47 protein-coding genes and 1 pseudogene (2 of these 48 only partly in view) are annotated in these 57193 nt (G+C 71.9%); 22 read left to right on the plus strand and 26 right to left on the minus strand.

From position 1 onward, the window contains the following. The 3 genes from AC21LY_RS16260 to AC21LY_RS16270 all read left to right on the plus strand — a co-directional run. Positions 1–979, plus strand: partial view of a glycosyltransferase family 4 protein gene (locus tag AC21LY_RS16260; RefSeq protein WP_489047594.1) — the 3' portion only. Its footprint begins 164 nt before the window's first position; the window shows 979 of its 1143 coding nt (coding positions 165–1143); its start codon lies beyond the left edge, outside the window; the stop codon is at positions 977–979. 437 nt (positions 980–1416) lie between these two features. Then, positions 1417–1635: a hypothetical protein gene (locus tag AC21LY_RS16265; RefSeq protein WP_489047595.1), complete on the plus strand. Its 219-nt coding sequence runs from the start codon at positions 1417–1419 to the stop codon at positions 1633–1635. Beyond that, on the plus strand, positions 1619–2119 hold the full coding sequence (locus tag AC21LY_RS16270; protein ID WP_489047596.1) for a DUF6968 family protein: 501 nt from the start codon (positions 1619–1621) through the stop codon (positions 2117–2119). Before AC21LY_RS16265 ends, AC21LY_RS16270 begins: the two co-directional genes overlap by 17 nt. Before the next feature lie 36 nt (positions 2120–2155). Here the strand turns inward: AC21LY_RS16270 and AC21LY_RS16275 are convergent, their stop codons facing one another. Next, on the minus strand, positions 2156–3238 hold the full coding sequence (locus AC21LY_RS16275; protein ID WP_489047597.1) for a peptidoglycan recognition protein family protein: 1083 nt from the start codon (positions 3236–3238) through the stop codon (positions 2156–2158). Positions 3239–3436: 198 nt separating this feature from the next. Between AC21LY_RS16275 and AC21LY_RS16280 the strand changes: the two genes are divergently transcribed. The 6 genes from AC21LY_RS16280 to AC21LY_RS16305 are packed head-to-tail and all read left to right on the plus strand — an operon-like array spanning position 3437 to position 9458. Continuing rightward, positions 3437–5116, plus strand: a complete 1680-nt coding sequence (locus tag AC21LY_RS16280; protein ID WP_489047598.1) for an NAD(P)/FAD-dependent oxidoreductase — start codon at positions 3437–3439, stop codon at positions 5114–5116. Further along, entirely contained in the window at positions 5113–6588 is a 1476-nt protein-coding gene (locus AC21LY_RS16285; RefSeq protein ID WP_489047599.1) for an ATP-binding protein, read from the plus strand. Before AC21LY_RS16280 ends, AC21LY_RS16285 begins: the two co-directional genes overlap by 4 nt. Continuing rightward, on the plus strand, positions 6585–6926 hold the full coding sequence (locus AC21LY_RS16290; RefSeq protein ID WP_489047600.1) for a UBP-type zinc finger domain-containing protein: 342 nt from the start codon (positions 6585–6587) through the stop codon (positions 6924–6926). Before AC21LY_RS16285 ends, AC21LY_RS16290 begins: the two co-directional genes overlap by 4 nt. Beyond that, complete coding sequence (locus AC21LY_RS16295) at positions 6926–8011, plus strand: S-(hydroxymethyl)mycothiol dehydrogenase (protein ID WP_489047601.1); 1086 nt, start codon at positions 6926–6928, stop codon at positions 8009–8011. The genes AC21LY_RS16290 and AC21LY_RS16295 overlap by 1 nt, the downstream gene beginning before the upstream one ends. Beyond that, positions 8008–8634, plus strand: a complete 627-nt coding sequence (locus AC21LY_RS16300) for an MBL fold metallo-hydrolase (protein WP_489047602.1) — start codon at positions 8008–8010, stop codon at positions 8632–8634. The genes AC21LY_RS16295 and AC21LY_RS16300 overlap by 4 nt, the downstream gene beginning before the upstream one ends. A 23-nt stretch (positions 8635–8657) precedes the next feature. Beyond that, positions 8658–9458: a hypothetical protein gene (locus AC21LY_RS16305; protein ID WP_489047603.1), complete on the plus strand. Its 801-nt coding sequence runs from the start codon at positions 8658–8660 to the stop codon at positions 9456–9458. Here AC21LY_RS16305 and AC21LY_RS16310 read toward each other — a convergent pair. Further along, positions 9340–10755: a condensation domain-containing protein gene (locus AC21LY_RS16310; protein WP_489047604.1), complete on the minus strand. Its 1416-nt coding sequence runs from the start codon at positions 10753–10755 to the stop codon at positions 9340–9342. The two genes, AC21LY_RS16305 and AC21LY_RS16310, sit on opposite strands and share 119 nt — an antisense overlap. A 199-nt stretch (positions 10756–10954) precedes the next feature. Next, positions 10955–12682 carry an MmpA family trehalose lipid delivery protein gene (locus AC21LY_RS16315; RefSeq protein WP_489047605.1) on the minus strand — a complete coding sequence of 576 codons (1728 nt, stop codon included), beginning with the start codon at positions 12680–12682 and terminating at the stop codon, positions 10955–10957. Between the two features lie 29 nt (positions 12683–12711). On the opposite strand from AC21LY_RS16315, the gene AC21LY_RS16320 reads away from it, so the two are divergent. Further along, complete coding sequence (locus tag AC21LY_RS16320) at positions 12712–13908, plus strand: polysaccharide biosynthesis protein (protein WP_489047606.1); 1197 nt, start codon at positions 12712–12714, stop codon at positions 13906–13908. Here AC21LY_RS16320 and pgfA read toward each other — a convergent pair. Further along, the gene (gene pgfA, locus AC21LY_RS16325; protein WP_489047607.1) at positions 13838–15178 is read right to left on the minus strand and encodes a cell envelope lipid trafficking protein PgfA; all 1341 of its coding nucleotides are present in this window, start codon (positions 15176–15178) and stop codon (positions 13838–13840) included. The genes AC21LY_RS16320 and pgfA overlap by 71 nt on opposite strands. Positions 15179–15344: 166 nt before the next feature. Between pgfA and AC21LY_RS16330 the strand changes: the two genes are divergently transcribed. Then, positions 15345–16598: an acyltransferase family protein gene (locus tag AC21LY_RS16330; protein WP_489047608.1), complete on the plus strand. Its 1254-nt coding sequence runs from the start codon at positions 15345–15347 to the stop codon at positions 16596–16598. Between the two features lie 421 nt (positions 16599–17019). Here the strand turns inward: AC21LY_RS16330 and AC21LY_RS16335 are convergent, their stop codons facing one another. From AC21LY_RS16335 to AC21LY_RS16350, 4 genes are all read right to left on the minus strand, one after another. Beyond that, positions 17020–21354 carry an alpha-(1->3)-arabinofuranosyltransferase domain-containing protein gene (locus AC21LY_RS16335; RefSeq protein ID WP_489047609.1) on the minus strand — a complete coding sequence of 1445 codons (4335 nt, stop codon included), beginning with the start codon at positions 21352–21354 and terminating at the stop codon, positions 17020–17022. After that, positions 21341–21541 carry a DUF2613 family protein gene (locus tag AC21LY_RS16340; RefSeq protein ID WP_489047610.1) on the minus strand — a complete coding sequence of 67 codons (201 nt, stop codon included), beginning with the start codon at positions 21539–21541 and terminating at the stop codon, positions 21341–21343. The genes AC21LY_RS16335 and AC21LY_RS16340 overlap by 14 nt, the downstream gene beginning before the upstream one ends. A 10-nt stretch (positions 21542–21551) precedes the next feature. Next, complete coding sequence (locus tag AC21LY_RS16345) at positions 21552–22052, minus strand: universal stress protein (RefSeq protein WP_489047611.1); 501 nt, start codon at positions 22050–22052, stop codon at positions 21552–21554. Between the two features lie 84 nt (positions 22053–22136). Then, a complete protein-coding gene (locus tag AC21LY_RS16350; RefSeq protein WP_489047612.1) occupies positions 22137–23027 on the minus strand; it encodes a cytochrome c oxidase assembly protein in 891 nt (296 codons plus the stop codon). A 125-nt stretch (positions 23028–23152) separates the two neighbouring features. On the opposite strand from AC21LY_RS16350, the gene AC21LY_RS16355 reads away from it, so the two are divergent. Continuing rightward, positions 23153–24310, plus strand: coding sequence for a glycoside hydrolase family 3 N-terminal domain-containing protein (locus AC21LY_RS16355; RefSeq protein WP_489047613.1), 1158 nt, complete (start codon positions 23153–23155; stop codon positions 24308–24310). 79 nt (positions 24311–24389) lie between these two features. Next, complete coding sequence (locus AC21LY_RS16360; protein WP_489047614.1) at positions 24390–24986, plus strand: TetR/AcrR family transcriptional regulator; 597 nt, start codon at positions 24390–24392, stop codon at positions 24984–24986. A gap of 83 nt (positions 24987–25069) precedes the next feature. On the opposite strand, the gene AC21LY_RS16365 is transcribed toward AC21LY_RS16360, so the two are convergent. Both AC21LY_RS16365 and AC21LY_RS16370 read right to left on the minus strand, forming a co-directional pair. After that, the gene (locus tag AC21LY_RS16365) at positions 25070–25960 is read right to left on the minus strand and encodes a MaoC/PaaZ C-terminal domain-containing protein (RefSeq protein ID WP_489047615.1); all 891 of its coding nucleotides are present in this window, start codon (positions 25958–25960) and stop codon (positions 25070–25072) included. A 1-nt stretch (position 25961) separates the two neighbouring features. Then, on the minus strand, positions 25962–27320 hold the full coding sequence (locus AC21LY_RS16370) for a 3-oxoacyl-ACP reductase (RefSeq protein ID WP_489047616.1): 1359 nt from the start codon (positions 27318–27320) through the stop codon (positions 25962–25964). A 105-nt stretch (positions 27321–27425) separates the two neighbouring features. Here AC21LY_RS16370 and AC21LY_RS16375 point away from each other — a divergent pair, with 105 nt between their 5' ends. From AC21LY_RS16375 to AC21LY_RS16385, 3 genes are all read left to right on the plus strand, one after another. Beyond that, positions 27426–28709 carry an acetyl-CoA C-acetyltransferase gene (locus AC21LY_RS16375; protein WP_489047617.1) on the plus strand — a complete coding sequence of 428 codons (1284 nt, stop codon included), beginning with the start codon at positions 27426–27428 and terminating at the stop codon, positions 28707–28709. A gap of 73 nt (positions 28710–28782) precedes the next feature. Beyond that, the gene (locus tag AC21LY_RS16380) at positions 28783–29205 is read left to right on the plus strand and encodes a CoA-binding protein (protein WP_489047618.1); all 423 of its coding nucleotides are present in this window, start codon (positions 28783–28785) and stop codon (positions 29203–29205) included. Further along, complete coding sequence (locus tag AC21LY_RS16385) at positions 29202–29702, plus strand: hypothetical protein (RefSeq protein WP_489047619.1); 501 nt, start codon at positions 29202–29204, stop codon at positions 29700–29702. Before AC21LY_RS16380 ends, AC21LY_RS16385 begins: the two co-directional genes overlap by 4 nt. A 755-nt stretch (positions 29703–30457) precedes the next feature. Here the strand turns inward: AC21LY_RS16385 and AC21LY_RS16390 are convergent. Genes AC21LY_RS16390 through AC21LY_RS16400 form a run of 3 tightly spaced genes read right to left on the minus strand, consistent with a single transcriptional unit; the run spans position 30458 to position 34268 of the window. Continuing rightward, positions 30458–31600, minus strand: coding sequence for an acyltransferase family protein (locus AC21LY_RS16390; protein WP_489047801.1), 1143 nt, complete (start codon positions 31598–31600; stop codon positions 30458–30460). A 6-nt stretch (positions 31601–31606) separates the two neighbouring features. Continuing rightward, positions 31607–33565 (minus strand): YhgE/Pip family protein, encoded by a 1959-nt coding sequence (locus AC21LY_RS16395; RefSeq protein ID WP_489047802.1) that lies wholly within the window; start codon positions 33563–33565, stop codon positions 31607–31609. Positions 33566–33599: 34 nt separating this feature from the next. Continuing rightward, positions 33600–34268, minus strand: coding sequence for a hypothetical protein (locus AC21LY_RS16400; protein ID WP_489047620.1), 669 nt, complete (start codon positions 34266–34268; stop codon positions 33600–33602). A gap of 104 nt (positions 34269–34372) precedes the next feature. Here AC21LY_RS16400 and AC21LY_RS16405 point away from each other — a divergent pair, with 104 nt between their 5' ends. Next, complete coding sequence (locus tag AC21LY_RS16405) at positions 34373–35410, plus strand: zinc-binding dehydrogenase (protein WP_489047621.1); 1038 nt, start codon at positions 34373–34375, stop codon at positions 35408–35410. 113 nt (positions 35411–35523) lie between these two features. Here the strand turns inward: AC21LY_RS16405 and AC21LY_RS16410 are convergent, their stop codons facing one another. From AC21LY_RS16410 to AC21LY_RS16420, 3 genes are all read right to left on the minus strand, one after another. After that, positions 35524–37356: an acyl-CoA dehydrogenase gene (locus tag AC21LY_RS16410; protein ID WP_489047622.1), complete on the minus strand. Its 1833-nt coding sequence runs from the start codon at positions 37354–37356 to the stop codon at positions 35524–35526. 117 nt (positions 37357–37473) lie between these two features. Further along, positions 37474–38112, minus strand: coding sequence for a class I SAM-dependent methyltransferase (locus AC21LY_RS16415; protein ID WP_489047623.1), 639 nt, complete (start codon positions 38110–38112; stop codon positions 37474–37476). Continuing rightward, positions 38109–38879: a deoxyribonuclease IV gene (locus AC21LY_RS16420; RefSeq protein WP_489047624.1), complete on the minus strand. Its 771-nt coding sequence runs from the start codon at positions 38877–38879 to the stop codon at positions 38109–38111. Before AC21LY_RS16420 ends, AC21LY_RS16415 begins: the two co-directional genes overlap by 4 nt. Positions 38880–39051: 172 nt before the next feature. Here AC21LY_RS16420 and AC21LY_RS16425 point away from each other — a divergent pair, with 172 nt between their 5' ends. Continuing rightward, on the plus strand, positions 39052–40209 hold the full coding sequence (locus AC21LY_RS16425) for an alpha/beta hydrolase (RefSeq protein ID WP_489047625.1): 1158 nt from the start codon (positions 39052–39054) through the stop codon (positions 40207–40209). Between the two features lie 189 nt (positions 40210–40398). Here the strand turns inward: AC21LY_RS16425 and AC21LY_RS16430 are convergent, their stop codons facing one another. Next, on the minus strand, positions 40399–41949 hold the full coding sequence (locus AC21LY_RS16430) for an MFS transporter (protein ID WP_489047626.1): 1551 nt from the start codon (positions 41947–41949) through the stop codon (positions 40399–40401). A gap of 88 nt (positions 41950–42037) precedes the next feature. Here AC21LY_RS16430 and AC21LY_RS16435 point away from each other — a divergent pair, with 88 nt between their 5' ends. From AC21LY_RS16435 to AC21LY_RS16450, 4 genes are all read left to right on the plus strand, one after another. Next, positions 42038–42595, plus strand: coding sequence for a TetR/AcrR family transcriptional regulator (locus tag AC21LY_RS16435; RefSeq protein WP_489047627.1), 558 nt, complete (start codon positions 42038–42040; stop codon positions 42593–42595). A 53-nt stretch (positions 42596–42648) separates the two neighbouring features. Continuing rightward, on the plus strand, positions 42649–43419 hold the full coding sequence (locus AC21LY_RS16440; protein ID WP_489047628.1) for an SDR family oxidoreductase: 771 nt from the start codon (positions 42649–42651) through the stop codon (positions 43417–43419). Between the two features lie 59 nt (positions 43420–43478). Next, the gene (locus tag AC21LY_RS16445; RefSeq protein ID WP_489047803.1) at positions 43479–45107 is read left to right on the plus strand and encodes a long-chain fatty acid--CoA ligase; all 1629 of its coding nucleotides are present in this window, start codon (positions 43479–43481) and stop codon (positions 45105–45107) included. Between the two features lie 131 nt (positions 45108–45238). Then, the gene (locus AC21LY_RS16450) at positions 45239–46795 is read left to right on the plus strand and encodes a molybdopterin-dependent oxidoreductase (RefSeq protein WP_489047629.1); all 1557 of its coding nucleotides are present in this window, start codon (positions 45239–45241) and stop codon (positions 46793–46795) included. A 15-nt stretch (positions 46796–46810) separates the two neighbouring features. On the opposite strand, the gene AC21LY_RS16455 is transcribed toward AC21LY_RS16450, so the two are convergent. The 9 genes and pseudogenes from AC21LY_RS16455 to AC21LY_RS16495 all read right to left on the minus strand — a co-directional run. After that, positions 46811–48031, minus strand: a complete 1221-nt coding sequence (locus AC21LY_RS16455; RefSeq protein WP_489047630.1) for an HNH endonuclease — start codon at positions 48029–48031, stop codon at positions 46811–46813. Between the two features lie 99 nt (positions 48032–48130). Further along, positions 48131–51304, minus strand: coding sequence for a DEAD/DEAH box helicase (locus AC21LY_RS16460; protein ID WP_489047631.1), 3174 nt, complete (start codon positions 51302–51304; stop codon positions 48131–48133). A 44-nt stretch (positions 51305–51348) separates the two neighbouring features. Beyond that, on the minus strand, positions 51349–51528 hold the full coding sequence (locus AC21LY_RS16465) for a hypothetical protein (protein ID WP_489047632.1): 180 nt from the start codon (positions 51526–51528) through the stop codon (positions 51349–51351). A 9-nt stretch (positions 51529–51537) separates the two neighbouring features. Beyond that, the gene (locus AC21LY_RS16470) at positions 51538–52476 is read right to left on the minus strand and encodes an ABC transporter substrate-binding protein (RefSeq protein WP_489047633.1); all 939 of its coding nucleotides are present in this window, start codon (positions 52474–52476) and stop codon (positions 51538–51540) included. A 22-nt stretch (positions 52477–52498) separates the two neighbouring features. Beyond that, positions 52499–53203, minus strand: coding sequence for a class II aldolase/adducin family protein (locus AC21LY_RS16475; RefSeq protein WP_489047634.1), 705 nt, complete (start codon positions 53201–53203; stop codon positions 52499–52501). Positions 53204–53223: 20 nt separating this feature from the next. Continuing rightward, positions 53224–54387 (minus strand): LLM class flavin-dependent oxidoreductase, encoded by a 1164-nt coding sequence (locus AC21LY_RS16480; RefSeq protein WP_489047635.1) that lies wholly within the window; start codon positions 54385–54387, stop codon positions 53224–53226. Next, entirely contained in the window at positions 54384–55421 is a 1038-nt protein-coding gene (locus AC21LY_RS16485; RefSeq protein ID WP_489047636.1) for an LLM class flavin-dependent oxidoreductase, read from the minus strand. Before AC21LY_RS16485 ends, AC21LY_RS16480 begins: the two co-directional genes overlap by 4 nt. Further along, positions 55418–56445 (minus strand): annotated as a pseudogene (locus tag AC21LY_RS16490) (ABC transporter substrate-binding protein). The gene AC21LY_RS16485 and the pseudogene AC21LY_RS16490 overlap by 4 nt, the downstream one beginning before the upstream one ends. Continuing rightward, positions 56442–57193: the 3' portion of an ABC transporter ATP-binding protein gene (locus tag AC21LY_RS16495; RefSeq protein WP_489047637.1), read on the minus strand. It continues 76 nt past the right edge of the window; 752 of the gene's 828 nt are visible here — the last part of the coding sequence; its start codon lies beyond the right edge, outside the window; it ends in the stop codon at positions 56442–56444. Before AC21LY_RS16495 ends, AC21LY_RS16490 begins: the two are co-directional and overlap by 4 nt.

Consider the following 57193-nt stretch of genomic DNA (forward strand, 5'->3'; position numbering starts at 1 on the left):
CGGCGTGCGCATCTCCCGCGGCGGCGGGCGCTTCACGGTGTACCCGCTGGCCCTGCTGGCGATCGTGCTGGCCCGGTTCGGCCGCGGCCCGCTGCGCGGCATCCGGCCCGATGCGGTGATCGATACGCAGAACGGCATCCCCTTCTTCTCGCGGCTCGTCGCGGGCGTGCCCGTGACGGTGCTGGTGCACCACTGCCACCGCGAGCAGTGGCCGGTCGCGGGGCGGCTGGTCGCGGGGATCGGGTGGTTCATCGAGTCGCGGCTCTCGCCGCGGGTGCACCGCCGATCGCAGTACCTCACGGTCTCCCTGCCCTCGGCGGAAGAGTTGGCGCTGCTGGGCGTGGGCGCGGAGCGGGTCGCCGTGGTGCGCAACGGCATCGACGCGGTCGCGCCGGGGGTGGCCGACGTGCGATCGGCGACGCCGCGGATGGTGGTGCTCTCGCGGCTCGTGCCGCACAAGCAGATCGAGGACGCCCTGGACGTGCTCGCCCGCCTGCGCCGCCGCGTCCCCGACCTGCACCTCGACGTCATCGGCAGCGGGTGGTGGGACTCCGAGCTCTACGCCCATGCCGCGAAGCTCGGCGTCCTCGACCGGGTCACCTTCCACGGCCACGTCAGTGAGCAGCGCAAGCACCGGCTGCTCTCGCGGGCGTGGGTGCACGTCATGCCCTCGCGGAAGGAGGGCTGGGGCATCACCGTGATCGAGGCGGCGCAGCACGGGGTGCCCACCGTGGGGTACCTCAGCTCGCGCGGCCTCACCGACTCCGTGGTCGACGGTGCCACGGGCCTCCTCGTCCGCGACCTCGCCGGGCTCACCGAATCCGTGCATGTTCTGCTCACCGACGCGCTGCTGCGCGAGGAACTGGGCGCGAAGGCGCGGGACCGGGCCGGCGAGTTCTCCTGGACCGCCACCGCCGACGGTGTCGCCCGCGTCCTGGAGGCGTCTGTGGCAGGGGAGCGCGTCGGCGGGCTGGTCTGACGCCCGGTATCGGCCGGTCGCCGAGATTCGCCCTCGCGCGCGTTCTCGCCGAAGCCATGCGTGCCGCGCATACCTTGTATTCATGCAGGTCAGGGCTCTATTCGACGGTGCCTGCCATGCGCGCCGCGCATGGGCTCGGTCCTTAGTGGCCCGCTGCTGGGTACCGCCTCTGAGATGTCGGCGGCGCCCTCAGGCACCCGGTGGGGGAACCGGTGTGCGGTGGGGGAGAGCTGGCGTGCGCTGGGGGATTCGGCGCCGCGCGGGGGACGGTCGAGCCCCCATCGGACGCACGGCCTCCGGTGGGGGAGCGAACGCGGGAACCGCCTTTCGGCGCCGCGCGGGGGACGGCGGACCGGCGAAGCGGGATCACGACCGGTGCGGCGAGTTGTGCCAGGCGAAACAGCCGGATTTACGGTGGTATCCGTTAATCTGCATCAGTGATGAGGCGAAGCGAGGTGACGCCGCGGTGGGCGTGGGCGTTCGTCGGCCTCGGCGCCGTTGTTCTGGCAGCGGCGCTGATCCGCGACTGGTCGACGTGGCCGGACTTCCGCACGCTTCTCAGCGCTGCGATGGCGGTGTTCGGGGCGGCTGAGATCGCGGTCGGCGTCTCCGCACTGCGCCGGACGCGGAGGAGGCGCGATGCCCAGGTCCGCTGATGTAGAGGCGCGGACGGTTCCGGTCGCCGTGCTCAAGGCGTACGCCGGGCTGCTCCTGCTGCTCTGGCTGACGCTCTTCGCGGTGTTCATACTCTTCGACTGGCACTTCGACGGCCCGCCCAGTCAGCGGGTCGCGCACGGCCTACTGTTCGCGGCGAATCTCATGCTCGTGGTGATCGCGGCCCAGCTATGGTGGGCGGCGATCGGGATGACCCCCGCGACGAGCGCGAGCGATGCCAGGTATCTCGTCGGGGAGATCGTCGCGCCGATCGCGGCGATGACGGTGCGCACCCACCACGGCGACCGGGAGGTCCGGATCGCGCAGCCGGAGAGCATGCACGACTGCTGGGCCACCTGCTGGTCGATCGGGGCGCCGCAGGGCACCGTCGAGCGCGTGTCGTACGGCCGGGACCCGATGCGGTCGCTGAGTGCCGCGCTCGCCGACGCGGAGGCCGCCGTCGCCGTGTCCGGGGGCGGTGGCTGAGACATCGGTGCGGCGCCCGGCGGGGGAATCGGCGCGCTACAGGGGTGGAGTGGACAGTGCTGTGCGGGGGACCCTGTTCTCGTCGGCGATCTTCAGTTCGGTCGCGGAGCGCAGGGCGGGTAGGAGCGCCCATAGTTCGTCGCCCGGGCACTCCGTGGCTCCGGCGATCGTGCTCCAGTCCCGGTGACCGCTGATCGCCCACTGGGTGGCTCGGACGGTGTTGTTGGGGTTCGCGTACTGCACGGCGGCCTGCGGATCCAGGCGGAGTTGCCGGCAGAGCGCGCTGAGGACCTGCACAAGTGCGGTCCGTGCAGCCGGCGTCGGTTGGGAATCGGTGAAGTCTCCGATGACGCAGATGCCGATGTTGCCGCTGTTGGCCCGGTAGACGTGGCCGGCGGTGACGACGGGGGTCCGCGGCTCGAGGGTCACGGTGCCGGGGGCGAAGACGGGTGGTTCGGCGCCGGTGTCGCGGCCGGCGTAGATGACCCCGTTGGGGTCGATGATGAGGTGGTAGCCGATGTCGCCCCAGCCTCGGCCGCCCTCGGACTCGGGTACGGCGTGGAAGCGGTAGATCGAGCGGACCGCGTCGCGGTAGTCGACGAACTCGTCGCCGCGCGGCTTCGCGGTATGGTGCACCGTGATCACTTGGGCGGGTGTGTATTCCGGCTCGCCCCAGGTCTGCAGGGCCGGATCCGCGCCCCAGCCCGATCGCGTCACCACGGGGAATCCCCAGCCGTAGTGCGTGGCGACCGGTGTCTGGAAGTTCGGCGCGGTCGCGATCCGGTAGCGGGTCGGCGCGATCGAGACGCCGGCGTCGGTGATCACTTCCAGGTCGATCGTGTCCGGGGGAAGCGCGATCAGCTCGGACGTATTCGACAGTGGCCGGTCGTCTCGCCCGTGCGTGGTCCGGCGGACCGCGATCTCGACGCTCTTGCCGCCGGGGAGCCCCACCCTGAGGGCGACCCGGTGACCGCGCGCCCCGGTGAGGTCGACCGATGCGTATCCGGCGGGACCAGACTGCGACGGTACCGGTGCGGCCAGAACACGCTGCGCGCCACCGGCGACAGCGGCCGCAGAAGCGGCTCCCAGGAGCAACGCGGTTCGGCGCGAAATATCCATATGTGTGGACTCTTCCTTCCTTCGGCAATCAGGTCGTAAGCTGAGGAAATTTTCTCGCAGGTTGTCGAGTTCCGCGACCGGCGGCGACGCGCGGCGGAGATCGGCACGCCGCACGGCACCGTCGGGCGTGTCCCCGCGGCCCGGACCCGAGTGCCGCACTCGCCGACGCGGACGCCGCCGTCGCCGTAACCTGGGGCGGTGGCTGAGACCGAGAAGCGGCGTCCGGCGATCCTGACCGTCGACGACGATCCGAGCGTGTCCCGGGCGGTCGCCCGGGACCTGCGGCGCAAGTACGGCGACGAGTACCGGATCGTGCGCGCGGAGAGCGGCGAGCAGGCCCTGGAGGCGCTGAGGGAGCTCAAGCTCCGCGGCGACCTGGTGGCCGCGATCCTCGCCGACTACCGCATGCCGGGCATGACGGGACTGGAGTTCCTGGAGGCGGCGATGGACGTCTACCCGGGCGCCCGCCGGCTGCTGCTCACCGCCTACGCGGACACCGGCGCCGCGATCGAGGCGATCAACGTGGTCGACCTCGACCACTACCTCCTCAAGCCCTGGGACCCGCCGGAGGAGAAGCTCTACCCCGTCATCGACGCGCAGCTCGAGGCCTGGCTGGGCAGCGATCACCGTCCGGTCCCGGAGACGAAGGTCGTCGGGCACCGCTGGTCCGCCCGCTCCTCCGAGGTGCGGGAGTTCCTGGCCCGCAACCAGATCCCGTACCGCTGGTACACGGCCGAATCGCCGGAGGGGCAGCGGCTGCTGACCGCCGCCGGCGCTGACGCCCAGGAGCTGCCGCTCGTCGTGGGGCCCGGCGGGACGGCGCTGTGCGCACCGTCGGACAGCGAGCTGGCCGCCCACGTGGGTCTGAACACCACCCCGTCGGAGGAGTTCTACGACCTGGTCGTCGTGGGCGCCGGCCCCGCGGGTCTCGGGGCGGCCGTCTACGGCGCGTCGGAGGGCCTGCGGACGGTGCTCGTGGAACGCTCAGCGACCGGCGGGCAGGCCGGGCAGAGCTCGCGCATCGAGAACTACCTGGGCTTCCCCGACGGGGTCTCGGGCAACCAGCTGACCGACCGGGCGCGGCGGCAGGCGAGCAAGTTCGGCGCCGAGATGATCACCGCCGCCGACGTGGTCGCGCTGGAGGTGGCGGGCGCCGGGCGACGCGTGCGGTTCGCCGACGGCACCGTGATCGGCGCGCACACCGTCATCCTCGCGACGGGCGTGGCCTACCGGCAGCTGGACGCGCCGGGCACCGACCGGCTCACGGGCGCCGGAATCTTCTACGGCTCGGCGATGACCGAGGCGCCGGCGTGCCGCGGGCAGGACGTCTACATCGTGGGCGGCGCGAACTCCGCCGGGCAGGCGGCGGCGTACCTGTCGAAGGGCGCGCGCTCGGTGACTCTGCTGGTACGCGGCCCCTCCCTCGAGGCGTCCATGTCGTACTACCTGATCCAGCAGCTGGCGGCGATCGAGAACGTCCACGTCCGGCCGCACACCCAGGTCATCGAGGCCCATGGCGACGACCACCTGACGGGGCTCACGCTCCGCTGCACGGATTCGGGTGGGACCGAGCGGGTCCCGGCGGACTTCCTGTTCGTCTTCATCGGCGCGGAGCCGCGCACGGACTGGCTCGACGGCGTCGTCGAGCGGGACGGGCGGGGCTTCCTGCTGACCGGCCCGGACCTCATGCCCGACGGTGCCGTCCCCCGGGCCTGGGAGCCGGACCGGCCGCCGTTCCACCTGGAGTCCAGCGTGCCGGGCGTCTTCGTCGCCGGCGATGTGCGCGCCGAATCGGCGAAGCGCGTCGCCTCCGCGGTGGGGGAGGGCGCGATGGCCGTGATGTTCGTCCACCGCTACCTGGAGGGGGTCGACTCGTGAGTACCCACGATCCGTGCTTCGTCGACGAGCTGCGCACCCTGTTCCTGTTCGAGAAGCTCAGCGACGAGCAGCTCGAGTGGCTGTGCCGGCGCGGGCACGTGGAGACCCTCCCGGCCGGTCCGGTCTACACGACGGGCGACCCTGCGCAGTGGCTGTACGTGCTGCTGCGCGGCACCATCGCACTGTCGCAGAAGGTGGGCGACGCCGAGGTCGAGACCACCCGGACCGACCAGCGCGGCGCCTACGCGGGAGCGTGGTCGGCCTTCCTCGGCGAGAACCGTCCCGCGCAGCGGCAGTACAACTCGTCGATGCGCGCGGTCACCGAGGCGCAGTTCTTCCTGCTGCCGGCCGAGGACTTCAACGAGGCCATGCACGCGTGGTTCCCGATGGCGGTGCACCTGCTGGAGGGCGTCTTCTACGGCGGCCAGCGCACGCGTCAGATCGTCGAGCAACGGGAGCGGCTGCTGGCGCTCGGTTCCCTCTCCGCCGGCCTCACGCACGAGCTGAACAATCCCGCGGGGGCGGCCACCCGCGCTGTGGCGGAGCTACGGACGCGGGTGGGTGGCATGCGGCACAAGCTCGCCGGCATCGCCAGCGGCAAGCTCGATCGGACCCGCCTCGTCGATCTGGTGAAGTTCCAGGAGGAGGCCGTGGAGGCGGTGGCGAGTGCACCCGATCTCGGTCCGCTGGAGGCGTCCGATCGGGAGGACGAGCTGGTCGACTGGTTCGACGATCACGAGATCGACGGCGGGCACGTGCTCGCGCCGGTCTTCGTCGCCGCGGGACTGCAGGCCGACTTCCTCGACCGGGTCGCGGGCGCGATCGACGGCGGGCCGGTGCTCTCGGGCGCACTGCGGTGGCTGTACTACACCGTGGAGACCGAGCTGCTGATGAACGAGATCACCGACTCCACCAGCCGGATCTCGACGCTGGTGCAGGCGGCCAAGCAGTACTCGCAGATGGACCGGGCCCCGTTCCAGGTGCTGGACGTGCGGGAGCTGCTCGACAGCACCGTCGTGATGCTCAGCCGCAAGCTCGACGGGATCACGGTGGTCCGCGACTACGAGGCCGATCTGCCGGACATCCGCGGTTACGGCGCGGAACTGAACCAGGTGTGGACCAACCTCATCGACAACGCCGTGCAGGCCATGGGCGGTCACGGCACGCTGACGCTGCGCGCGCACCACCGGGAGGAGTGGGTGGTGGTCGAGGTCGCCGACACCGGTACCGGCATCCCCGCCGACGTGCTGCCCCGCATCTTCGAGCCCTTCTTCACCACCAAGGGCGTCGGCGAGGGAACCGGCCTGGGACTGGACATCTCGTGGCGGATCGTGGTGAACAAGCACCAGGGCGACCTCGCGGTGCGGTCCGAGCCGGGGGAGACGGTGTTCACCGTGGAACTGCCCGTCGGCGGGCCGCGGCGTGAGGAGATCGTGATCCCGGAGGATCCGGGGGAAGGGGAACAACCATGAGCGACTGGATCGATACCGCGGTGCCGCCCAGCGGCACCGGCTGCGTGGAGTGCGATGCCGCCGGCGGCTGGTGGGTGCACCTGCGCCGCTGCGCGAGGTGCGGCCACGTCGGCTGCTGCGACTCGTCGCCGTCGCAGCACGCGAGCGCGCATGCGCGGGAGTCCGGGCATCCGATCGTGCAGAGCTTCGAGCCGGGCGAGACCTGGTTCTGGGACTACGTTTCCGAGGACTACTACGACGGCCCGCGGCTGAAGGACCCGCAGAACCGCCCGGTCGAGCAGAGCGTGCCGGGACCCGAGGGCCGCGTGCCCGCGGACTGGATGGATAAGGTGCACTGATGTCGCAGACCGTCAGAGGAATCGTCGCCCGCGCGAAGGGCGAGCCCGTCGAAGTCGTCCCGATCGTGATCCCCGATCCCGGTCCCGGTGAGGTGGTGGTCGCGGTGCAGGCGTGCGGCGTCTGCCACACCGACCTGCATTACCGCGAGGGCGGGATCAACGACGAGTTCCCCTTCCTGCTCGGCCACGAGGCCGCGGGCATCGTCGAAACCGTCGGCGAGGGAGTCGATCACGTCGCGCCCGGCGACTTCGTGGTGCTGAACTGGCGCGCCGTCTGCGGGCAGTGCCGAGCCTGCAAGCGCGGCAAGCCGCAGTACTGCTTCGACACCTTCAACGCCACCCGGAAGATGACCCTCGAGGACGGCACCGAGCTCTCGCCCGCCCTCGGCATCGGCGCCTTCGCCGAGAAGACCCTCGTCCACCAGGGCCAGTGCACGAAGGTCGATCCCGAGGCCGACCCGGCCGTCGTCGGCCTGCTGGGATGCGGCGTGATGGCCGGGCTCGGCGCCGCGGTGAACACCGGCGGCGTCTCCCGCGGCGACACCGTGGCCGTGATCGGTTGCGGCGGTGTGGGAGACGCGGCGATCGCCGGCGCCCGGCTCGTCGGCGCCCGCACCGTCATCGCCGTCGACCGTGACCCGCGGAAGCTGGAGTGGGCCCGCGAACTGGGTGCCACGCACACCGTCAACGCCGCGGAGACCGATGCGGTGGAGGCGATCGCGGAGCTGACCGACGGCTTCGGCGCCGATGTCGTGATCGACGCCGTCGGCCGGCCCGAGACGTGGAAGCAGGCCTTCTACGCCCGCGACCTGGCCGGCACCGTCGTCCTGGTGGGCGTGCCGACGCCCGACATGACCCTCGACATGCCGCTCATCGACTTCTTCTCCCGCGGAGGCGCGCTCAAGTCCTCGTGGTACGGCGACTGCCTGCCGGAGCGGGACTTCCCGCAGCTCGTCGACCTGTACCGGCAGGGGCGGCTGCCGCTCGAGCGGTTCGTCACCGAGCGCATCGCCCTCGACGAGGTGGAGAAGGCCTTCGAGACGATGCACCGCGGCGAGGTGCTGCGCTCGGTGGTGGTCCTGTGACGCTGCGCGTCGAGCGGGTCGTCACCAGCGGGCAGTTCAGCCTCGACGGCGGCACCTGGGACGTCGACAACAACGTCTGGCTGGTCGGAGACGACAACGAGGTCGTGGTCATCGACGCGGCGCACTCCGCCGACCCGATCGTCGCCGCCGCCGGCGGGCGGAAGGTCCGCGGCATCGTCTGCACCCACGGGCACAACGACCACGTGACGGTCGCGCCGGAGCTGTCCGAGCGGCTCGACGCGCCGATCCTGCTGCACCCCGGCGACGACGTGCTGTGGGAGATGACCCACCCGGGCGTCGGCCATGAAGACCTCGCCGACGACACCCGGATCGCCGTCGGCGGTACGGAGATCCGCGTGATCCACGCGCCCGGCCACTCGCCCGGATCGGTGTGCCTGTACCTCCCGGAGGCGGGGCAGTTGTTCAGCGGCGACACCCTCTTCGCCGGCGGCCCGGGCGCCACCGGTCGCTCGTACAGCGACTTCTCCGTGATCATCGAGTCCATCCGCGACCGGCTCTTCGCCCTGCCGCCGGAGACGGTCGTCAATACCGGCCACGGCGACGGCACCACGCTGGGCACCGAGTCGCCGCATCTCGAGGAGTGGATCCGCCGTGGCCACTGACCGGTGCGAGGTCTGAGGGAGCGATGATCAGAGTGTCGGTCGGGCCGAGGGCGAGCGCGGGTGCCGTCGTGGTCTCCGGCCTCTTCGGCGCGACCGCCGTGCTGGCGGCGAGCAGGGGCGAGTCCAGCGCCGCCGCGATCGGTGCCGCGGCGGCTGTGCTGTGGCTCCTGGGTCGCGCAGCCTCGCTGTGGCAGCGCGCGGCCGTCCACGCCTGCGCGGGGGTGCTCGTCGTGGCGGCACTGGTGCTGGCGATCGGCGCGGGCGATCCGTTCTGGATCGCCGCCTCGGCCATCGTGGTGCCGGGCGTCATCGTGATCCACCCGTGGCTCACCCGCGACCTCGGGCGGAACGTCCGCACCGAGGACCTCGTCGGCCGGACGGTGCCGGCCGCGGAGCGCCTGCTGGGCTACGCCGCCGGCCTGCAGCCCGCGGGTATGGCGGCGCCGATCCTCGTCCCCGTTCCCGGGGGCGCGGTTCCCGCGGGCGCGGCACCGTCGGACTTCGAGGACCCCGAGGTCCGTGCCGGGCTCGTCGTCACCGCGGTGGTCGTCGATCCGGCGACCCCGTCGATCACCTTCGGAGTGGCACCGTCCGGGACGGTGCGCAAGCGCGACGCGAGTCGCGCGGAACTGCAGGCCGACCTCGTCGCCCGGGTGGGTGGCTACCCCGGCGACCTGCGGCCCGAGCGCCGGACGCCCGCGATGCCTACGCCGGGACGAGGGCGGGTCTCCGGTCGGCGACCTCGACGATGCGATCACGCAACATCCGGAAGACGGTGTCGACGGAACGCGTGGCCTGCGCGGTGTCCGGGTGCATCGCGTTGAAGTCGAGCCCCGACTCGTCCCGGTTGATCCAGATGAAGACCTCGCGTGAGGGGGTGGCATTGGCGAAGACCGAGAAGTCGTGCCGCCGAGCCAGTTCCGCACCCGGCACCCGGGTCACGTCGATGTAGGAGAGCATCGGCGCGCTGAAGCCGTGTTCGACGGGGAACTCGGGATCGTCCGCGAGCAGGTCGATGATCGGGAAGACCGGCGTGCGGTCCAGCTGCTTCGCCGTCGACACCGCCGCGTGCGCGTTGCGGGCCACCAGGTCGAAGCTCCCGGCGGCGGAGAACTGCACGGGCACCAGGGTGACGTACCAGCCGACGGCCATGGCGTCACCGGTAGCGGACCGGTCGGCGCGGGGGATCAGCATGGTGAAGAGGTCGTCGCCGGTGAGCTCGTGGTGCACCTGCCCGAGGACGGCGAGGAGGGCGCTGCTCATCGTCGTGCCGGCCCGTTTCGCCGCGGCGGCGAAACGGGCGGTGCGCGCGGCGTCGACGAACGAGGCGTGGACGGCGATGCGTCCCGCAGCCGCCTCCCCGTCGGCCAGGCCGAGGGGGAGGGGGAAGCGAGGCATGCCGCCCGACCGGCGGAGCGTCTCGCGCCACTGCACGACGTCCGGGTGCGTCGGGGTCAGGGTGTCCGCGAGGGCTCGCTGTTCGCGGGTGAACTCGCTGTGCGGGCGGACCGGCATCGGCGTGAACTCGGTGCCGCTGCGCGCCGCGGTGTACCGGGAGAGGATCTCGAAGAAGGAGATCGCCTGGGAGACGCCGTCGGTGTAGAGGTGGTCGGAGGCGACGACCACCTGGAACTGCGGGGCGGGCGCGTCCGGCCGGGCGTTCTCGATGCCCGTCACGGCGAAGGCGAAGGCCGCCCACTCGTGCAGTTCCGGTATCGAGTCCATCAGGTAGCTCTTGACGGTCGTCTCCGGATGCGTCTCCGACGTGGCCTCCACCGTGAGCGCGATGCGGTCGGGGGAAAGCGTGCGTCCGCGCGGATTCAGGTCCGTCGACACCGGAAAGGCGGTGTGGAAGACGCCGTGAGCGCGCACGAAGTCGGTGAACACGGATGCGGCTGTCGACGCATCGTATACATCGTGAATCGTGAATATGGTGAACACCAGGCGGCGGGTGCAGGCTTCGCCCTCGATGCCGCTGCGCAGGTGGTCCGCCTGCACGAACGAGGCACGCACGCCCAGGTCAGGTGCAGTGCGCATCGCCTCCTTGGTGTCCGCGTCCGGAGCCCAGACGGTCCATTCTCCCGCCGGGCACTGCCACTGCTCTGAGAAACCCGAGATCATGGAGCTATGATCCACAATTCAATAGCTCGGCAAAAGACGAGTGCGCCGTGATTAATCCGACAATCGCCGGGGGTTCCCAATCCGGGCCCGATGACGCATCATGCGCCATGCTAATTACCGAGCAGGCTCACCAGGGGTGCGTGATAGTTAGTACTGCAAATAGGGGTCGCGTCGTGGACATCACATCGACATGCGCGTGTTACCTCTCCCGCGGTCCGGCAGCGGCCGCATCGTCGTCGAGCGGATCCGTCGAATCCCTGCGGCGCACGGCGGCGACCGCCCCGCCGCCGAGGAGGAGCGCCACCCACGCCAGGTGCGCCGTCCACGCGCCGGCCCGCGCCACGGAGGACGCCGCGACGGTGGTGACGGTGCCTGGAACCCGGTAGAGCCGCAGCTCAGGCGTAGCGACGGCGAGGTCCAGGCCCGGGAGGGGCACCGTCGGGAAGACGGTCTCGCCGCGCTCCGCGACGGCCTCGACGAGTACCCATCCGACTCCGAGTTCCGCCAGCCGCGCCGCGAGGGCGTCGCCGCCCGCGGCGAGCGCGGCCTCCGCGTCGGACGCCGCGCCGGGGAGCCGGTCCACCGATCGCGAGCCCACCCGGAGTTCGCCCGTCTGCAGAACCGGTGCCCGCAGCATCCGGGGCGCGGGATCGAGGACCGGCGCGTCCGGTCCGTACGGATAGGTCCGGAACATCCCGGGCGGCAGCACGGCGACCGATCCGCGGTCCGCGGGCACCGCCGCGGCGACGGTGCTCCACGCCTGCGGGTAGGTGACCGGAGCGAGCGCACCGCCCACGCCCCAGGCGAGCCCCGGGAGAACGGCGATCGGCAGCGCCACCGCGACCACCGACCCCGCCGGCCGCGCCGCGGCCGGCATCGTCGCGACCAGAGCCGCCGCGCAGGTGGCGAAGAAGGGCACCGCGAGCGCCACCCACTTCTGCCCGTCGCGCAGCAGCCCGCTGCCCGGGATCGCCTGCACGACGACCTCCAGCAGCGCCGCCCCCGGGCCGGTCGCCGCGAGTGCGGGCAGCACGACGGCGCACGCGGCGAGCAGCGCGACCCGGCCGAGCGGAGGCGCGAGCAGCCGCGCGCGCAGCACGATCAGCCCGCCCGCCAGCAGCGCGAGCGCGAGGGCGGTCCAGAGCCAGGGGGCACCGTCGGGGACGGCCTGCCGGTTCCAGATCCCCCCGAGCCCGAGCAGCGAGCCCAGCGTGCCGAGGCCAGGCTCGGCGCGCGCCGCGAAGACGGCGACGCTCGTGGGGTCGGCGCGCACGCCGCTCCCGGAGACGAGCGACGGATACAGCCACGGTGCCGCGGCGATCGCGAACAGTCCGAGCTGCCAGGCCCAGCGGCGCGGCGCGGCGACCAGGCCCGCGATCAGTGCGAAGACGGCCCCCGTCGGCGTCAGCCCGCCCGCGGCCAGGCACAGCGCGAAGCCGCCGAGCTGCCGCCGCCCCTGCAGCCGGAGCCCGACGACCACGGCCCAGCCGATCGCCGCGTAGCCCGCCATCAGGCTCCAGTGCCCCTGCAGCAGCCGCTCCGCGACGAACGGATTCCACAGTCCGACCGTCGCCGCGGCGAGGCCGGGGCCGACGCCCGCGGGCCGGCCCGCGGCCTCGAGCACGGCCAGCGCGCAGCGCCCGAAGCCCCACCCCGCCGCGACGAGCGCGACGAACAACAGGCCCGTGACCAGGACGCCACCGTCGACGACGCCGGACCCGACAGCCAGGAGCCAGTCCTGCGGCGTCGCGCGGGCGGCGTTGTCGCCGAGGCCGAGCGCCGTGTCGGTGAGGTACGAGCGCGGAGTGGAGACGGCATCGCGGAGCAGTAGGTACCGGCCTCCGCCGAAGGACGCCGTCAGCGGGCCCAGGACGACGACGGCGAGCACGCCGGACCAGGCGGCGAGGGCCGGGTCGCGGGATCTCATCGCCCTCACCCTACTGACACAATGGCCGGGTGAGTGGTTTGGCGTGGGTCACCCTGGGCTCGATGATCGCCAATCTGTGCTCGTACCTGGTGCATCTGCCGGCGAGCCGCTGGCTGGGGCCCGCGGGCTACGGCGAGTTCGCCTCCCTGCTGCAGCTCTCGCTGATCCTCGCGGTGCCCGCGCTGGCGCTGCAGACCGTCGTCGCGCGGTCGGTGGTGCGCGGTGCCGGTGCCGCGCAGATGCGCGCCCTCGGCTTCCGGATCGCACTCGGTGCGGGGGTGCTCGCCGCCGTCGCGGTGCCGCTGGCCTCCGTCGGCCTGCACACCCGCGCGAGCACGGCCGCCGCCGCGCTCGCGGCGGCCCCGGCCCTCGTCCTGCTCGCCGTCGAGCAGGGGCTCCTGCAGGGCGAACGCCGCTTCGGCCGGCTCGCGGCGCTGCTCGGGCTCGCCGGCCTCGGCAAGCTCGCGTGCACGGTCCCGGGGCTGCTCGTGGGCCCGGGGCCCGCGCTCCTCGGGACCACGGTGGGCGCCCTGGTGGCCGCCGCGATCGGGCGGGTGCTGGCCGGGCGTCCCGACGGTGCTGCGGCCCCGGAGGCAGGGGTGCGCGCGGTGCTCGGCGCCAGCTCGGTACAACTGGTCCTCGTCGTCTTCGCCTCGCTCGACCTGCTGCTCTCGCGGCCCGTGCTCGGTGCCGCGGCCGCGGGCACCTATGCGCTCGGCTCGGTGGCGGCGAAGGTGGCCTTCTGGCTGCCGCAGGCCGTGGGCGTCGTCTTCTACCCGCAGCTCGCTACCCCCGGCCGGGCCCGCGGCGCGCTGCGCACCGTCGTGGGGTTGTTGGGCGCGCTGGGCCTCGCGTGCGTCGCCGGAGCGGCGGTGTGCGCGCCGCTCGCGACGCTGCTCGCGGGCGAGGCCTACCGGCCGGTCCAGGGGCTGCTGTGGCTGTTCGCGGCCCAGGGGGCATTGCTGGCTCTCCTGCAGGGGCTGCTGCTCTACGCCATCGCGATCGAGCGCACGTCGATGGCGCTGTTCGCGTGGGTGATCGTCGCGGCCGAAGCAGCGATCCTGCTCACGGTGCCGACGACCCCCGCGGAAACGATCACCGCCGCGGCGCTGTGTGCGCTCGCGGCGGTGATGGTGATCGGTGCGGTCGTGACCGTCAGCGCTCGTCGCGCTTCCGGAAGTCGATCGCCTCGGTCCGCGCATCGTCCGGCTGCGGCTGGGCGCTGAAGGCCTCGGTCGCCGGATCGCCCCCCGCCTCCGGCGTGGTGATCGGATCCTGATCCAGCGGCGCGGTGGGCGCGGTGCCGCCGCGGCGACCGGCCCCGCCGCCCTTGCCCGGGCCGCCGGCCGTGGCCGGCTTCCGGCCCACGAACAGGGCGAAGACGCCGAGACCCAGGGCGATCACGCCGAGGATGCCGCCCGCGATGGGCACCACGTAGGTGGCGACGGCGATCTTGTTCTGCGCCGACTTCGCGGCCTCCGCCTGCGAGCGGACCGTCGCCTCGACCCAGCGCTGCTTCGCATCGAAGACGTCCAGGTGGAAGTCGCGGACCGGCTTCGGGGTGTTGGGCGCGACCTGGCCGGGCAGCCGGAACTGCTGCGTGTAGTGCAGCGACTGGTCGACGATGATGCCCGAGGTCGGATCGACCCACAGGTCCACATCGGTCTTCGCCCAGCGGTTCAGCGTGATGTCGTCCTTGGGGTCGACGCCGCCGATGCCCCACCAGCTCGCAGGCATGGTCAGGACGGTGCCGAGCGTCGGGTCGTTGCCCTCGCGCACGGTGGACAGGTCAACCCAGTTCTGCTGGCCCTGGAAGTGCAGCGTCTTGGTGCCGCTGACCTCCTTCTCCTCGACGAACTTCAGGCCCACGTTGCTGCGGGTGATCAGGTCGAAGAACTCGTACTTCCCGTCCTGCGTGGTGCCGGCGGGGAAGCGGTACTGCAGGCCCTTGCGGTCGGGGATCTTCACCGCGGGGGTGCTCTCACCGGGGGAGTACGTGGTCTCCGAGATCTTGCCCGTCGGCGCGGCCGTCTCACGGTCCAGGGAGACGCGGTCGAGCCACGCCTGCACCAGGCCGTCGTCGCAGGGGCGCTCGTTCTTCAGGGCGCCGGTGAGCTCGGGATGCCGGGGCTCGCCCTTCGTCTTGATCGACGGGACGACCATCGACATGCCGGACTGCACCGTCATGGTCGACTTGTCCGACGGGGTGGTCACCAGCGTGCGGGTCTGCGTGCGCACCGAGACGTCGTTGACCACTGCCTTCGGCTTGCCGATCGAGCAGAGATCGAGCGACTTCGCGGGGAAGTCCGCGTCCGCCTGAGAATCCGCGGGCTTCTCGGACTTCGCCACCGTGGTGACGTCGATGTCCAGCGGGATCGTCGTCAGCTTGCCCGCGACGTACGCCGGTCCGGCGATCGCGGCCGTGATCAGCAGTGCGCCCAAGAAGATCAGGATCGGACCGATAACGCGTGCCAGCCGGCTACGGCCTACCGCCATCGAAATGTCTCCTCACATCACTGGTGGAGCGCGTGCGTCGGTCGCACACGCCGCAGGGCCACGCGGTCCGCGCTCCCTTCCAAGTACCCGAGCCTACAGGTGGTAGCGGGGTGGCACGGCCCTCGCGCGCGGGTGAGCGCCGATTCGCGGGTAGATTCGGTGGGCGATGAGCACCGTCCGGACCAGCGAGGTCGCGCCCGAGCCGCCCGCGGGTGCGGCCGGTTTCGTGCCCGCGCTCGAGGGAATGCGCGCGTGTGCGGCGGTCGCGGTCATGCTCACGCACACTGCCTTCCAGACCGGTCAGGTGGGGAGTTCGGTGATGGGTCGGGTCTGGGGCCGCTTCGACATGGCGGTCGCGCTGTTCTTCGGGCTGTCCGGATTCCTGCTGTGGCGCGCGCACGCCCGGGCGGCATGGTCCGGCGTCGCCCCGCCGGCCGCGGGCCGGTACTACCGCTCCCGGTTGGTCCGGATCATGCCCGCCTACCTGGTGGTCGCAGTGGTGGCACTGGCCCTGCTACCGCGGTCGACGCCGCCCTCGGGGTCGACCTGGCTCGCGAACCTCACGCTGACCCAGGTCTTCGTGCCCTATTCGCTGACCGACGGGCTCACCCAGATGTGGTCGCTCTCGGTCGAGATGCTGTTCTACCTGCTGCTGCCCGTGGCCGCGCTGGTTCTGGTGCGGCTGCGCGGCCACGCGGCCCGCTGGCGGGTGCCGCTGTTGCTCCTGGTCGCGGCGGCATCGCTGAGCTGGGCGTGGGTGGGGGCGTTGCTGCCGCTGCCCGCCGGGGTGAACCACCACAACTGGCTGCCCTCGTACGTGCCCTGGTTCGTCGCGGGCATCGTCCTCGCCGAGATCGTGAGCGCACCGCCGACGCGGTACGCCGCGGTGCGGCGACTGGCCCGCCGCCGGGTGTGTTGGCCGGCCGCACTCGTGGTCTTCGCGGTGATCTGCACGCCGCTGGGCGGCCCGGTGACGCTGGATACCCCCGAGGCCTGGCAGTTCGCCGTGCGGATGGGCCTCGGCGGGGCGCTCGGCTTCCTGCTGTTGGCTCCCCTCGTGCTCGCGCCCGCGGGGGAATCGGCGCGGTGGCTGGGGTCGGGCTTCATGCTGGCGCTGGGCCGGTGGTCCTACGGGATCTTCATCTGGCACCTCGTCGTGCTGACCGCGATCTTCCCGTTGTTCGCGATCGTCCCCTTCCAGGGCGACATGCTCACCGTCACGGCGCTGACACTCGTCTTCTCCGTGGCCGTCGCCGCGCTGAGCTTCGCCTGGGTGGAGGAGCCCGCCCGGCGCCGCCTCGCCCGGCACGAGGCCCGACGGGGCGGTGACTCCGCCGGTCCGTCCGCTGCGGGGGCGCGGCCCGAGCCGCTGGGATCGCCCGAGCCGCCGCCGCTCGACGCCGCCGCGCCCGCGCGCTGACACTTCGTTCGAGCCATGCGTGCCACGCATGGTCGCGAAAACAGCAGGTAGAGGCTGTTTTTTCGATGCAGGTCATGCGCCGGGCGCATGGCCACGCTGCGTCGCGTGATCACCCGGCCTGACTCGGGCACCGTCGAGGCGGGCGTGGCGGAGTCCGGTGGGGGAATCGGCGGCTGGAGGGGGAGAGCTGGCTTCTCGTGGGGGATTCGGCGTCGCGTGGGGGTCGGCCGAGCCCACATCAGACGACCACCTTCCGGTGGGGGAGCGAACGGGCAGGCCGCGGATCGGTGCCGCGCGGGGGACGGCCGACGATCGGCGGCCCGACGGTATGCGTGGGACGCATGGATTGCGCCGTGGATTAGGCGTTGACCTGGGGGTTCGTCGGTATGCGTGGCGCGCATGGCTTTCGGCGCGACCCCCGCTACTTCTCGGCTCCGCCGTCCGCGCCGCCGTTCTCGGCGACCGTGGCACCGTCGTCCGTGCCGGCGCCGGCGCCGGCACCGCGAGCACGCGACCACCGGGGGAACCGGGGCGGCGGCACCGTCGACCAGGCCATCAGGAGGACGCCCGCGAGAGCGAGGCCCTGCGGCCAGGGGCCGTGGCCGACGTAGCCGGATTCGGCGTGCCACGGACCTGTCGCGAGCAGCAGCATCCCGGCCAGCACGAAGCCGGACGCGCCGAAGACGCGCAGCGCCGAGCGACGGTCCGCGTCGATGTGCAGGGAGGCGAGCACCCAGGTCGCGAGACCCGTCGCGGCCCATAGGGCGAGCCCCGGCCAGCCGCTAAGGACGAAGGCGGCCGCGCCCACCCCGAGCGCCGCCGGCAGACTCGGCTGCCAGGCGCGCGCCGGACCGCCGGGGGTGCGCGGCCGCGACCCCGGGACCAGCGCCAGCGCGCCCAGGATCACCAGCAGAGCGAGCCCGCCGAACAGCCCGATCCGATAGGGCGCGTTGAGGCCGAATCGCAGGGTGACGGCACCGTCGGTGCCCTTCGGCACCACCCAGCCCTGCTGCCAGCCGTTCACGGTGACGGCGCGCAGCGGCGAGCCGTAGGGGCCGGTCGCGGTCCAGCCCGCGTTGCGGCTCTCCGGGACCACGAGTACCTGGTCCGCGCCGGTGTCGCTGACCGTGACGACGCGGCGATCCGGCGTCCAGCTCTGCACCTTGACGCTCCCGTCCCGCGGGCCGGCGGAGTCGGAACCGGGCGTCTCGAGGGTCACCGTGTCGACGCTGAAGGCGGCGCCCGGCGACGCCACGACCTGCTGCCTCCCCGCGGGAAGCGCCACCGGCCCCGGCTCGCACGCGATCGCGCGGACGGGCGCGCCGTCGCGCAGCTCCCTCGCTCCCGCCGCGATGCGGAACCGGACGATCCGGTCGCCGACCCGCACCGTCGGCCCGGTCTCGCACGGCACCACGACCGGACGGTCCGCGGGCGCCGGTGCGGAACCGGGGACGGGCGCACCGTCGGGTCCGACGGCCCGCACCTCCGCGAGCCCCGGAGCCATCTTCTCCAGGAAACCGAAACCGTTGACGTTGAGACGCTCGTCCCAGTCGAGGATCGAGATCGAGATCGAGTCGGTCACAGCGGGTTCGACCTGCACGGTCGCCCCGTCGCCGCTGTCCGTACCCCGCGGGATCTCCCGGACCTGGCGCCCGGTGCCCAGGTCGATGCCGATCCGCGTGGGATGCGCGGGCGCCTCCCCGCGCGGTAGTCGCAGTGTCAGACCACTCACGAGCTGTGGCGATGGAAGCCGCAGGCGCAGGACAGGTTTCGGTGCTGTGGGCTGGGTGGCCGACTGCGGCGCCGTCCACGTCGTGTTCGGATCGCCGTCGACGGCCGCGGCCGAGGTCGCCCGGCCGTCGCCGACCGCCGACTCCGCGAACGCCGACGGCGCGGCAGGATCGGCGAGGAGGGCGGAGAGGGCCTGCCCGGGCCGTGCGCGGACCGTCAGGGTGGGCGTGACCGCGGGGGCGCCGGGACCGTCGACGATGCGCCGCAGCGGCCCGGGCTCCTCCGGGCCGATCGCGATGTCGGCGCACTGCACCGGCCCCGGCGCGCCGTTCTCGCCGGGCGTCACGACGCAGCCGGAGCGTCCCATCGTGTCCTGCCCGAAGACCCATCGCTGCGCGGGACCGGATGTCGGCAGCGCGATCTCGTGCCGCGCGGGGATCGCCGTTCCCGACCGGGCGTCGGTGAGTGCGGCCTCCGTGATCGCGAACTGGTTGCCCCACGTGCGATCGGCGGTCTCGGCCGCGGTGATCCGCACCCAGCGCGTCGGCTCCGACGGGGCGACCAGCGTGATCGGCGTGCCCGTCGTCACGGGATCGGAGTAGACGGTGCCTGCCTCGGTGGTGATGAGCAGGCGCGTGACCGCGGGACCCAGCGCGCGGCCCACGGTCACCGTCACCGACAGGTCCGCGCGCGGCTCGGGCAGCGTGAACTGCAGCCATTGACCCAGCGCGTGGTCGAGGCCGGAGGAGACCCACGCGGTGTTCTTGTCGCCGTCCACCGCGGCCGCAGGGCCCGCACCGGGCAGGACCGTGCCGAGCTGGGTGGCGTCTGCGGCCGAGCTGGAGGCGGAGACCGTCGCGCCCTCCCACACCCCGTTGACCAGCCCGGCCGCGGGGTAGTCGGGCAACCGGTTCAGGGTGCGGCGCGGCTCGCCCGCGGTGCGGATCGCGGAGCTGTGGTCATCGACGCGCCCGTAATCGGTCTCCCGGCGCTTCGGCGTGTCGGTGACGGTGAGCGGACCGCCGGGCAGGCCCGCTGCCTCCGCGTCGGCGCTGAGCAGCGCGGCGCCGAGTTCCCGCCGGCCCGACGCGGCGGCGTCGGCCTGCAGTTCGAGCAGCGCCTCCGGCCCGCCCGCGACCCGCGGCATCGACGCCAGGTCGGCGACGTACGGGCCGGTGGGGACGCCACCGTCGACCCGGTAGATCGTGATGGCCGGCAGCGGCGGCCGCAGCCCCGAGTCGACGACCACCTTCTCGACGGTCGGCGGCGCGACGTCGGGTCCGAACCGCGCGACCTCGCTGATCCCGGGCGAGCCCTCGATCGCGGCGCGGGCCAGGGCGGGCCGCGCGGAGCGCGACGTGCCGGGGTCGAGGTCTGCGCGCAGCACGAGGTAGGAGATGCCCTGGCGGCGCAGCGTCGCGGCCAGGCCCACCGACGGAGTGCCCGCGCTGAAGAGCCGCTGCACCGAGTCGAGGGCGCGGATCGCGCCGGGCGGGTTGAGCGGGATCGCGTCCCGGACCGCCCAGGGGGTCTCGGCGAGCGGTTGCAGCGGCTCGTCGCGGGTCAGGCCCCACAGCTGGGCGCCGAACGGAGCGCCCGGCACCACGAGCGCACGCTCGGCCCGCGCCTGCCCGGGGGCGGTCCCGGCGGCGTGCGCCGAGAGCCAGTCCGCGGCCTGGGACCAGTAGTCGGGGATCGCCGAGTACGGTCCGCGGGGCGCGAGCTTGCCGGTCCACGCCATGCCGCCCGCCAGCGCGAGCACCACGACCACGGCGAGCGCCCCGGCGGCGAGCCGGTCGTTCTCGGGGTGCGCCAGCGCCCGACGCACGCGCCGCAGGTCGACGGTGCCGGGCAGCGGCGCCCGGGCGAGCAGGTGCGCCAGGCCCAGGACCAGCGGCAACCGTAGGAAGGGCTCGAGTTTGTAGACGTTGCGCAGCGGGGTGCCGACGCTGTCCAGGAAGACCCGCACGGGCTCGGCGAACGGGGAGCCGAGGCCGCTCGCATAGCCCGCGCCGATCCCGGCCAGCCCGACCAGCAGCACCGTCGCCCAGACCCCGCGCTCGGGCATGCGCCGCATGGTGAGCCCGGCGATGCCCGCGCACGCGACCAGACCGGTGACCACGACCGCGGCGGGGGAGGTGGTGAGCATGGCGCCGGCGGCGCGCTCGTCGGAGATGAACGGGCTCCACGACGTGGTGCCGCGCAGCACCTCCGGGAGGGAGGCCCACTGCGTGGTCGCCCGGGAGGACTCGATGAACTCGAGGAAGGGCGGGCTGACGCGGCCCATGATGAGCAGCGGCACGATCCACCAGGTGGTCGCGAGCGCTACGCACACCGCCCACCATGCGCTGAACGTCCAGAAGTCTCGGGTGCCCGCGCCGACGCGGGCATGCAACAGCCACCACAGCGCCGCGACCGCGCACGCGACGCCGGTGGCCACGGCATTGACCGCACCCATCAGTGCGACCGCGACCGCCGAGCGCGCCGCGAGGTTCCGCAGCGGGGCGTCGTGCCCCTGCAGCATCTGCACCAGCGGCAGTAGCACCCACGGCGCCAGCATCACCGGGGCGGTCTCGGAGCTGATCGCGCCCAGCGTGGTGAGCACCTGCGGGGCCAGGACGAAGGCGGTCGCGGCGACGACGCGGCTGCCGCGCGAGCCGGTGCGCAGCGCCTCGGCGAGCCGGATGATCCCCCAGAAGCCCGCGAACAGGAGCAGCGCCCACCACAGGCGCTGCGTGATCCACGGCGGGGCGTGCAGCACCTGGCCCAGCGCGAAGAAGGCGCCGTGCGGGAAGAAGTAGCCGTAGGCCTGGTTCTGCACCTGGCCGAGGGGGGACTGGCTGGACCAGACGTTCGCCGCGCGGGCGAGGAAGCCGATGGGGTTGGCCGTGAGGTCGAGCTTGGTATCGGCGACGACCTTGCCGGGGGAACTGAGGAAGCTCAGTGCGAGCAGGGCGACGAACGCCCACGCGCCTGCGCGGCGGGTCAGGGGTTCGTCGGAGTGCTGCGGGTTACTTGCCTGCACCCGAGTCGTCGCGCTCGCCGTAGTTCGACGAGCCCTGCAGGAAGCCCTTGTCCTTCGACACGGTGTTGATGTCGGTGGTCGGGGTCGTCTGACCGACGGCCGCGCCGCTCACCAGTGCGAGGGCCACGGCGACGACGATGCCGGCGAGCGCAGCAGTGGCGCTGGCGATGATCGAGGTGCGGTCCATGGATGCGAGTCTACAGGTCCAGCTCCGCGCAGCCCGACGGCACGATCATGACCGGCCGCTTGCAGCCGCGCAGGACGTGCTCCGCGACGGAGGAGTGCCACAGCGCCTTGATGCCCGAGATGCCGCGGCTGCCGGAGACGATCACGTCGACGTCGAAGGTGTCGGACGCGGCGATGATCGCGGTCCACACGGTGGTGGAGACCTCGATCAGTTCGCCGTGCGCCTGGAACCCCGCCGCCGCGGCCAGCTCGACGCCCTGTTCGTTGGTCTTGCGCGCCTCGGCGTGCACGATGTCGCTCTCGCGCGACAGTGCCGTCTCGGCGGCGCCGGCGCCCGCGACGCCCGACATGGCGGACAGGCGGGCGGCCTGATGGATCGTCGACTCCCAGGCGGTGACCACGATGGCCTCGGCCTCACGACCCTGCGCGAGCACCTTGCTGGCGTACTTGACGGCGCGCTGCGAGGTCTCGGAACCGTCGTACGCGATCAGAACCTTGACGGGGACACTCATGCGGATCACCTCGATCTTCACGGTTACCTGATGCCTCCAGGTTACGCCGAATCGGTCGGGTTGCACCGTGCAAGTACGGGCGTGTCAGCGACGGTAGCGGCGCGCGAGCTCCGGATCCGATTCCCACCACAGCCCGGTCGGCGGCGCATCGTCGGCCTCCTGCCGGGCGTCCTCGCGGATCTGTCGGCCGGCGTCCTCGCGGCGCAGCGCGAGCATGAGGATCACGAGGAAGGGGAGGCCGAACAGGTCCGCGAGCAGCCACAGCATCCCCGCCCCGACGGTCTGCGAGAGCCGCATCGCGTCCTCGCCGAAACCCAGCGCGGCGTAGTACGCCGGGTACAGCAGGGGCCCGAGCCATACGACGATCCCGAGGATCCCGTCGGCGAGCGACTCGACCAGGGTGATCAGCAGTGACAGGCCCTGCGGATAGCGACGCGGCACCGGATCCGCCTGGATCCGGGTGTAGAAGTACACGAACCCGGCGAGCATCAGCAGGCACCGCGTCAGCAGGTCGAGAGCGGGGCTGCGCATCGCCGCGAGGTTCCAGCCGGAGAACAACAGCAGCCACGGCGTGACCAGCAGCAGGCCCGACCCGATCGCCGGATGCCCGAGGGCCCGGGCGAGGGGGCTGCGGAGCGCGCGCAGGGCTGCGGACCGTCGGGCGGCGGAGAGCCGGGAGCCGAAGACGGTGACCGGTGTCCCCGCGGCCAGCCCGAGCGGGACGACGTAGAGCAGGAGCGTGATCTGCAGTGCGCGCACCCAGAACAGGCGCGGTGCGTAGTCCGTCACGGGGCCGCACGCGATCACCGCGGTCGTGAGGCAGCCGACGATCACGAACGCGACCCGGCGGGCGATCGGCACCGCCCGACCGCGGGCCGCCCACAGGTAGGCGGCCGCGAGCACGACGGCCCCGATACCGAGGGCATCGACGCGCCAGTCGTGGAGCCAAGCCGAGCCGGGAATCGCGACACTCACCGGTGCACGGTACGTCCGCGCGCACGGGTACGGCGCGGCGGAGACGTGTCGAGACCTGCACGAATAGGATGAAATCGGGACGAAGCGCGTCCGGCTCGACGGTGCGGTCTGACAGACTGGGCGCGATGCACACGTTCCGGAACCTCACGATCCTGGCGGTCGCAGCGGCCACCGTCACCGCCTGCGGTCCGTCGACGCCCGACGCGCCGTCCACCTCGACCGCAGCGCAGGCCTCCTCGACGACGGTGTCGGCGGCACCGTCGGGACCGGGACGCCCGGCGACCTGCGGCACGGACCTCCTCGCGAAACTGTCGGTCCGGGAGAAGATCGGGCAGCTGCTCATGGTCGGGGTCAAGGACGCCGCCGACGCCCGGCGGGCCGTGCAGCAGGGCGTGGGCGGGGTGTTCATCGGCAGTTGGACCGATCGTTCGGTCTTCTCCGGCGGCACGCTGCAGTCCGTGGCCCGGGCCGGGAAGGTGCCGGCGATGGTCTCCGTCGACGAGGAGGGCGGTCGCGTCTCCCGGGTGCCGGGGGCGAACCTCGTCTCGGCGCGGCAGCTGGCGCGCACGATGACAGTGCCGCAGGCGCGGGCCGAGGGCGCGCGCGTGGGGAGGTTGATGAAGTCGATGGGGATCACCGTGGACTTCGCGCCCGACGCGGACGTCTCGGCGCAGTCCGACGATTCCGTCATCGGGGATCGGTCCTACTCCGACGATCCCGCGGTGGTGGTGAAGTACTCGCAGGCCTTCGCCGCGGGCTTGCGCGACGGGGGCGTCTACCCGGTGTTCAAGCACTTCCCGGGGCACGGCAGCTCGTCGGGCGACTCGCACCGGGGCGGCGTGAGCGTGCCGCCGCTGAGTGCGCTCAAGTCCAAGGACCTGATCCCGTTCCGCGAGGCGGTGTCCGTGGGCGACGCGGGGATCATGGTCGGCCACCTCACGGTGCCGGGCCTGACCGAGCCCGGGCTGCCGACCAGCCTCAGCCCCGCGACCATGCGCCTGCTGCGCGACGGTGCCGGGTACGGCGCGAAGCGGTTCGACGGGCCGATCTTCACCGACGACCTCTCGGGCATGAAGGCGGTCACGGACCGGTTCAGCGTGCCCCAGGCGGTCGCGAAGTCGCTCGAAGCGGGTGCCGATGTGGCGCTGTGGATCTCGACCGATCAGCTCGGCGCCGCCGTCGACGCGGTGGAGACCTCGGTGAAGGCGAAGCGGATCTCGGCGAAGCAGCTCGACGATTCCGTGCTGCGGGTGGCACGTGCGAAGCACGCCGTAAGCTGCTGAGGCGGGTCGTTCTACGCCGAAACTTACTTGTGGGTAACCTCGTGGGCTAGGATCTGACTCGAGAGTAAGGAGGACGCCGATGGCCGGTGGTACGAAGCGTCTGCCGCGCGCGGTGCGCGAGCAGCAGATGCTGGATGCCGCCATCAAGGTGTTCTCGCGCAACGGCTTCTACGAGACCTCGATGGACGCGGTGGCCCGCGAGGCCGAGATCAGCAAGCCGATGCTGTACCTGTACTACGGCTCCAAGGACGAGCTCTTCGCCGCCTGCGTGACCCGCGAGGCGGGCAAGTTCATGCGGAGCATCGAGTTCGACGCCAGCCCCACCCTGCCGCCGCTGCAGCGCCTGCGTTCGGTGATCGCCGGCTTCCTGAAGTACGTCGACCAGAACCGCGACGCCTGGCGCGTGATGTACCGCGAGGCGACGGGGCAGGCCGCGTTCGCCGCCCTCTCCGAGGCCAACCGCGAGCGCGTCGTGGAGATGACGGCGGTGCTCCTGCGCGAGGCCGCCAAGTACGCCCCCGACGACACCGACTTCGAGCTCTACGCCGTCGCCCTCGTCGGCTCCGGCGAGGCGATCGCGGACCGCCTCGCCACCGGGAAGGTCGAGCTCGGCCGTGCCGTCGAGATCATGACCTCGTTCCTCTGGGGCGGCATCCGCGGCGAGCGCCCGGAGTAGGTTCTCGACGGTGCCCGGCCGGCCCGGAGACGACGATGCCCGCCGCGGCCGAGGCCGGGCGGGCACCGTCGAACCGGAACGGCCTACAGCGGAGTGACGGTGGCCGTCACGTGCGGGTAGCCCTTCTTCAGGTCCTTGGCCACGATCTCGGTGCCGCCGGTGGCCTCGTCGCGCGAGACGAACAGGCCGATCCGCGCGGGGAGGATCACCGGCTTGCCGAAGCGCACGTGGTGCACGACCGCGTCGGGGATGTGGCCCTCGACGACGCGGAGCATCGCGGCGGCCGTCCACGCGCCGTGCGCGATCGACGACGGGAAGCCGAAGGCCTTGCCGCCGATCGGCGACATGTGGATCGGGTTCCGGTCGCCGCTGACGCCCGCGTAGCGGCGGATCAGGCCGCCGTCGGCCGAGAGCAGCGCGTCGGGGGCGCCGGGGCGACCCTCCTTGGGTGCCGGGCCCGAGGGTTCGCCCGACAGTGATGTGCGCTGCTGGATCAGCATCGTCGACACCTCGGAGGCGACCGACGCGCCGGAGGCGTCGGTGAACTCCGTCGTGAAGTCGATGAGCATTCCCTTGCGGTGCTCGCGCAGGTTGCCCACCGATGTGCGCAGCGTGAGCTTCTCGCCCGGCTCGACCCGTCGGCGCCGCGTGATCGTGTTCTCCACGTGCACCGAGCCCACGGCCGCGGCGGGGAAGTCGTCCGCCAGGAACAGGTCCATGATCAGCGGGAAGGACAGCACGTAGAGGTACATCACGGGCACCTCGCCGGTGTTGCGCAGCCCCACGACCTCGCAGTACTCGCCGACCCGCGCGGGGTCGACGTCGACGGTGAGCTCGACGGTCCGGTCCGGCAGCGGGGTCTCGGGCTTCAGCCGGCCCTGCTTGCCGACCACGGGCAGGATGCCGCGCAGCCCGCGCGTGAGCACCGACAGGCTCGACGGCGGCGCCTGCAGGACGGTCGTGTTCCTGGCCATGTCAGGCTCCCAGCAGGCTCTGGCCGCAGACGCGCACGACGTTGCCGGTCACGGCGGCCGAGGCCGGCGCGGCGAAGTACGAGATGGTCTCGGCGACGTCGACGGTCTGGCCGCCCTGCTGCAGCGAGTTCATCAGGCGGCCGGCCTGGCGGGTGGCCAGCGGGATCGCGGCGGTCATCGCGGTCTCGATGAAGCCGGGAGCCACGGCGTTGATCGTGATGTTCTTCTTCGCCAGGACCGGGGCGTAGGCGTCGACGATGCCGATGACGCCGGCCTTGGTCGCGCCGTAGTTGGTCTGGCCGCGGTTGCCGGCGATGCCCGCGATCGAGGAGACGTCGACGACGGCGCCGCCCTCGTTCAGGGCGTCCTCGGCGAGCAGGGCGTCGACCAGCTGCTTCGGCGCCTTGAGGTTGACGGCCATGACCGAGTTCCACCGGCCCTCGTCCATGTTGGCGAGCAGCTTGTCCCGGGTGATGCCGGCGTTGTTGACGATGATGTCGAGGCCCTTGTGGCGGGTCTTGACCAGCTCGGCGATCTTCTTGCCGGCGTCCTCGGCGGTCACGTCGAGCGGCAGCGCCGTACCGCCGACCTTGTTCGCGACCTCGGACAGGGCCTCGCCGGCGGCGGGGATGTCGGCGGCGATGACGTGCGCACCGTCGCGCGAGAGGACCTCGGCGATGGTGGCGCCGATGCCGCGGGCGGCGCCGGTGACCAGGGCGACCTTGCCGGCCAGCGGCTTGTCCCAGTCGGCGGGGGCCTCCGCGTCCTTGTCGGTGACGCGGATGACCTGGGCGTCGACGTACGCCGACTTGCCCGACAGGAGGAAGCGCAGCGTCGAGGCCAGACCGGAGGCGCCGGTCGCGGCGCCCGGGTGGACGTAGACGAGCTGGGCGGTGGCACCGTCGCGCAGCTCCTTGGCGACGGACCGCGTGAAGCCCTCGAGGGCGCGCTGGACGATGTGCTCGTCCAGGTCCTCGATCAGCTCGGGCGTGGTGCCCAGCACGACGAGGCGGGCGCTGTTGCCGAGCGAGCGCATCTGCGGAGCGAAGAATTCGTAGAGCGCGACGAGCTCGTCGATCGAGGTGATGCCGGTGGCGTCGAAGACCGCGCCGCCCAGCTTCTCGGCGCCGCGGGCGCCGCCGTTGTTGACGACGAGGTCGTAGTCGGCGAGCAGTTCGCGCACGGGCTCGACGAGGCGGCCCTTGCCGCCGAGGAGGACGGGGCCGGCGAGCGCGGGCTTACCGGGCTGGTAGCGGCGCAGGACCGGAGGCTGGGGCAGGCCGAGGCGGCTCGCCAGGAAGGAGCCGGGGCCCGACTTCACGAAGGCCGCGTAGAAATCCGTGCTGGGTGCATCAGGCATGTGGGGTACCTCATCCGTGTGGGGTTCCGATAGGCTATCGACAAGCAACTTACTCCAGAGTAAGAATACTCGGTAGTAGCAACCCTCGATTCCCAGGGAGAACCCGTGGCCAACATCGAAACCCGCCCGGTCGCCATTCTCGGTGGCAACCGCATCCCCTTCGCGCGCTCGGACAAGGCGTACGCGAAGGCCAGCAACCAGGACATGTTCACCGCCGCGCTCAACGGCCTGGTGAGCCGCTTCAACCTGCAGGGGGAGCAGCTGGGCGTGGTCGTCGGCGGCGCAGTGCTCAAGCACAGCCGTGACTTCAACCTGATCCGCGAGTCGGTGCTCGGCAGCCCGCTCTCGCCGTACACGCCGGCCTTCGACGTGCAGCAGGCCTGCGCCACGGGCCTGCAGGCCATCAACGCCGCGGCGCAGGGCATCGCGCTCGGCCGCTACGAGTCGGCCGTCGGCGGCGGCGTCGACACCACCTCCGACGCCCCGATCGGCGTCTCCGAGGGCATGCGCAAGGTGATGCTCGAGCTGAACCGGGCCAAGAGCACCGTCGACCGCCTCAAGCTGGTCGGCAAGCTCCCCGCCAACCTCGGCATCGACATCCCGCGCAACGGCGAGCCCCGCACCGGCATGTCGATGGGCGAGCACGCCGCCATCACGTCGAAGGAGTTCGGCGTCTCCCGCGCCGACCAGGACGAGCTCGCCTACCTCAGCCACAAGAACATGGCGGCCGCCTACGACCGCGGCTTCTTCGAGGACCTGATCACGCCGTACCTCGGCCTGACCCGCGACGACAACCTGCGGCCCGGCAGCACCGTCGAGAAGCTCGCCACGCTCAAGCCCGTCTTCGGCGTCGCGCTGGGCGATGCGACGATGACGGCCGGCAACTCCACGCCGCTGACGGACGGCGCGTCGACGGTGCTGCTGTCCTCCGACGAGTGGGCGGCCGAGCGCGGCCTGCCCGTGCTCGCCTACCTCAAGGACGTCGAGTACTCGGCCGTGGACTACGTCGGCGGCAAGGACGGCCTGCTCATGGCGCCGACCTATGCGGTGCCGAAGCTGCTGGCCCGCAACGGCCTCACCCTGCAGGACTTCGACTTCTACGAGATCCACGAGGCCTTCGCCTCGGTCGTGCTCGCCACGCTGCAGGCATGGGAGTCGCCCGAGTACTGCAAGGACCGCCTGGGCCTGGACACGCCGCTCGGCTCGATCGACCGCAGCAAGCTCAACGTCAACGGCTCGTCGCTGGCGGCCGGCCACCCGTTCGCCGCGACCGGCGGCCGCATCGTGGCCTCGGTGGCGAAGCAGATCAAGGAGAACGGTGGCGGCCGCGCGCTGATCTCCATCTGTGCCGCCGGCGGCCAGGGCATCACCGCCATCATCGAGGGCTGACAGCGGGGGCGGGCCGCGTTCCCGCGGCCCGCTCACCCGCTCCCCGGCGGCGAGGCGGCCTAAACTGGGCGGCATGAGCGCGACGGACGATGTCATCGAGAGGATCCTGAGCGAGTACGACACCATCACGGTGGTCGGGGCCAGCGCCGATCCCGCGAAGGCGGCGCACGATGTGCCGGCCTACATGCAGTACCGCGGCTGGCGCATCATCCCGGTGAACCCGCGCGCCGACGAGATCCTCGGCGAGAAGGTCTATCGCACACTGGCCGACGTGCCGGAGCAGGTGGGGTTGGTGGACGTCTTCCGGCCCTCGGAGCAGACGCCGGAGATCGCGCGGCAGGCCGTCGCCGCCGGTGCGTCCGCGCTGTGGTTGCAGCTGGGGATCCGTTCGGCGGAGGCCCGGGAGATCGCCGAATCCGCCGGGCTGCTCTACGTCGAGGACCGCTGCCTGATCATCGAGCAGCGCCGCACGCAGATCTCGAGGAGGGGCGCATGAGCTTCGGTATCGCCGTCGTCGCCGTGGTCGCGGTGGTGGCCGTCCTCGTGCTGGTCGGCGTGGTGTGGTTCCTGCGCGACTCCAACAAGCGCATCAAGGACTTCGCGAACTCCACCGATCTCATCCCCGGCCGCCCCGGTCGCGCCCCCGCCGAGTGGGCGACCGCCACCTCCACCGAGGCACTCCTGCACCAGCGCACTCGGTATGCCATCGCCGACGTGCACCGCGGCGCCTTCGCGCCCGCCGTCCCGCCGCCCGCCGATTCCGCGATCGACGGCCCCGAGTCCGACCTCGCCGCGCTTGACGACGCCGTCTTCGAGCTGGACGACCGGATCATCGCCGCCTCACGGCTCTCCGGCGAGGAGCGCACGACAGCGCTCGCGGAGCTGCAGCCCAAGGTCGCGGCCCTGGAGGCGCTGACCGGGAGGCTCTGGGACGCCCCGTCCGCCCAGCGCCGCCCGTTGATCGACGGCGTCGCCGCGACCCTCCGCCGCTGACCGCCCCTGCGCCGCTGATCGCCGCGATCTCGGTCGGCGGGTAGGTCAGGGCGCGCCCGGTGCCGCTCCGGCCCCCGATGCTCGGATGTCGGGGGGTCGCGACTTCCCGAACGAGCCATGCGTGCCACGCATACCCTAGAAACCCGCAGGTAGAAGCTATTTTCTCCGGCCGGGGTCATGCGTTCGGCGCATACCCTCCGCCGTCCTGCCCGCGAGCCCGGCGGTCAGCCGCCCGCTCGGCCGGCGGTCAGCAGCTCCCTGGCCCGGCGGCGCGGCTGCCCGATTTTCAATCCTCGTGGCAGGGGCGGCGCATATTGTCGCGGTCGGCCGCTGGAGTGGAGGTTCGGATCGGATCCGCCGATCAGCCGATGCGTGGGGCGCATGGCTTTTGCACAATGACACGTCGCCCGCTGCCCGCCGCACGCCGCGCGACCCCCGCACCGCAACTTCCGCGCCCGATCGTCGGATGTCGGGCCGCGACTGCGCGAAAGAGCCATGCGCGCCACGCATGCCCTGAAAACCACAGGTAGAAGCTGTTTTCTGCGGTCGGGGTCATGTGTCCCGCGCATACCCGCGTTGTCACCTGCTCCCAGCCCCAGCCCGTTCAACGCGCTCGGCCGGCGGTGTGGCTGCCCGATTTCCATTCCTCGTCGCCGGCGCGACGCATGTTATTGCGGTCGGCAGCTGGAGTGGAGTTTCGGATCAGCCGGCGGGCTTCTGCGGTCGAGCGGGACCGCCTGGTCACCGTCGCCCGGTCACCGCCGTCCGGTGATCGCTGCGCGGAACCGCTCCACCGCGCGATTCAATGCCCAGGCCAGCACGATCGTGATCGCCGTGGTGATCGCGACGATCGGCCACGTCGACCCCTGGAAGAGCGGGTAGTGCAGGATGTCGAGCACCACGATGTCCATGACGATCACGTGGATCAGGAAGTACTCGTAGCTGATCGAGCCCAGCCAGACCATGGGCCGTGACCCGAGGACCCCCGGCCGGCCGACCGCGAACGCCGCGACCAGCAGACCGCCGACGAGAGCCTCGAGCAGGTACTTCGTCACGCCCTGCGCCGCCGTCGGCAGGCGCAGGTCGAGCGGTCCTGCGGCCGGGGTGAGGAGCACGGCGAAGGCCGCGGACGCCGCCAGCAGCAGCACGTACCGCGCCCACGGCGCTGCTCGGACCTGGTCGATCACCAGCGCCACCGCGATCCCGGCGGCGAAGGCGGCGGCGTAGGCGGGCGGCCATGTCCGGGTGGTCTTGCCGAAGACGTTCGTCTCGATGACCAGCACCAGCCACCCGACGGACAGTGCCACCATCGTCGCAGGCACGACCCATGCGCGGCGCGCCCGCACGAGCCACAGCCCCAATAGCGGAAGCAGCAGGTAGAACGCCACTTCGACGCACATGCTCCACATCTGCGAGAGCCCCGTGTGCACGTAGCCCACGCCGTAGATCTGGGTGAAGGTCAGGTGCCGGAGATATCCGACCCAGCCCTGGCCGTGGGCGGAACCGTCGTCGCGCCACAGGTACAGCAGGTAGACCCCGGTGACCACCGTCCAGTACGCGGGCAGGATCCGCCACGCGCGGTGCCGGAAGTACCGCCGCGCGTCCGGCCTGCCGGACGTCGGGCCCCCGGCGGCCGCGCCCGCGCCCGGGCCCCCACCTGCGTGTGCGTCGCGCACCGTCGACCGTGCTGCCGCGACCCAGGGGCGCACCAGTAGGAACCCGGACAGGGCGAAGAAGACGGGCACCGCGCCCTGCAACCGGGCGTACGCGGCTCCCCAGACGTCGGGGGTGTAGTCGCCCGCCCAGAACGCGGCGTGCGTGACGCACACGCAGAACGCGGCGACGGCGCGGAGCCCGGTGAGGGCCGGGAGGTGTGCGGAGCGGGGAGCGGAATCGATGACGGCTCAGATCTTGATCGCAGGGATGAGCCGGTCGAGGTTCCACAACCGGTTCCGTCGAGCCGACAGGCACGACACCGTGATCGACGCCAGCCAGATGAACAGCAGCACCCCGACCGCGACCCACAGCCGGTGGTCGATGCCGCCCAGCACGAGCTGGCGGAGTCCGTTGACGCCGTAGGTCATCGGGTCGTACTTGTGCAGGACCTGGAAGGGTCTCGCCGTGGTCTCCACCGGATACATGCCGCCGGAACTGACCAGCTGCAACATCAGCAGCGCCATGATCAGCACGCGCCCGACGGCCGGCCCGACGAAGGCGTTCACCGCCTGGGTGAACGCGATGAAGGACAACGACACCCCCATCATGAAGAAGATCATCGCGATGGGATGGGCCACGTCGAGCCCCAGCCCGAAGCGCACCACGCAGTAGAGGATCACGGCCTGGCACAGGCCGATCGCGGCGGCGGGGAGGTAGCTGGCCATCACCACGCGGATCGCCAGCACCTCGGCGGCGATGGCGCGGTTCTGCAGGGGCCGGAAGACCATCCACAGCACCAGCGCGCCGAAGAACAGCGCCAGCGTGAGGAAGAAGGGGGCCATGCCGGTGCCGAAGTTCGGGGCGCGGTTCTCGTGCTGCGCGTCCAGTTGGACGGGGCCACCGATGGTCTGCGCGACCTGCGAGGTCTGCTCCTGCGACCACTTCGGCACGGCGCCCGCGCCCTCGTGCAGCTTCGTCGCCAGCTCGGCGCTGCCGTCACGCAGCTGGACCGTGCCCGACGAGAGCTTGTTCGCGCCGTCGGAGAGCTGTGTGATGCCGTCGTCGAGCGTGGCGTTGCCCGCGGCGAGTTGCTGTGCGCCCGAGCGGAGCTCGGTGAGCTTGGCGGTGAGGTCGCCGCCCGTGGCGCCGACCTGCGCGAGCACGGTCTGCAGCGGGCTGCCGGGCGTGCGGAGCTGCTCGGTGAGCGTCGCGGCGGCGGACGAGGCGGCCACGACCTGCTGCTTCGCGGCGGCCGGCACAGACGCCTGCGCGAGCTGGGCGCGCACCGCCCGCAGGCCCTCGGCCGCCTGACGGGCCGCGGGGTCGGGGCTGGCCGCCAGTTGCCGGATCGCCGCGTCGATTCCGGCGAGCACGGTGTCCTGCGTTTTGATGAAGACGCCCGCCTTGTCCGCGGCGTCCGCGAGCGCGGCGGCGCTCTGCTGCAGCTGCGCGGTGTTCCCGCCCAGCCCGGACAGGGCCTTCGTCACGGCGAGCAGCGGATCGGTGGCCTGGGTGATCCCGTCGGAGAGCTTCTGCGAGCCGGCGCGCAGCTGTGCCGAGCCGGTCTTCGCGGTCCCGAGGCCCGAGGCGAGTTGGGCGGCACCGTCGTTCGCGGTGACGAGACCGTCGTGGAGCTTGCCGGCCCCGTCGGCGGCCTGTTCGATCCCGGACCCGGCGGTGATCATCATCGACAGCACCTGGTTGACCGCCTGCCCGGAGACCCGGGTGGAGACGGCGTTGAGCACCTGCGACATCGCCGTCTGGCCGATGGTGGAGCTGATGTAGTTGTTGGCGTCGTTGTAGACCGCGCGCAGTTGCGCCTTCTCCGGCTTGCCGGTCATGGGGGAGGCGATCGCGGAGGAGAAGTTCTCCGGCAGCTCCAGCATGAAGTAGTAGGTGCCGTCCTTGACGCCCTTCTGCGCCTCGGCGGGGGAGACGATGTGCCAGTCGAGGCTCTTGTCGTCGGCGAGGGACTTCTCGACCTCCGCGCCGGCGTTGATCTTCTGGCCCTTGACCTCGGTTCCCTTGTCGGCGTTGACGAGCGCGACCGGCATCTTGTTGACGTGACCGAACGGATCCCAGAAGGCCCAGAGGTACAGCGCGCCGTAGACCAGCGGCAGCAGCATCAGCACGACGATGGCGGCCCGCGTGAGCCGGCTGCGGCCGAAGCGCTTGATCTCGGAGCCGAAGGCGAGGCCGGCGACGATGGGAACGATTCGGCTCTTCTTGTCGGACATGGGATCAGTCCTTCCGGGTCAGCGCGCGGCGGTCGTGCAGGGTGTGCTGCGGGGCGGTCCCGCCGAGAGGGTTGGTCACCCCGACGATCACGGTGTAGCGCTCGGCGATCGCCCCGAGCCGCTGCACGGCTTCGGCGCGGCCGGGATTGTCGCGGACCTGCTCGAGATCGCCGACGATCAGGATCGGCCGGTTCCCCAACAGCGCCAGCGTGATCCGGAGGAGGAACAGCTGCAGATCACTCAGTTCGACGATCCGGGTCCGCGGCCCGGGCCGGTCCACCTCGCCGAAGACCTGGTCCATCTCGAGGCGGCCGGCACTGAGCGGCACCATCGAGTACCAGGGCGCCAACCAGCGCCGTTGCTCCGCGAGTACGGTCTCGACGGTGACCGACTCGTCCAGGTCGTCGATGTCCTGGAAGGCGGCGATCGCGCACTTGCGCCGGATCGCGCCGGGCGTGGTCGCCCCGAGAGCCTCGACGGTGCCGTGGCTCGGCTTGAGCCGGCCCGCCAGGGTCAGCAGCAGAGCGTCCTGATCCCGGCCGGCGGGCATCTGGACGGCGTGCAGGCCCGGTCCGAACTCGAGGTCGATCCCCCGGAACAGGGGGCCGTGTTCGCCGTCGACACCGAGGTTCACCGCCGCTAACTGCACGGCGTTCGGCTGGTCATCGTCCATGCGGGGCACTCCGGAGGTCGTCGGCGCAGGTCGGTAGCAATCCTACGGTGGCTGCCCGACGGTGCCGCGCGCACCGTCCGAGCCCGTGCGCATAGGGTCGATCCATGAGAGCCGTGGTGTTCGACTCCGTGCTGGGCCGGCCGGAGGTCCGCGATGTGCCCGCACCCGTGGCGCCGGCCGACGGCGTCGTCGTCGAGGTCCGGGCGACCGGTCTGTGTCGCAGCGATTGGCACGCCTGGGCGGGACACGACGACATCGCCCTGCCGCACGTCCCCGGCCACGAACTGGCGGGTGTGATCGTCGAGACGGGGCCGCAGGTCCGCCGCTGGGAGGTCGGCGATCGCGTCACCGTCCCGTTCGTCTGCGGCTGCGGACGGTGCGAGTGGTGCCGCGCGGGCGACGCCCAGGTATGCCCGGACCAAGAGCAACCGGGCTTCACCCACTGGGGATCGTTCGCGGAGCGCGTGGCCCTGCACGCCGCCGACGCCAACCTGGTGGCCGTGCCCGCGGGGATCGAGTTCGCCACGGCGGCCAGTCTGGGCTGCCGCTTCGCGACCGCGTACCGCGCCGTCGTCGCCCGGGCGCGGGCCCGGTCCGGTGAGTGGGTGGCGGTGATCGGCGCGGGCGGCGTCGGCCTCAGCGCCGCGATGATCGCGCTGGCCCTCGGGTGCCGCGTGGTCGTGGTCGACCGGAACCCGGAGGCGCTGGCGGCGGCCCGCGCGCTGGGCGCCGAGCACCTGGTCCGCGCGGACGGGATCGATGTACCGAGTGCCGTCATGGAGATCACCGGAGGCGGCGCCCACGTGGCGCTCGACGCCGTCGGCAGTGAGCAGACCTGCGCCGACGCGGTGCTCAGCCTGCGCCGCCGCGGCCGGCTCGTGCAGATCGGGCTGCTGCCGGCGTCCGAGGGGCACCCGCGCGTGCCGATGGACCGGGCCATCGCGTGGGAGCTCGACCTGCTCGGTAGCCACGGGATGGCCGCCCGCGACTACCCCGCCATGATGGACCTCATCGCACAGGGGCGGCTCGAGCCGCAGCGCCTGATCGAGCGGACCGTCGGGCTGGCGGCCGCCGCGGAGATGCTCCCGGTCTTCGACCGCGCGACCGTCGCCGGGATGACGATGATCGACCCCGCGCGGTAGCCCTGCGGTCCCGGGCGGACGGCGCACCGTCGGGCCCGGGAAACGGGAGAGGGCGCCCCGACCGGATGCGGTCGGGGCGCCCTCTCGAGTTCCTGACGTGAGTCAGGGTGCGATCAGAACGCGGCCTCGTCGAGCTCCATCGCCTGGTTGTCGACGGCGGCGATGACGTCCTTGACCGAGGTCAGCAGCGGCAGCATGTTCGCGGCGAAGAAGGTCGCGACGCCCACCTTGCCCTCGTAGAAGGACTTGTCGGCGCCGGTGGCGCCGGCGTCGAGCTTGGCCTGCGCGATGACGGCCTGGTGCAGCAGGCGCCAGCCGATCATCAGGTCGCCGAAGGCCATGAGGAAGCGCACCGAGCCGAGGCCCACCTTGTACAGCTCCGTGGGCTCCTGCTGCGAGGCCAGCGCGAAACCGGTGAGCGTGGCGGCCATGGCCTGCACGTCCTCGGCGGCGGTCTTGAGCTGCGCCACCGACGCGGCGAACGGGCCGCCGGCGTTGGCCTCGATGAACTTCGTGATCTCGCCGGCCACGTGGCCCAGGGCGGCGCCGCGGTCCCGGAGGATCTTGCGGAAGAAGAAGTCCTGCGCCTGGATGGCGGTCGTGCCCTCGTACAGCGAGTCGATCTTCGAGTCGCGGACGTACTGCTCGATCGGGTAGTCCTGCAGGAAGCCCGAGCCGCCGAAGGTCTGCAGCGACTCCTGGCCGAGCAGCGTGAAGGCGCGCTCGGAGCCGACGCCCTTGACGATCGGGAGCAGCAGGTCGTTGACCTTGTGCGCCATCTCCTCGTCGGCACCGGAGACGGGGGTCGCGGTGCGGACGTCCTGGTGCGCGGCGGTGTACAGGTACACGGCGCGCAGGCCCTCGGCGTAGGCCTTCTGCGTGAGCAGCGAGCGGCGCACGTCCGGGTGGTGCGTGATGGTCACGCGCGGAGCGGTCTTGTCGGCCATCTGGGTCAGGTCGGCGCCCTGGACGCGCTGCTTGGCGTAGTCGAGCGCGTTGAGGTAGCCGGTCGAGAGGGTGCCGATGGCCTTGGTGCCGACCATCATGCGGGCGTGCTCGATGACCTTGAACATCTGCGCGATGCCCTTGATCTCCTCGCCCACGAGCCAGCCCACGGCGGGCTTGCCGTGGCCGCCGAAGGTGACCTCACAGGTGGTGGAGGTCTTGATGCCCATCTTGTGCTCGACGCCGGTGACGTAGACGCCGTTCTCCTCGCCGAGGTTGCCCTCCTCGTCGAAGTGGTGCTTCGGCACGAAGTAGAGGCCCAGGCCCTTGGTGCCGGGCGCACCGCCCTCGGGGCGGGCGAGCACGAGGTGGAACGTGGACTCGAACATGCCGTCCATCACCGCGGAGGTGATGAAGCGCTTGACGCCCTCGATGTGCCAGGAGCCGTCGTCCTGCTTGATCGCCTTGGTGCGGCCCGCGCCCACGTCCGAGCCGGCGTCCGGCTCGGTGAGCACCATGGTGGCGTTCCAGTTGCGCTCGGCGGCGATCTTCGCCCACTTCTTCTGCTCGTCGGTGCCCTCGTCGAAGAGGATCTGCGCGAAGCCGGGGCCCGCGGCGAACATGAAGACGGGCGGGTTGGCGCCGAGGAACATCTCGCCGATGCCCCAGTACAGCGAGCGGGGCACGTCGGTGCCACCCAGCTCGTCGTTCAGGCCGAGGTAGGCCCAGCCACCGTCGGCGAACTGCGCCTGCGACTTCTTGAAGGCCTCGTTGATCTTCACCTCGTGGGTGGCCGGGTCGAAGACCGGAGGATTGCGGTCGGCCTCGGCGAAGGACTCGGCGATGGGGCCCTCGGCCTGGCGCGCCGCTTCACGCAGCATCTCCTTGGCGGTGTCCTCGTCGAGATCGCCGTACGCACCGGAAGCCAGCACCTCGCCGACACCGAGATCCTCGAAGAGGTTGAACTCGATGTCGCGGACGTTGCTCTTGTAATGGCCCATGGGGCTGTTCCACCTTCTCAGATCAGGCTGTCGGAATGTGTTACCTGTCGGTAAGTTACCGCTCGGTAATAAGAACAGGATATCGCGCTCGCCGCGTGCGAACAAGTGCAAGCGCCGCTACGGCGCGATCGCCTCCTCTCGGCGGCGGCGTGCGCGAACGGCCAGGTCAGTGCCGGTGCCGTGGCGCGGGTCACTCTCGCGCCATTCCACGTGCTCCACCACCATGTCCGCGGGGAGGGCCTCGGACAGCTCCGCGGCGCCGAAGGTCGGCGGGCCGCTCCGGCTCGACCCGCTCGCTCCGCTCCCGGCCTCGGGGTGCGCGGCCACCTTCTCGTGGGCGAGCAGCAGGAGCAGCCCGCCGGGGGCGAGCGCCTGCGCGACCTTGGCGATCGCCGCGGCGCGGTCCGCGGGGTCCGGGTGCACGTAGGCCCAGACGGCCAGGTCATAGGGCTGATCGGGGATCTCGTCGACGGTGACGTCGAGCGGGGTCCAGTGCAGGCGGGCGCGGACGGTGCGCGGAGAGCGGGCCGCGACGGTGGCCGCCTTGTCGAGGCCCACTCGCGAGTAGTCGATCGCCGTCACGTCCCAGGCCCGGGTCGCGAGCCACAGCGCGTGCCGGCCCTCGCCGGCGCCCACGTCGAGGGCGCGGCCGGGCGGGAGCACCGTCACCTGTTCGACGATCCAGGGGTCGGGCGGTGCGCCCCACACGAGATCCGTGGAGCGGTATCGGTCGTCCCAGTCGGCGGCGGTCCTCACAGCAGCGCCTCCTTCAGGTAGGCCACATCGTCCGCGAGCCCCTCCGACGGGGTCTCCAGGATGACGGGCGCCCCGGCGGCGCGGGCCACGTCGGCGAGCAGGTCGGGGTCGATGGTGCCGTCCTGCAGATTGGCGTGCCGGTCGCGCGCGGAATCGAACTCGTCGCGGGAGTTGTTCAGGTGCACCAGGTCGATCCGGCCGGTGATCGCGAGGACGCGCTCGACGATGCCCATCAGTTCCTCGCCGCCCGCCCACGCGTGGCAGGTGTCGAGGCAGAAACCGGCCCCCTGGTCGCCGACCGCGTCCCACAGCCGGTCGATGGTCTCGAGCTGGCGCGCGATGGCACCGTCGCCGCCCGCGGTGTTCTCGATGAGGATCGGCACCCCGAAGCCGCCCTTGTCCTCCTGGCGGGTGAAGAGCTTGCGCCAGTTGTCGATCCCCGCCTGCAGGTCCTCGCCGTCGCGCAGGTGCCCGCCGTGCACGACGAGTCCGAAGGCGCCCAGTTCGGCGGCCGCGGCGGCCTGCTGTTCGACGGCCTTGCGGCTGGGCATGCGCAGGCGGTTGTTGAGACTCGCCACGTTGATGACGTACGCCGAGTGCACGACGATCTCGAGCGGAGAATCCCGCAGTGCCTGCGTCTGCGGATGCGGCTCCGGTTTCTTCCAGCTCTGCGGGTCCGAGACGAACATCTGGATGACGTCCACCCCGAGCTCGGCGGCGGTCTCGACGGGGTGGGTGTCACTGCGGACATGGGCTCCGATGCGCATGTGTCCAGAGTAGGGCCATGCGTCCGGTGCATGCCCTGATCGCCTGGGGGCGTTGGGGGTGGCGGGGAGCGGCGAGGGGGTCCCTGTGGAGGACCGCGGTCCTGTGGAGGAACGGGGCCTTTCGGGGCTCGCGGCGGGGTCTGCGGCGCGGCCGGCGCCTTAGCGTGAGCCCATGATGGTCACGGCGGTGGCGGCGTGGCGGGGCGAACCCGCCGACGCCTACGAGAGATGGGCGGGGCTCGAGGCCCGGGCGGCGGAGGAGCTGGATGCGGCGCTGGAGCGCGCGGCGGCCGAGATCCGGGCCGGCGGGGGTGAGCTGGCGGAGCGATTGGCCGCGATCGACCTCCCCGCCGCCGTGCCGCTCGGCGTTCCGCGCGGCGGGGGACCGGCACCGTCGGCCCCGCCGCGCCCGAGGACCGCGGCGCAGCGGGACCGGGAGAACCGCGCGCGCCTGGCGGCCGATCTGCGCGAGCTCCGCGGCAAGCGGCGCACCCGCACCGAGGACGCGCGGCTGCGGACGATCGAGACGATCGACGCGCGCCTGCGCGAGTTGGGTCGTGGCGGCGAGACGGTGCAGCTCTTCGAGTACGACCCGCGCGCCTTCGGTGGCGACGGTGCCGTCGCCGTCTCGATCGGCGATCTCGACACGGCACGCAACATCGGCATCGTCGTCCCGGGCATGGGTACGACGGCGGCGTCGATCGGGACGGTCACCCGCAACGCCGCGAACCTCCAGGTGGCTGCGCGGCGGGCGGATCCGATGACGACGACCGCGACGCTCGCGTGGATCGGCTACGACGCCCCGTCGGGCCCGACGGCCGCAGCGCAGGTCCTCACCGGTACCCATGCCCGACGGGGCGCCGCCGAACTCCGGGCCGATCTCACGGACCTCACCCGGATGCGCCCCGACGACCCGCGGATCGTGCTCTTCGGGCACAGCTACGGCGCCACGACGGTGGCGACGGCCGGCGCGGGTGGAGCGCTGGCGTGCTCCGTCGATGCGATGGTGCTGCTCGGGTCCCCGGGGGCGGGCCCGGTGCGGTCCGCGGCGGAGCTGGGCGTGCCGGTCCACGTCGCGCGGGATTCCGACGATCCCGTCCCGCGGGTCGGTGCCACCGACGGTGCCGGACGGACGCTGCGGCGCCTGTTCGGGGTCGAGCTGGGGCTCGGGATGGATCCGGCGGCACCGTCGTTCGGGGCGAGGGCGGTGGATGCGGAGGGCCCCACGGGGTTCGGGCTCGCCGCGCATTCGGGGTACTTCGACGAGGGCTCGCGGGCGCTGGGCGCGTTCGCGTCGATCCTGACGGGAGGGGGAGCGGATGGCCGATGAGGTGGATCTGGAGGAGCTGGCGCGCGTGGCCGCCGGCTGGGACGCCGCGGCGGAGGGCTTCGCCGAGCTGGCGGAGCGCTGGCGGGCGACGACGGGGCCGCCCGCCGTACTCGCCTTCGCCGAGCGCGCGGCCGCGACGCTCACCGGCCACGCGGAGGCGGCGAGCGCCGCGGCGCGCGGGCTGCGGGACTACTGTGCGTCGGTCGCTGCGGCGGACGAGGCGGGCGCCCGCAGCGTGCGGTGCGCGACCCAGGCCGCGGCCAGCATGAGCACCACACCGATCGCGGAGGTCACCGAGACTCCGGCGTCGAACGCCTGACCGGCCGCGTGGACCAGGGCCTCCGCGGCGTCGGCGGGCAGCTCCGTGGCGACGTGGTGCGCCCCGGCCAGGGTCTCGGCCGCGGCATCGGCCTGGTCCGCGCTCAGGCCCGCGGGGAGCGTGAGCTTCGCGGCGTACGCGCCGGCCAGGATCGATCCCAGGACGGCGGTGCCGAGCACCGACCCCAGCTCGTACGCGGTCTCCGAGACGGCCGAGGCCGCGCCCGCCTTGTCGGCCGGCACCGACGAGACGATGAGGTCGTTCGACAGCGTCTCGGCCGCGCCGATGCCCACGCCGAGCATCGCGAAGGCGACGAGCACGGCGAGCGTCGACTCCGGGGAGGCGAAGGCCATCACCACGGCGTACGCGGCCGCGGAGACGAGCATGCCGCCCACCACCACGGTCGACGGTGCGATCCACCGCACGAGCCGCACCACGTACAGGCCCGCGACCATCATCGTGATCAGCCCCGGGACGAGCGCCCAGCCGGCGTCCATCGGGCTCATCCCCACCACCAGCTGGAGGTGCTGCGAGACGAAGAACATGAAGCCGACCAGGGAGAAGACGCTGAGCAGGTTCACGGTGACGGCGCCGGAGAAGCGGCGATCGGTGAACAGTCGCACGTCCAGCATCGGGTCCGGGCGGTTCAACTGGCGGTGCAGGAACAGGCCCGTCGCGGTCATGCCCACCGCGAGCGACACCGCGACCTGCATCAGGTCGCCGCCCTTGGCGAGCGTCTTGACCGCGTACACGATCGGGGTCAGCGCGAGGAGCGAGAGCGCGATCGATACCGGATCGATGCGGCCCGGCTCCGGGTCGCGCGACTCCGGGACGAAGACCGGAGCGAGCACGAGCAGGGGGATCAGGACCGGCACCGCCATGAGGAAGACCGAGCCCCACCAGTAGTGCTCGAGGAGGAATCCGCCCACGATCGGGCCGAGCGCGGCGCCGGCGGCGAAGCACGAGGCCCACACCGCGATCGCCAGCCGCCGCTGTTGCGGGTCACGGAAGATGTTGCGCAGCAGGGACAGCGTGGACGGCATCAGCATGGCGCCGAAGAATCCCAGGCCCGCGCGGGCGGCGATGAGCGCGCCGGCGGTGGGGGAGTACGCGGCGACGACCGACATCGCGGCGAAGCCGGTGGCGCCCAGGAGGAGCAGGCGCCGCCGGCCCCAGCGGTCGCCGAGGCTGCCCATCGAGACGAGCAGCCCGGCGAGCACCAGCGGGTAGACGTCGATGATCCACAGCTGCTGCGCCGCGGTCGGCCCGAGCGTGGCGGCGATCGAGGGCAGTGCGAAGCCCAGCACGGTGCCGTCGATCGACACCAGGAGCACGGGGAGCATCAGGACCGCGAGCGCACCCCAGTCGCGCACCGTGGCGCGCGCGGATGACGCGGTCGTGGTGGGGAGGGTGGTGGTCATGACGGCACTTCCTGCGGGTAGACGATCGATTGCTCGTTACTGTACCAGCCGGACGGTACAGAAACGAGAGACGGCGGTCACCCCTACGATGCGAGATGTGCCGCCTGCTCCCGCCGCCCGCGCCAAACTCCTCGACGCCTTCGTCACGCTCCTCATCGAGCAGGGCGAGCGTGCCGCCACGCTCGAGGCCGTCGCCGCCGAAGCCGGCGTGAGCAAGGGGGGCCTGCTCTACCACTTCGGCTCGAAGAAGGCCCTGGTCGACGGGCTGTGCGACTGGCTCGACGAGTTGGTGGCCGCTGACGTCGAGCGGATGGCCGCGGCCCCCGAGGGAGCCGTCGCCTATTACGTGCGCACCTCGAACTACGACGACTCGCCGCTCGACCGCGCGATCGTCGCGGTACTGCGGCTGAGCCAGGGGGCGAACGACCGCGCCGAGCGCGCGATCCGCTCCATGCAGGAACGCTTCCTCGCCACGGTGCGCAGGCAGGTGCCCGACGAGGCCACCGCCCGCGCCGTGCTCCTGCTCGGCGACGGGCTCTACTACGACGCGGCCCTGAGCGGCGGCCGGCGCCGCGCCACCGACGAGCAGATGGCCGGGCTCCTCGCCGTCGTCCGCCGCATGGTCGACGGGGCCGGCGCTAATTGAGTGTCGCTCAGTAGAGCTTTACCCCGGCCTGACCAGCGGGTAGGTTGGACGCCATGCCGTCGATCTTCATCTCCGGTGGTGCCTCGGGCATCGGCCGGGCCACTGCTCTGCGTTTCCTGTCCGAGGGGTGGACCGTGGGCGTCTACGACGTCAACGCCGCCGCGTTGGAGGAGTTGAAGAACGAGCATCCGGGGATCGTGACCGGCGCACTCGATGTGACGGACTACGACCAGTGGGAGGCGGCGCTCGCCGATTTCACCCGGCACACGGGCGGCGGGCTGACGGTGCTCGACAACAACGCCGGCGTGCTCGTCAGCGGTGACCTCGACCAGATCACGCCGCAGCAGATCAAGCTCCAGATCGACATCGACGCCCTGGGCGTCACCTACGGGGCCAAGGCGGCGCTGCCGTACCTGAAGAACCAGCCGGGCGCGCACCTGGTGAACATCAGCTCCGCGTCCGCGATCTACGGGCAGCCGGGTATCGCCACCTACAGCGCCGCCAAGTTCTACGTCTCCGGCTTCACCGAGGCGCTCGAGCTGGAGTGGGAGAAGCACGGGATCCGCGTCGTCGCGATCTGGCCGCTGTGGGCGAAGACGGCGCTGGCCGAGAACGACGCCAAGAGCACGCAGACCCTGGGCGTGAACATCACCCCGGAGGAGGTCGCGGAACAGGTCTGGAACTCGGTGCATCCGCGGCTGAAGCTGCCGTTCCTGCCCCGGGTCCACTATTCCGTCGGAACTCTGACCACGCTGCTGTCCAATTCGAGTAAGTTCGCTCCGAGGTCGGTCGTGCGCCTGGTCAACCAGATCACCAGCCAGTAGCAGCACCGACTGCATTTACCATCCGAGAAGGAGTGTCCACCAACGTGATTGCGACCACCATGCAGGACGGCGAACTGACGATCGCCCGTCTCGTCGAGTACAGCCGCCGGGTCTTCCCCGAGGCCAAGATCACCACGTGGACCGGTGAGGGCCTACGCGATCTCTCCTTCGCCGAGGTCGGCGACAAGGCCGCGCAGCTGGCGCACGCCCTGACGAAGCTGGGCGTGCAGCGCGGCGATCGCGTGGCGACGTTCATGTGGAACAACAACGAGCACCAGGTCGCTTACGCCGCGGTCCCCGCGATGGGCGCCGTGCTGCACACCCTGAACCTGCGCCTCTCGCCCGAGCAGGCCGTGTTCATCATCAACCAGGCCGACGACAAGGTGATCCTGGTCGACGCCACCGTCGCCCCGATGCTCGGCAAGTACCTGGCGTCGACTCCCGGCGTGCAGCACGTCATCGTCGCCAACGGCCCGAAGGAGGCGCTGGAGGCGCCCGAGGGCGTCACGGTGCACTCCTTCGACGAGCTGATCGCGGGCGAGCCCACCGTTTTCGAATGGCCCGAGATCGACGAACGCGACGCGGCCGTCATGTGCTACACCTCCGGCACCACCGGCGATCCCAAGGGCGTCGTCTACAGCCATCGGAGCATCTGGTTGCACTCGATGCAGGTCAACTCGTCGTCCGGCATGTCGCTGGGCAACGCCGACTCGGTGCTGGCCATCGTGCCGATGTTCCACGTCATGTCGTGGGGCCTGCCCTACGCAGCGATGATGGGCGGCATCACGCTGGTCATGCCCGACCGTTTCCTGCAGCCCGAGCCGCTGCTGCAGATCCTCGACGCCACGAAGGCCACGTTCGCCGCCGCCGTGCCCACCATCTGGGCCGGCGTCGCCGCGCAGCTCGCCGCGAAGCCGCAGGACATCTCGCACCTGCGCGAGGTCGTCGTCGGCGGCGCCGCGGTGCCCCCGTCGATGATCCGCACCTTCGACAAGCTCGGCACCCGCATCGTGCACGCCTGGGGCATGACCGAGACCTCGCCGCTGGGCTCGGTCTCGCGCCCGCCCTTCGGTATCGAGGACGAGACCGAGGAGTTCGCCTACCGCGTCACGCAGGGCCGGTTCCCGGCATCGGTGCAGGCCCGCATCATCGACGACGAGGGCAACGAGCAGCCCTGGGACGGCGAGGCCGCCGGCGAGCTCGAGGTGCGCGGCCCCTGGATCACTGGCGCGTACTACTCGCCCGAGGGCAACGTCTCCGACCCGTCGAAGTTCCACGACGGCTGGCTCCGCACCGGCGACGTGGCCTCGATCAGCCCGGACGGCTTCATGACCATCCGCGACCGCACCAAGGACATGATCAAGACCGGCGGTGAATGGATCAGCTCCGTCGAGCTGGAGAACACGGTCATGAGCAACCCGACCATCGCGGAGGCCGCCGTCGTCGGCGTGCCCGACGAGAAGTGGGACGAGCGTCCCTTCGTGCTCGCCGTGGTCAAGGACGCCGCCGACGCGGACGTCGAGAAGCAGCGCGCCTTCCTCACCGACCTGCTGCCCAAGTGGCAGATCCCCGAGCGCTGGGCCTTCGTCGCCGAGGTCCCGAAGACCTCGGTCGGCAAGTTCGACAAGAAGCTCATCCGCGCCGAGTACGCCGACGGCACCTACGCCGTCGTGGACTCGCGCGCCTGACCCACGGTCGACGACGGGGCCGCCGCAGCCGGAAGGCTGGGGCGGCCCTTGTCTTTCCGACGATTCTTACGGTTCCGTGAGGTGTCCGGATGAGCCTCGCGGGGCGCGTCCCCGCGTGCCACGCTGGACCCATGACCGAGGACACCGCCGCGCGGCATCCAGGACGGGCATGGGCCGCCGCGCTGGCGGGCGTTCTCGCCGGCGCCGCAGGACTGGCGGTCGCGGAGCTTGCCGCTGCCGTCATCGCGCCGGGGGCGAGCACGCTGTTCGCCGGCGGCGCCGCGGTCATCGACGCCGCGCCGCCGTGGCTCAAGGACTTCGCGGTCGAGTCCTTCGGCACCGCCGACAAGGCGGTCCTGCTCGGCACGATGACGGTCGTGCTCGCGGCCGGCGCGGCTCTCGCCGGGGTGCTCGAACTGCGCCGGACGCCCTGGGGCGCGGTGCTGTTCGGTGTCGTCGGAGTCGTGGGCGCGGTGACGGCGACCCTGCGCCCGGACGCGACGGCGTCGTGGGCGGTCCCGAGTCTCGTGGGCATCGCCGCGGCGATCCTCGTACTGCGCCCGGCGCTCCGGCGCCTCCGCCCCGGCTCCGGAGCCTCGGATGACGGAGCGTCGGATGACGGAGCCGCGGTGGACCGGCGCGGCTTCCTCCTCGTCGCCGGCGCGGCCGCGGGGACGACGGTGCTGGCGCTGGCCGGGGCACGCCTGCTCTCGGCCGGCGCGACCGCGGTGAAGGCGGCGCGGGAGACGCTGCGCCTGCCCGCGCCGCGCACCGTCGCACCTGCGGCCCCGGCCGACCCGCCCATCGCGGGGCTGACCCCCTACGTCACGCCCGCCGCCGACTTCTACCGCATCGACACGGCGCTGCGCGTGCCGCAGCTGGACCCGGCCGACTGGTCCCTGCAGGTGCACGGCATGGTCGAGCAGCCCTTCACCCTCACCTGGGACGACCTGCTCGCCCTCCCGCTGGAGGAGCACTACGCGACGCTCGCGTGCGTCAGCAACGAGGTCGGCGGCGACCTCATCGGCAATGCCCGATGGCTCGGCCATCCGATCCGGGCTCTGCTGGAGCGCGCCCGGCCTCGACCCGGCGCCGACATGGTGCTCTCGCGCAGCGTCGACGGATTCACCGCGGGAACGCCGCTCGACGTGCTCCGCGACCCCGCCCGGGCGTCGCTGCTGGCGATCGGGATGAACGGCGAACCGCTGCCTGTGGTGCACGGTTTCCCCGCCCGGCTCGTGGTCCCGGGCCTCTACGGCTACGTCTCGGCGACCAAGTGGGTGACCTCGCTCAAGGTCACCACCTTCGCCGCCGACCAGGGCTATTGGACGCCGCGGGGATGGTCGGCGCTCGGCCCCGTCAAGGTGCAGTCGCGCATCGACGTACCGCGCGGATCCGTTCCCGCCGGCGCGGTGACGGTGGCCGGCGTGGCGTGGGCGCAGCACATCGGTATCGGCCGGGTCGAGGTCCGCGCCGACTCCGGCCCGTGGGTGCCGGCCCGGCTCGCGGACACCGTCGGACCCGATACCTGGCGGCAGTGGAGCGTCGCGATCCCCCTCGACCGCGGCGAGCACACCCTCGAAGTGCGCGCCACCGACGCGAACGGGACGGTCCAGACCGACGCCACGGCGCCACCCGCCCCCGACGGTGCGACCGGCCTGCACCGGGTGCTCGTCACCGCGCGCTGATCGGACGGTTCGCGACTAAGCGGCCTGTTCCGGGGCTGTGGACCGGTGGATATGCCCGGTCGGTGTCCGGGTTTCGACGGTGTGCCGCCCGCTCGGGTCCTCGACGACGGCGCTGGCCCAGCCGACGGCCTCCTTGGCGTAGTTGCACGCCGCGCAGAGGCCCTGACCGTTCGTGAACTCGGTCGGGCCTCCCTTCGCGTGCGGCACGACGTGGTCGGTGTGGGCGATGGGTGCGTCGCAGTACGGGGTGCGGCAGTACCGGTCCCGCGCGCGGATCATCTCGGAGAGCCCGTCGGGGAAGCAGCGGGCGCGGGAGTCCATGCCGACGACCGCCCCGGTCTCGGGGGCGATGTAGAGGCGTTTGACCCACGCGACGCCGGCGGCGGTGGCCCTGCCGATGAGATTGCGGGCGATCTCCGCCGGCATGGTCCCGCCACCGTCCAGGTGTGCGGTTCCGGGCTCGTCACCGAGGAGCACCGCGGCGGGCATCGTCAGGTTCACGGCGACGAGTTGCCCTTCAGCCGCCTCCCGCCCGGTGATCCTCGCGAACGCGGTGTCGGCCATGATCTGCCCGCGGGTCCGCAGATCCGCGCCGATCCCGATCAGCGTGGCCGCGTGCTTGCGCAGCGCGGCGTAGACGCCGACGCCCTGCGCCACCGGCAGGAGCAGCGACACCCGGGCCATGCCCTCCGGGAGCGGTCGGATGGTGACGGTGCGGTCCTTCTCCGCGGAGGCGTTCCGATCCACGGTCGCCTGCGCGTCGAGGTGGTAGGCGACCTGCTCCACATGGGCTCCGAGTCGCCTGAGCCCCATGCCCGCGAGCGTCGCCGGATCGGAACACAGCAGCTCATCGGCACTGTGACGGGCGGAGGCGTCCAGGTGCGAGAGGCCGCCGATGATCACCGGGATCGCCTCCGGCGGCAGGTCACCGTCGCGCAGCCGGGCCCGGGTGTGCGGCATCGTCCTCTCCAACTCCACCGCCCGGGTGAGAAACTTGGCGGCGGTGTTGGGCGACATGTGCAGCGCCAGCCCGACCTCCGCGGCGACGCCCTGCTGCCACCGGTCCTGCGGCAACCCTGCCGCCACGCGTTCGCACACCCGCTGCCGCAGGAGCTCCGCCGCCGACCGGTACTGCTCGAACACCGTCCGACACCGCTGCCGTTCCATCGAACGCAACCGATCGGCCACGTCACCATCAGGTGGCTGATCATCCTCTACAACAGCATCTTCGTTCATGCTGTGACCCTACGCCGACCCACCGACAAGTTTTCGATATAGCTCCCTTGTCTCGAATGACCTGCCCAGGGCTGCGCCGGCCGAGGGCTTGAGCAGGATCTAGCGCAGAGCCGCGGAGAGTTGCTGGAAGTAGTTGTGCCGCTGCCACGCGTCTCGATCGCCGATAACGTACAAGCGACGCTGGGCTCTGCTCGCTGCGACGTTGACGAGATTGACGCTCGACGCGGCCCATGCCTTGGCGCCCTCTCTCGCGGGGTCGCCACCCAGCACCAGAATCACTACCGGAGCCTCGCGACCCTGTGCGGTATGGATGGTTCCGGCGCTGAGGCCGGGGTAATCGGCGCTCAACGCTGACAGACGATCCGCGACGGCGCGGAACGGGGAGATAGCGATCACCTGGTCGGGAGGAACTCCCCGCTCTTCGAGCCGCATCAGGATTTCCTCGAGCTTCGCTATCTGGTTCGTCTGAAGGTGTGTTCCGGGGGCCGTCGCAGGCTCATGTGCCCACATACTCGGCGCGATCACGAGACGCTCGTTCGAGTCGTGCTCCTGATATCGGTCCGGGTCGTCCGGAGTGTGGGGCTTTCTGTGCACCCCGTTGACCATGATGTCGCCGTAGGCGATCCGGTTGCAGAGGTCGAACATCGGGTTGTCACAACGTCGGTGTACTCGCAACGGCGCGCTCACCCAGACGGGTTTCTCGCCCTGACTGATCGTGGTGCCGTAGATAGCGACCCGATCGGCGAGGGTCTGCACCGATGCGCGTGGCGGGATCCAGGTCTCGGACACCCCATAAGCCGTGGCTATGTCGCGTTGCGCCTTGGGCGGCATCGTCACCACCGGCTGCAGCTGCAGCGGATCGCCCACCGCCACCACGCGTCGCGCCCGCCAGATCGCCCCGACCGCGTGCTGCGGCGACGCCTGGCCGGCTTCGTCGATGAGCAGCCAGCCGATCGATTCCTGGCCGAGGTCGCTGAACATCCTCCCGACCGAGGCGAAGGTCGTGGACACCATCGGCACCACCAGGAAGAGCAGCTGCCACGCCGCCCGCGCCTTCACCTCTCGGTCCTCCACGTTGTGCGGCAGTCCCTTCGCCATGACTGCGCACGCGGCGGAAAGGCTACCGACCATCTCCTTCGCGGTGTTGGCGAGGAAGTCCTCGTGCAGGCGGAGCGCGGCGAGGAACAACTCTGACCGCGCGGTATCGAGGTCGGCGTCGAGCCATGGGGCACGCTTCTCCCTCTTGTCGGACAACGCCTTCGGAGGATCGACGGTCGGCAGGGACCTGGGGTACGCGTCGCCGTAACGCTCCCGATCGAGAGCGCATTCGGCCTCGAGCGCGTCGATCGACCGGAGCAGCGTATCGAGCAGTCCGTCCGCTGCTGCGCCGTCGGCTTTCCTCCTGTGCAACTCGTTCGCGATCTGCTGTGCGCGTTCTTCGCCCGCCCGAAACGCGCCCAGAAGGCCGTTCAGATTGCGGACCAGCGGCTCCTCCTCGGCGCGCCACGACTTCATCGCCTTCCCCAAGGAGAAGAGGTTCTCGATCGTGCCGGGCTTGCGCTGCGCGTGTCGGGTGTAATCAGCATCCGCGCGGGCGACGGCATTCCGGAGCTGCTCCACCGTTCGGCGCTGCTCCCCAAGGCCGTGCTCGGCCCGTGCCACCAGCTCCCGGAGACGGCGCGCGTGATCCTCGGCTTCGGGTACCTTGCTGGACTCCTGCGCGAGTCGGTCCCGCCGCTCCGCCGCCGCGCGCCGGACCGCGATCAAGTCGGTCACCCGTTTCTCTGCAGCTGCGAAATCGCTACGAGCAAGGCTCCAGGGACGTGGGGAGTCCGCCCCCGTGCGCCATCGCTTGAGGCGTTCAAGCATTCCTGGAATAGGGCCCCGAGCAGTATCTTTTGCTCTCCGCTCGTCGGCGCCGAACCAGAAAGCAGTATGGAACGCGCCCCGGTTGGTCTTGTTGCCGAGCCGGGCGGCCACGAGTCCCCAGGCTGCTGGTGAGTCTGCGGCCTTGCTCGTGCCGCGAAGCACCTCCGTGGCGATCGCCGAGAAGTAGTCGGCGCTCTCCCGCCACGGCGAGGCGATGGCCTCGCGGGCGGGGATCTCGGTCGTCACGTTCTCCACTGCCGAGTTGTTGCTCGACGCGACGACCATCTCGAAGCCCGTGAGCTCGGGCCGGAGCCGCCGGAACCGGTGCAAGAAAGAGGATGTCTTCACCTCCAGTGGCTCACCCGTGAACGCGTCGTACGGCGACTTCAGGGCGGCGAGGCGCCGCGCTCGCTCGACCACGTTCCCGGCGAGCACGTCGCGGAGCATGGTGGTCTTGCCGGTGCCTGGCGGTCCGTTGACGCCCAGAAGACCTGTTGCTGGAGCGAGGTCGTTCAACGCCAGGTTCACCGCGAGTTGTTGGCTCAGTGCGAGGGGATGATTCGGATTCGACGGCCACCGCCCGAGCGGCAGTCGGCCGATGGCGACGCCGGCGTCGGCCGCCGCGACCCCCGCCGCCCCGTCCACGACATCGATTCGGCCCTTCAGGGGCAGTGAATCGTCGCCCGTGAGGTAGCGCTCCAGACCTGCACCGATGTCACCGGCTCGCACGTGGTCGCGCACCGTCGACAGGTCGTGGAGGAAGAAGCTGTTGAGGAAGTCGATCTCTTCGGACTTCTCCGCACCCACGACGACGCTGGAGATCACGACCTCGGATGTTGCGATCCGCGGGAGCCCTGCGATACCCCCGCACAAGTGCGCCAACGCCACCAGGTCGGTCACCGCACGAGCGTCGGCCGGGACCGGGGCGTCCGCGCCGGTTGCGTCGCGCCGACCTCCCTCGAACCTGTCGACCGCGTCGAGGAACGCGGCCTGGGCCGTGTCGAAGCCAATCAGCCGTTCGGGTGTCCAGGGGCCGGGGTGCTGCACGCGGCCGACCGCCCACGCGGCCGACGAGAGGATCGCGGAACTCGGTATCGGACATCCGGCACCGTCGATAAGGATCCCCGCGCAGGCGCTCCTGCCGCCCGGGCGTTCGTCCCCCGCGTCGGGATCTTCGGCGAACGCCCGGTGCAGCACGTCGTAGGTCTCCTCGAGCAGATACACCCCGAGGTAGACCGTGTGCCGCCAGGTCCGCGGCGTGCCGTCCGCACCGCGTCCCGGATACGGGAGCCGGTCCCAGGGAAGTTCGTCGCCGGGCGACCAGCAGATCACCTGCTGGTTCGGCGGGCGGGTCGCCCGGGGCGTGAGCTTCGGGATCGATTGCGGGTTGAACAGCTCGAGCATCCACCAGTACTCGAGGACACTGGATCGGTGCCCGCGCGTGGTGTTCATCGATCCCGCAGGCGCTTCACGCGGGACACGCTGGACGGACGTTCCATCGCCACGCGTACGCCGTGATCCACCTCGGAAGCGAGCTGGTCGAGCACGCGGGCCATCGCTGCGTTGACGGGATTGCCGGTGAACCCGGTGAGGCCGCGGGGTCGTCGGTCCGTGCTCGTCCCACTCATACCGCCAAACTATCCGACGGTGACCGCCCCTGCCGCCGCGTTGATCCACGGGACCACGGCGGAGCGCACGTCGACGTGGCGGGGCAGGAGGCCGCCGGCGACGAACAGGTCGGCGGCGCGCTGCTGCTCGTCGAGGAAGTCCTCGGTCACGGGGCCGACGCCGAAGGGACGCCCGCGTACCGCGGCCTCCCAGGCGTCGAGATCGGCGGGCAGGCCGTGCGCTGCGGCGTCGGCGGCGAAGTAGGCGGCGGCCTCCCGCGGATTCGCCGTCACCCAGGCGTCGGACTCGGCGAGCGCATCGAGGACCGCGCGCACCGCGTCCGGGTGCTCCTCGGCGAGCCGCCGGGAGGTGAACCACAGCGAGGGGTGGCTGAACACCGATGCGGTGTCCACGAGCGTCACCAGCTCGGCCCGCGATTCCACCGCCGCGAGACCGGGATAGGCACCGACCCAGGCGTCGATGTCGCCGGCGAGCAGCGCCTCGCCACCCGCGTGCACGTCCACGTCCACGGGCTCGATGTCGGCCCAGGTGAGCCCGGCATCGTCGAGGGCGAACAGGACGAGGGTGGTCTGCCAGGACCCGTGCGCCACTCCTACCCGCCTGCCGCGCCGGTCGGCGGGCGTGGTGATGCCGCTGCCGGCGCGGGCCACGATCCGTCCGTTCTCGACGCGCGGACCCGATATGCCCAGGTAGACGATGTCGTGCCCGGCGCCGAGCGCGGTGATCGGCGGCGTGAAGCCGGTGCCGATCACGTCGTAGCCGCCGTCGGCGAAGAGCCAGTCCGAGTGCAGCGTGGGCAGGCCCGAGCGGGGATCGACGGGGTCGGGCTCGGGCAGGTCCCGCAGGTCGACCCACTCGACATCGGGGATCGACCGTTCGAGGATGCCGCGATGGCGCAGGACGAACAGGGAGTTGTTGTGCGGGAAGTAGCCGACGCGCAGCGTCATGGTGTGCTCCTTGGGTTCCGGGTCAGACGAGGCCGTGCTCGCGGGCGCGCTCGAGGAGGCCGCTGCGGCCCCACTGCGCGACGAGGTTGCTGGGGTCGAACTCCTGTGTGCCGCCGACGGACTCGCCGATGGCCTGGTACTGGGCGCCCTCCTCGAGCAGCACGACGAACTTCGCGAGGTCGAGCAAGCCGTCGCGGCCGATCACGTTGACGCCGCCGTTGGCCTCGAAGATCGCCACCAGGTGCGGATCCCGCTCCAGCTCACGGAGGATGAACTCGCCCGCGCCGATGGTGCGGTCGATGTGCGGCGGGATGGATCGGGACAGGGTGAGCCGCTGGGACGCCGCGTACCGGATCGGGAGGGGCCGGTGGGTCTGGGCGAAGCCGCCGAGCCACGGGGTGTGCACGTGCACCACCGAGGTGATCTCGGGGTGGGCGCGGAACAGACCGGCGTAGGCGGTGACGAAGCCCGCGCCGCCGTCGCCGAGCAGGACCTCGCCGTCGAAGGTGGCGACGACGGGCCGCGCGACCGGGTCGTCGGCCCACGGTCCGGGCTCGTTCAGCGCGACGGCGACGTCGATGCCGGGGATGCGTTCGACGAAATTGACGGTGCCGTTGGCGGAGACGGTGCCGGTCTCGCGGAAGACGCGGAAGGCCTTCTGCGCGTCGCGGGCGGTGGCGTCGACGAAGGCGAGTGCCGTCTCGTCGAGGGGGAGCACGGTGGTCATGAAAGTCCTTTCGGTGGAGTTCATCCGGCGCGCACGAGGGGTGCGCGAAGATCGGTGGGAACGCTGTTGCGGAGTAGGGGGAGTACCTCCTCGCCCACCCGGTAGGCCTCCTCGAGATGCGGGTTGCCGGCCAGGATGAAGGCATCGACGCCCAGCTCGCGGAGCTCGTCGAGCCGCTGGGCGACCTGCTCGTAGCTGCCCACGAGCCCGAACGCCGGGCCGCCGCGGATCAGGCTGAAGCCGCACCACACGTTGGGCTGCACCTCCAGGTCGCGGTAGCCGGTGATCGTGGTGGGCACCCAGCCCGCGATCCGCGCGGCGCCCACGGAGTCGCCCTGGGCGGCGCGTTCGGCGGCGCCGCGGTCGACGAAGGCCCAGCCCTTCTCGATCTCGGCCCACGCGGCCTCCTCGGTGTGTCGGGCCACCACGTCGATCCGCACCGCGAACTTCGGTGTGCGCCCGAGCTTCTCCGAATGCGCGCGCACCCCGTCGAACTTGGCGCGGAGGTCGGCGAAGGGTTCGAGCCAGGAGAGGTAGTAGTCGGCGTGCCGCCCCGCGGCGGCCACGGCCGCGCCGGACGAGCCGGAGAAGTAGACCTCCGGGAAGGGCTGATCCGCGAGCAGCGGCGGCAGCGCGGCACCGTCGGTCCGGTAGAACCGCCCGTCGTGGTGGAAGGGCTCGCCCCGCCAGACGCCGCGCAGCACGTCGAGGAACTCGCTGGTGCGGGCGTACCGGTCGTCGTGGTCCACCTTGTCGCCCCACCACAGCTGCGGCCGGCCGCCGCCCCCGCTGATGATGTTGTAGACGAGGCGGCCGCCGGTGGCGCGCTGCAGCGTCGCGGACATCCGGGCGGCCTGGACGGGGTGCAGGAAGCCCGGCTGGAAGGCGACCATGAAGCGGTAGGTCTGCGACTCGGCGGCGAGCGCGGAGGCGAAGGCCCACGGGTCCTCGGTGACGGGAAAGCTCGGCAGCAGGCCGCCGACGAAGCCGGCCCGCTCGGATGCGCGCACCACGGCCGCGGCGTGGTCGATGTAGGCGTAGCCGTCCGGTTCGCCGTCGCGGACGGCCGGGGCGATGTTGCCGGGACCGATGCCCTGCGCCTCACCGCGGTTGTAGCGGCGCGGTTCGCGCAGGGAGGCGTGGTCGCCCTCCATGCCGATCCGCCAGTAGAAGTCGACGCTCACGCCGGGACCTCCTGGGAACGGTGCGCGCGCAGCAGGCGCGCCGACGGGTCGGTGCGGTAGAGCAGGTGCTCGCCGACGCGGTGGATCTCCTCGATGTGCGGCCGGCCGGTGAGGATCACCGAGTCCACGCCGGCCTCGGCGTACTCCCGTAGGCGGTGCGCCACCGTCGAATACGAGCCGACGAGGCCGACCTCGGCGTCGAATCCCGCGGCGCGGAAGCCCGCCCACCGCAGGTCGTCGAGCCGGTCCGCGTCGGCCGGCACCCCGCCGGCCTGCCGGACGAGCCGGTCGGCGCGCTGCCAGGCCTCGTCGTCGGTCTCGCGGGCGATGACCGGCAGCTCCAGCGCGACCCCCACCGTGCGCCCCGTCGCCGCGGCGGCGGAGCGCAGGGCGATGAGCCGGTCCTCGAGCGGCGCGTCCCGCCGCTCGGCGAAGACGTGCACATCGCCGAGCCGGGCGGAGAGGGCGAGGGCGGCACCGTCGTCCCCGGTGATCTCGACGCGCGGGAAGGGCAGCCCCGAGAGGATGCCGCGGAAGCCGCCGCCGGCGACGTGGAAGTAGTCGCCGTCGTACTCGAATCCCGTGCCCTCGAATCCGTTCCCGCCGATCGGGTCGCTGTTCCACACGCCGCGCGCGACCTCCAGGAACTCCGCGGCGCGGCGGTACTGCTCCGCCCGGGTGAGCACGTCGCCGCCGGTGCGGGCCTCGTCGGCCTCGGCGCGCAGCCGCCAGCCGAACCGGCCCCGGGAGAGCCGCTGCAGGGTCGCGGAGACCTTCGCGGCGTACACCGGGCTGCCGAAGGTGGGGTCGAATTCGGCGGTCACCCGCAGGTGCCGGGTCGCGCGCAGGGCGGCGCCCGCGACCACCCAGGACTCGTCCCCGGCGGGGTCGTACGGCACCAGCACCCCGTCGATCCCCGCCAGCTCCGCCGCGTCGACGGCGGCGAGTAGGTCGCGGAAGTCGGTGCGGGAGGGTGATGTTCCGGCCCGGCGGGAGTCACCGCGGACGGAGATCCGCCAGTCGACGCCCGTCATCGCGCGACTCCGGCGCGCTCGGCGACGATCTCGCGCGCCCGGCGCAAGGGCTCCGGCGCGACCCAGGAATCCAGGTCGAAGTCCGCGGCGAGGAAGCCGTGCGCCAGGAGGAACTGCTGCTGGCGGGCGAGCAGCTCGAGCCGGTCCTCGTCGAGCGACGGGTGCAGGCCCGCGATGACGTGGTCGGGGTACGCGGCGGCCGCGCCCTCGGACGCGGAGCCGGTCTCCCGCTGCAGCACCGCGCGGGCCTCGCCCGGGTGCTCCGCCGCCCAGCCCGCGGCGCGCAGCGAACGCACCAGGAACTCGGTGACCAGGTCGGGGCGCTCGTCGAGCAGCGCCTGGTGCACGGTGATCGGGCGCGGGGTGCCGTTGTTCACGCGCGCCGCCCGGTCCGCGGTGGCGTCCAGGTCGACGACGGTGCGCAGGCCGTGCTCGCGGGCCACGTCGCGGGCGCGGGCGCCCTTGACGTACACCGCATCCACGTCGCCGGCGAGCAGCCGGTCGACGCCCCAGGTCGTGGCGCGGGGCGCGCCCACGACCTGCGGATCGCCCCCGCGGGGACCTCGACGAGCCGGGCGTCCCCGAGGTCCAGCCTGGCGAGCCGCAGCGCGTTCCGGAAGCCGTGCAGGGCCATCGCCCGGGGGAAGCTGCGGGCCCGGTCCGCGGCCCACGTCGGCAGCGCGAGGCGGGCGCCGCGGAGGTCACCGGCGTCGGCGATCGGGGAGTCCGGCCGGACGATCACGGCCTGCGCCTCGTCGATCCAGGTCAGGCCCAGGAGGCGGGTCGGGGCGCCCTCGGCGCGGGCCGCGAGCGCAGGGACGTTGCCGCCCTCGCGGATCAGGCCGGGCAGGTCGTGGTCGAAGTGCCGCGCCGCGACGTCGGGGGCGCTGTTCTGCAGCACCGCCAGCGTGAGCCCGGCGTCGACCGCGGCGTCCGCCAGCCAGCCGCGGGCGTGGGCGACGCCGCTCGCAGTGGGTACGGGGCAACGGGTGTACCAGAGGGTATCGGTGAGCGTGCTGGTCATGGCCGGGCCTCTCCTCGGGGGGACGGGGTGTGCCCGCGGCCCACCCCGAGGTGGGCGAGCAGGCGGGTTCGGTAGTCGAGGGCCGCGGGGTCGGCCCGGTCGCGGGGCCGGACGAGGTCGATGTCCTCGTCCAGTACGAAGGCACCGCCGTGCAGGACGATCACCCGGTCCGCGAGGCGGACGGCCTCGTCCACGTCGTGGGTGACCATGATGACGGCGGGGCGGTGCCGGGCCACGAGATCGCCCACCAGATCCTGCATCTGGAGCCGGGTGAGGGCGTCGAGCGCGGCGAAGGGCTCGTCGAGCAGGAGCAGCCGCGGCTCCCGCACCAGTGCCCGCGCCAGCGCGACCCGCTGGGCCTCGCCCCCGGAGAGCGTGGCCGGCCACTGCCGGGCCTTCTCGCCGAGGTTGACCTCGCCGAGCGCGGCGAGTGCCCGCTCGTCCGTGGCGCGGCCGCGCGGCTGGCCGATCGTGACGTTGCGCAGCACCCGCTTGTTGGGGATGAGCCGCGGTTCCTGGTAGACGGACGTGCGGGCGGCCGGGACCTCGACGGTGCCGGAATCCGGCGCCAGCTGTCCGCTGAGCAGGCGCAGCAGCGTGGTCTTGCCCGTACCGCTGGGGCCGAGCAGCACGACGAACTCGCCGCGGTGCACGGTGAGATCGATGTCGTCGAGAACGATGTTGTCGCCGAAGCTCTTCCGGACACCGGTCAGCCGGAGCGCGACCGGTTCTCCGGCGCGGCGGTCGG

The organism is Tsukamurella sp. II2bb, from assembly GCF_057815145.1.

Coding starts and splice junctions, on each gene's coding strand:
- AC21LY_RS16425 (WP_489047625.1), top strand. CDS start 39,052: ATGATGGTCACGGCGGTGGCGGCGTGGCGGGGCGAACCCGCCGACGCC.
- AC21LY_RS16295 (WP_489047601.1), top strand. CDS start 6,926: ATGTCGCAGACCGTCAGAGGAATCGTCGCCCGCGCGAAGGGCGAGCCC.
- AC21LY_RS16445 (WP_489047803.1), top strand. CDS start 43,479: ATGCAGGACGGCGAACTGACGATCGCCCGTCTCGTCGAGTACAGCCGC.
- AC21LY_RS16345 (WP_489047611.1), bottom strand. CDS start 22,052: ATGAGTGTCCCCGTCAAGGTTCTGATCGCGTACGACGGTTCCGAGACC.
- AC21LY_RS16340 (WP_489047610.1), bottom strand. CDS start 21,541: ATGGACCGCACCTCGATCATCGCCAGCGCCACTGCTGCGCTCGCCGGC.
- AC21LY_RS16370 (WP_489047616.1), bottom strand. CDS start 27,320: ATGCCTGATGCACCCAGCACGGATTTCTACGCGGCCTTCGTGAAGTCG.
- AC21LY_RS16470 (WP_489047633.1), bottom strand. CDS start 52,476: ATGACGCTGCGCGTCGGCTACTTCCCGCACAACAACTCCCTGTTCGTC.
- AC21LY_RS16290 (WP_489047600.1), top strand. CDS start 6,585: ATGAGCGACTGGATCGATACCGCGGTGCCGCCCAGCGGCACCGGCTGC.
- AC21LY_RS16430 (WP_489047626.1), bottom strand. CDS start 41,949: ATGACCACCACCCTCCCCACCACGACCGCGTCATCCGCGCGCGCCACG.
- AC21LY_RS16440 (WP_489047628.1), top strand. CDS start 42,649: ATGCCGTCGATCTTCATCTCCGGTGGTGCCTCGGGCATCGGCCGGGCC.
- AC21LY_RS16450 (WP_489047629.1), top strand. CDS start 45,239: ATGACCGAGGACACCGCCGCGCGGCATCCAGGACGGGCATGGGCCGCC.
- AC21LY_RS16330 (WP_489047608.1), top strand. CDS start 15,345: ATGAGCACCGTCCGGACCAGCGAGGTCGCGCCCGAGCCGCCCGCGGGT.
- AC21LY_RS16355 (WP_489047613.1), top strand. CDS start 23,153: ATGCACACGTTCCGGAACCTCACGATCCTGGCGGTCGCAGCGGCCACC.
- AC21LY_RS16365 (WP_489047615.1), bottom strand. CDS start 25,960: ATGGCCAGGAACACGACCGTCCTGCAGGCGCCGCCGTCGAGCCTGTCG.
- AC21LY_RS16400 (WP_489047620.1), bottom strand. CDS start 34,268: ATGGACGATGACCAGCCGAACGCCGTGCAGTTAGCGGCGGTGAACCTC.
- AC21LY_RS16380 (WP_489047618.1), top strand. CDS start 28,783: ATGAGCGCGACGGACGATGTCATCGAGAGGATCCTGAGCGAGTACGAC.
- AC21LY_RS16485 (WP_489047636.1), bottom strand. CDS start 55,421: ATGACGGGCGTCGACTGGCGGATCTCCGTCCGCGGTGACTCCCGCCGG.
- AC21LY_RS16360 (WP_489047614.1), top strand. CDS start 24,390: ATGGCCGGTGGTACGAAGCGTCTGCCGCGCGCGGTGCGCGAGCAGCAG.
- pgfA (WP_489047607.1), bottom strand. CDS start 15,178: ATGGCGGTAGGCCGTAGCCGGCTGGCACGCGTTATCGGTCCGATCCTG.
- AC21LY_RS16410 (WP_489047622.1), bottom strand. CDS start 37,356: ATGGGCCATTACAAGAGCAACGTCCGCGACATCGAGTTCAACCTCTTC.
- AC21LY_RS16460 (WP_489047631.1), bottom strand. CDS start 51,304: ATGCTCGAGCTGTTCAACCCGCAATCGATCCCGAAGCTCACGCCCCGG.
- AC21LY_RS16455 (WP_489047630.1), bottom strand. CDS start 48,031: ATGAACGAAGATGCTGTTGTAGAGGATGATCAGCCACCTGATGGTGAC.
- AC21LY_RS16405 (WP_489047621.1), top strand. CDS start 34,373: ATGAGAGCCGTGGTGTTCGACTCCGTGCTGGGCCGGCCGGAGGTCCGC.
- AC21LY_RS16465 (WP_489047632.1), bottom strand. CDS start 51,528: ATGAGTGGGACGAGCACGGACCGACGACCCCGCGGCCTCACCGGGTTC.
- AC21LY_RS16305 (WP_489047603.1), top strand. CDS start 8,658: ATGATCAGAGTGTCGGTCGGGCCGAGGGCGAGCGCGGGTGCCGTCGTG.
- AC21LY_RS16275 (WP_489047597.1), bottom strand. CDS start 3,238: ATGGATATTTCGCGCCGAACCGCGTTGCTCCTGGGAGCCGCTTCTGCG.
- AC21LY_RS16315 (WP_489047605.1), bottom strand. CDS start 12,682: ATGAGATCCCGCGACCCGGCCCTCGCCGCCTGGTCCGGCGTGCTCGCC.
- AC21LY_RS16420 (WP_489047624.1), bottom strand. CDS start 38,879: ATGCGCATCGGAGCCCATGTCCGCAGTGACACCCACCCCGTCGAGACC.
- AC21LY_RS16310 (WP_489047604.1), bottom strand. CDS start 10,755: ATGATCTCGGGTTTCTCAGAGCAGTGGCAGTGCCCGGCGGGAGAATGG.
- AC21LY_RS16385 (WP_489047619.1), top strand. CDS start 29,202: ATGAGCTTCGGTATCGCCGTCGTCGCCGTGGTCGCGGTGGTGGCCGTC.
- AC21LY_RS16435 (WP_489047627.1), top strand. CDS start 42,038: ATGCGAGATGTGCCGCCTGCTCCCGCCGCCCGCGCCAAACTCCTCGAC.
- AC21LY_RS16475 (WP_489047634.1), bottom strand. CDS start 53,203: ATGACCACCGTGCTCCCCCTCGACGAGACGGCACTCGCCTTCGTCGAC.
- AC21LY_RS16270 (WP_489047596.1), top strand. CDS start 1,619: ATGCCCAGGTCCGCTGATGTAGAGGCGCGGACGGTTCCGGTCGCCGTG.